This is a genomic window from Paraburkholderia sp. RL17-380-BIE-A (assembly GCF_046028085.1).
Lineage (GTDB): Bacteria > Pseudomonadota > Gammaproteobacteria > Burkholderiales > Burkholderiaceae > Paraburkholderia.
The window spans coordinates 230686-288356 of record NZ_JARESQ010000008.1 but is presented as its reverse complement, the minus strand read 5'-3'; the positions used below and the strand labels follow the sequence as shown (position 1 = coordinate 288356).

General features: G+C 63.5%; 44 protein-coding genes (2 of these 44 only partly in view). 25 read left to right on the top strand and 19 right to left on the bottom strand.

Annotated features, from left to right (window positions below):
* From P0D68_RS16320 to P0D68_RS16305, 4 genes are all read right to left on the bottom strand, one after another.
* A protein-coding gene (locus P0D68_RS16320) for a mechanosensitive ion channel family protein (protein ID WP_408297557.1) crosses the window boundary here: on the bottom strand, nucleotides 1-1472 show its 5' portion. The gene continues 1183 nt to the left of window position 1, outside the view; 1472 of the gene's 2655 nt are visible here — the first part of the coding sequence; it begins with the start codon at nucleotides 1470-1472; the stop codon falls past the left edge of the window.
* Between the two features lie 261 nt (nucleotides 1473-1733).
* On the bottom strand, nucleotides 1734-2087 hold the full coding sequence (locus P0D68_RS16315; RefSeq protein WP_408297559.1) for an NIPSNAP family protein: 354 nt from the start codon (nucleotides 2085-2087) through the stop codon (nucleotides 1734-1736).
* Nucleotides 2088-2249: 162 nt separating this feature from the next.
* Nucleotides 2250-4031: an MFS transporter gene (locus tag P0D68_RS16310; RefSeq protein WP_408468686.1), complete on the bottom strand. Its 1782-nt coding sequence runs from the start codon at nucleotides 4029-4031 to the stop codon at nucleotides 2250-2252.
* Nucleotides 4032-4214: 183 nt separating this feature from the next.
* A complete protein-coding gene (locus tag P0D68_RS16305; RefSeq protein ID WP_408297562.1) occupies nucleotides 4215-5651 on the bottom strand; it encodes a sigma 54-interacting transcriptional regulator in 1437 nt (478 codons plus the stop codon).
* A gap of 1351 nt (nucleotides 5652-7002) precedes the next feature.
* On the opposite strand from P0D68_RS16305, the gene P0D68_RS16300 reads away from it, so the two are divergent.
* From P0D68_RS16300 to P0D68_RS16290, 3 genes are all read left to right on the top strand, one after another.
* Nucleotides 7003-7287 (top strand): hypothetical protein, encoded by a 285-nt coding sequence (locus P0D68_RS16300; protein ID WP_408297564.1) that lies wholly within the window; start codon nucleotides 7003-7005, stop codon nucleotides 7285-7287.
* Between the two features lie 67 nt (nucleotides 7288-7354).
* Nucleotides 7355-8557 (top strand): CpaE/TadZ family protein, encoded by a 1203-nt coding sequence (locus P0D68_RS16295; protein WP_091808063.1) that lies wholly within the window; start codon nucleotides 7355-7357, stop codon nucleotides 8555-8557.
* A 144-nt stretch (nucleotides 8558-8701) separates the two neighbouring features.
* Nucleotides 8702-10144, top strand: coding sequence for a nicotinate phosphoribosyltransferase (locus P0D68_RS16290; protein WP_408297892.1), 1443 nt, complete (start codon nucleotides 8702-8704; stop codon nucleotides 10142-10144).
* On the opposite strand, the gene P0D68_RS16285 is transcribed toward P0D68_RS16290, so the two are convergent.
* Together P0D68_RS16285 and P0D68_RS16280 are read right to left on the bottom strand one after the other, a co-directional pair.
* Nucleotides 10126-11988, bottom strand: a complete 1863-nt coding sequence (locus P0D68_RS16285) for an ABC transporter ATP-binding protein/permease (protein WP_408297566.1) — start codon at nucleotides 11986-11988, stop codon at nucleotides 10126-10128. The genes P0D68_RS16290 and P0D68_RS16285 overlap by 19 nt on opposite strands.
* A gap of 5 nt (nucleotides 11989-11993) precedes the next feature.
* On the bottom strand, nucleotides 11994-12884 hold the full coding sequence (locus P0D68_RS16280) for an extracellular solute-binding protein (protein WP_408297568.1): 891 nt from the start codon (nucleotides 12882-12884) through the stop codon (nucleotides 11994-11996).
* Between the two features lie 205 nt (nucleotides 12885-13089).
* Between P0D68_RS16280 and P0D68_RS16275 the strand changes: the two genes are divergently transcribed.
* Nucleotides 13090-13491 carry a winged helix-turn-helix domain-containing protein gene (locus P0D68_RS16275; RefSeq protein ID WP_286162198.1) on the top strand — a complete coding sequence of 134 codons (402 nt, stop codon included), beginning with the start codon at nucleotides 13090-13092 and terminating at the stop codon, nucleotides 13489-13491.
* 24 nt (nucleotides 13492-13515) lie between these two features.
* Here P0D68_RS16275 and P0D68_RS16270 read toward each other — a convergent pair whose 3' ends face one another.
* Entirely contained in the window at nucleotides 13516-14859 is a 1344-nt protein-coding gene (locus tag P0D68_RS16270; protein WP_408297570.1) for a DUF2325 domain-containing protein, read from the bottom strand.
* 148 nt (nucleotides 14860-15007) lie between these two features.
* Nucleotides 15008-15604 carry a hypothetical protein gene (locus tag P0D68_RS16265; protein ID WP_408297572.1) on the bottom strand — a complete coding sequence of 199 codons (597 nt, stop codon included), beginning with the start codon at nucleotides 15602-15604 and terminating at the stop codon, nucleotides 15008-15010.
* A gap of 402 nt (nucleotides 15605-16006) precedes the next feature.
* Here P0D68_RS16265 and P0D68_RS16260 point away from each other — a divergent pair, with 402 nt between their 5' ends.
* A complete protein-coding gene (locus P0D68_RS16260) occupies nucleotides 16007-16486 on the top strand; it encodes a nuclear transport factor 2 family protein (protein ID WP_408297574.1) in 480 nt (159 codons plus the stop codon).
* 92 nt (nucleotides 16487-16578) lie between these two features.
* On the top strand, nucleotides 16579-17457 hold the full coding sequence (locus tag P0D68_RS16255; RefSeq protein WP_408297576.1) for a 2OG-Fe(II) oxygenase: 879 nt from the start codon (nucleotides 16579-16581) through the stop codon (nucleotides 17455-17457).
* 90 nt (nucleotides 17458-17547) lie between these two features.
* Here P0D68_RS16255 and P0D68_RS16250 read toward each other — a convergent pair whose 3' ends face one another.
* The 3 genes from P0D68_RS16250 to P0D68_RS16240 all read right to left on the bottom strand — a co-directional run bounded on the left by P0D68_RS16250 (nucleotide 17548) and on the right by P0D68_RS16240 (nucleotide 20698).
* Nucleotides 17548-17934 (bottom strand): GNAT family N-acetyltransferase, encoded by a 387-nt coding sequence (locus P0D68_RS16250; protein ID WP_408297894.1) that lies wholly within the window; start codon nucleotides 17932-17934, stop codon nucleotides 17548-17550.
* A gap of 85 nt (nucleotides 17935-18019) precedes the next feature.
* Nucleotides 18020-19459: an MFS transporter gene (locus P0D68_RS16245; RefSeq protein ID WP_408297578.1), complete on the bottom strand. Its 1440-nt coding sequence runs from the start codon at nucleotides 19457-19459 to the stop codon at nucleotides 18020-18022.
* Nucleotides 19460-19816: 357 nt separating this feature from the next.
* Nucleotides 19817-20698, bottom strand: coding sequence for an isocitrate lyase/PEP mutase family protein (locus tag P0D68_RS16240; RefSeq protein WP_408297580.1), 882 nt, complete (start codon nucleotides 20696-20698; stop codon nucleotides 19817-19819).
* A gap of 192 nt (nucleotides 20699-20890) precedes the next feature.
* On the opposite strand from P0D68_RS16240, the gene prpR reads away from it, so the two are divergent.
* The 4 genes from prpR to P0D68_RS16220 all read left to right on the top strand — a co-directional run bounded on the left by prpR (nucleotide 20891) and on the right by P0D68_RS16220 (nucleotide 26846).
* Complete coding sequence (gene prpR, locus P0D68_RS16235) at nucleotides 20891-22891, top strand: propionate catabolism operon regulatory protein PrpR (protein ID WP_408468680.1); 2001 nt, start codon at nucleotides 20891-20893, stop codon at nucleotides 22889-22891.
* Between the two features lie 126 nt (nucleotides 22892-23017).
* Nucleotides 23018-23581, top strand: a complete 564-nt coding sequence (ahpC, locus tag P0D68_RS16230; protein ID WP_091808081.1) for an alkyl hydroperoxide reductase subunit C — start codon at nucleotides 23018-23020, stop codon at nucleotides 23579-23581.
* Nucleotides 23582-23733: 152 nt separating this feature from the next.
* Nucleotides 23734-25326, top strand: a complete 1593-nt coding sequence (ahpF, locus tag P0D68_RS16225; RefSeq protein WP_408186237.1) for an alkyl hydroperoxide reductase subunit F — start codon at nucleotides 23734-23736, stop codon at nucleotides 25324-25326.
* A 365-nt stretch (nucleotides 25327-25691) separates the two neighbouring features.
* Nucleotides 25692-26846 (top strand): alkane 1-monooxygenase, encoded by a 1155-nt coding sequence (locus P0D68_RS16220; protein ID WP_408468677.1) that lies wholly within the window; start codon nucleotides 25692-25694, stop codon nucleotides 26844-26846.
* Nucleotides 26847-26930: 84 nt separating this feature from the next.
* Here the strand turns inward: P0D68_RS16220 and P0D68_RS16215 are convergent, their stop codons facing one another.
* Both P0D68_RS16215 and P0D68_RS16210 read right to left on the bottom strand, forming a co-directional pair.
* Nucleotides 26931-27344 (bottom strand): DoxX family protein, encoded by a 414-nt coding sequence (locus tag P0D68_RS16215; RefSeq protein ID WP_091808088.1) that lies wholly within the window; start codon nucleotides 27342-27344, stop codon nucleotides 26931-26933.
* Between the two features lie 125 nt (nucleotides 27345-27469).
* Entirely contained in the window at nucleotides 27470-28195 is a 726-nt protein-coding gene (locus P0D68_RS16210) for a pirin family protein (RefSeq protein WP_091808090.1), read from the bottom strand.
* Nucleotides 28196-28325: 130 nt separating this feature from the next.
* Between P0D68_RS16210 and P0D68_RS16205 the strand changes: the two genes are divergently transcribed.
* Complete coding sequence (locus P0D68_RS16205; protein ID WP_408297588.1) at nucleotides 28326-29216, top strand: LysR family transcriptional regulator; 891 nt, start codon at nucleotides 28326-28328, stop codon at nucleotides 29214-29216.
* Between the two features lie 123 nt (nucleotides 29217-29339).
* On the opposite strand, the gene P0D68_RS16200 is transcribed toward P0D68_RS16205, so the two are convergent.
* On the bottom strand, nucleotides 29340-30356 hold the full coding sequence (locus tag P0D68_RS16200; RefSeq protein ID WP_408186243.1) for a 1-aminocyclopropane-1-carboxylate deaminase: 1017 nt from the start codon (nucleotides 30354-30356) through the stop codon (nucleotides 29340-29342).
* A gap of 162 nt (nucleotides 30357-30518) precedes the next feature.
* Between P0D68_RS16200 and P0D68_RS16195 the strand changes: the two genes are divergently transcribed.
* The 3 genes from P0D68_RS16195 (at nucleotide 30519) to katE (ending at nucleotide 34558) form a co-directional block, all read left to right on the top strand.
* A complete protein-coding gene (locus P0D68_RS16195) occupies nucleotides 30519-31049 on the top strand; it encodes an Lrp/AsnC family transcriptional regulator (protein ID WP_408297590.1) in 531 nt (176 codons plus the stop codon).
* A gap of 332 nt (nucleotides 31050-31381) precedes the next feature.
* Nucleotides 31382-32278 carry a MipA/OmpV family protein gene (locus P0D68_RS16190; protein WP_091808097.1) on the top strand — a complete coding sequence of 299 codons (897 nt, stop codon included), beginning with the start codon at nucleotides 31382-31384 and terminating at the stop codon, nucleotides 32276-32278.
* A gap of 156 nt (nucleotides 32279-32434) precedes the next feature.
* Nucleotides 32435-34558, top strand: coding sequence for a catalase HPII (katE, locus tag P0D68_RS16185; protein ID WP_408186247.1), 2124 nt, complete (start codon nucleotides 32435-32437; stop codon nucleotides 34556-34558).
* Between the two features lie 59 nt (nucleotides 34559-34617).
* Here katE and treF read toward each other — a convergent pair whose 3' ends face one another.
* Entirely contained in the window at nucleotides 34618-36432 is a 1815-nt protein-coding gene (gene treF / locus P0D68_RS16180) for an alpha,alpha-trehalase TreF (protein ID WP_408297593.1), read from the bottom strand.
* Nucleotides 36433-36696: 264 nt separating this feature from the next.
* Here treF and P0D68_RS16175 point away from each other — a divergent pair, with 264 nt between their 5' ends.
* The 5 genes from P0D68_RS16175 (at nucleotide 36697) to P0D68_RS16155 (ending at nucleotide 43867) form a co-directional block, all read left to right on the top strand.
* Nucleotides 36697-40281, top strand: a complete 3585-nt coding sequence (locus tag P0D68_RS16175; protein ID WP_408297595.1) for a response regulator — start codon at nucleotides 36697-36699, stop codon at nucleotides 40279-40281.
* Nucleotides 40282-40325: 44 nt separating this feature from the next.
* A complete protein-coding gene (locus P0D68_RS16170; protein WP_091808107.1) occupies nucleotides 40326-41171 on the top strand; it encodes a CheR family methyltransferase in 846 nt (281 codons plus the stop codon).
* A 10-nt stretch (nucleotides 41172-41181) separates the two neighbouring features.
* Nucleotides 41182-41820, top strand: coding sequence for a chemotaxis protein CheB (locus P0D68_RS16165; protein WP_408297597.1), 639 nt, complete (start codon nucleotides 41182-41184; stop codon nucleotides 41818-41820).
* Nucleotides 41817-42944 (top strand): hybrid sensor histidine kinase/response regulator, encoded by a 1128-nt coding sequence (locus P0D68_RS16160; protein ID WP_091808113.1) that lies wholly within the window; start codon nucleotides 41817-41819, stop codon nucleotides 42942-42944. The genes P0D68_RS16165 and P0D68_RS16160 overlap by 4 nt, the downstream gene beginning before the upstream one ends.
* A 104-nt stretch (nucleotides 42945-43048) precedes the next feature.
* Entirely contained in the window at nucleotides 43049-43867 is an 819-nt protein-coding gene (locus P0D68_RS16155) for a helix-turn-helix transcriptional regulator (RefSeq protein WP_408297599.1), read from the top strand.
* A gap of 37 nt (nucleotides 43868-43904) precedes the next feature.
* Here P0D68_RS16155 and P0D68_RS16150 read toward each other — a convergent pair whose 3' ends face one another.
* Entirely contained in the window at nucleotides 43905-44846 is a 942-nt protein-coding gene (locus P0D68_RS16150) for a LysR family transcriptional regulator (protein ID WP_091808118.1), read from the bottom strand.
* Nucleotides 44847-45114: 268 nt separating this feature from the next.
* Between P0D68_RS16150 and P0D68_RS16145 the strand changes: the two genes are divergently transcribed.
* From P0D68_RS16145 to P0D68_RS16135, 3 genes are read left to right on the top strand one after another with little or no spacing between them, the layout of a single operon-like run.
* Entirely contained in the window at nucleotides 45115-46314 is a 1200-nt protein-coding gene (locus tag P0D68_RS16145) for an amino acid aminotransferase (protein WP_408468672.1), read from the top strand.
* A 44-nt stretch (nucleotides 46315-46358) separates the two neighbouring features.
* Nucleotides 46359-47150, top strand: coding sequence for a class II aldolase/adducin family protein (locus P0D68_RS16140; RefSeq protein WP_408297603.1), 792 nt, complete (start codon nucleotides 46359-46361; stop codon nucleotides 47148-47150).
* Nucleotides 47151-47154: 4 nt separating this feature from the next.
* A complete protein-coding gene (locus tag P0D68_RS16135; RefSeq protein ID WP_408297605.1) occupies nucleotides 47155-48138 on the top strand; it encodes a 2-dehydropantoate 2-reductase in 984 nt (327 codons plus the stop codon).
* A gap of 136 nt (nucleotides 48139-48274) precedes the next feature.
* Here P0D68_RS16135 and P0D68_RS16130 read toward each other — a convergent pair whose 3' ends face one another.
* The 3 genes from P0D68_RS16130 to P0D68_RS16120 all read right to left on the bottom strand — a co-directional run bounded on the left by P0D68_RS16130 (nucleotide 48275) and on the right by P0D68_RS16120 (nucleotide 51353).
* Nucleotides 48275-48466, bottom strand: coding sequence for a hypothetical protein (locus tag P0D68_RS16130; protein WP_091808128.1), 192 nt, complete (start codon nucleotides 48464-48466; stop codon nucleotides 48275-48277).
* 18 nt (nucleotides 48467-48484) lie between these two features.
* A complete protein-coding gene (locus P0D68_RS16125) occupies nucleotides 48485-50230 on the bottom strand; it encodes an FAD-dependent oxidoreductase (protein WP_408297607.1) in 1746 nt (581 codons plus the stop codon).
* Nucleotides 50231-50417: 187 nt separating this feature from the next.
* Nucleotides 50418-51353, bottom strand: a complete 936-nt coding sequence (locus P0D68_RS16120; protein ID WP_408297609.1) for a LysR family transcriptional regulator — start codon at nucleotides 51351-51353, stop codon at nucleotides 50418-50420.
* A 468-nt stretch (nucleotides 51354-51821) separates the two neighbouring features.
* On the opposite strand from P0D68_RS16120, the gene P0D68_RS16115 reads away from it, so the two are divergent.
* The 3 genes from P0D68_RS16115 to P0D68_RS16105 all read left to right on the top strand — a co-directional run.
* Nucleotides 51822-52985, top strand: a complete 1164-nt coding sequence (locus P0D68_RS16115) for a porin (protein ID WP_408468669.1) — start codon at nucleotides 51822-51824, stop codon at nucleotides 52983-52985.
* A 183-nt stretch (nucleotides 52986-53168) separates the two neighbouring features.
* Nucleotides 53169-54422 carry an efflux RND transporter periplasmic adaptor subunit gene (locus P0D68_RS16110; RefSeq protein WP_408297613.1) on the top strand — a complete coding sequence of 418 codons (1254 nt, stop codon included), beginning with the start codon at nucleotides 53169-53171 and terminating at the stop codon, nucleotides 54420-54422.
* Between the two features lie 60 nt (nucleotides 54423-54482).
* Nucleotides 54483-57671, top strand: partial view of an efflux RND transporter permease subunit gene (locus tag P0D68_RS16105; protein ID WP_408297615.1) — the 5' portion only. It continues 42 nt past the right edge of the window; 3189 of the gene's 3231 nt are visible here — the first part of the coding sequence; the start codon lies at nucleotides 54483-54485; the stop codon falls past the right edge of the window.

Below are 57671 nucleotides of genomic sequence, written 5' to 3'. Positions count from 1 at the left end.
AAGAGCCGGGCCAGCGCGCCGAACAGCACGATCGACACGACCCGCGCGCCCACCAGCACCGCCAGCGAAATGCCGCCGAGATGGAGCAGCGTCTGATAGCCGTTCTGCACGTCGAGTGCCCAGATGAACCACAGCGCCATCACGACGAATACCGCGAACCAGGCCCAGACTTCGGCGAAGACGTTGCCGGCCATCTCCAGCGATTTGCGTGCGGCAACGCCCTTGCGGATCAGTTCGCCGACCGGCGCCGCGCATTGCAGGAGCAGGATCGAGACCATGATGTGGCCGGCGAGCGCGACCACTTTCATCAGCGCGAGATGCGCCGCGTCGTTCAGACCGAGCGACACGGCAATCTCCGCGATTGCCGAACCGGCGCCCACCACGCTGACGATCCGCACGATCCAGCGCTGCACGAAGTCGGCCCACGCATCACTCATACGCAGCAGGCGCAGACGCGGCGCGGCCGGTTGCAGGAAGAACCCGCCGACGATCACGATCACGCGGCACAGCACGTAGATATCGATCAACGAATCGAGGGCGCGGTCTTGCGGCGAGCCGTCATCGGCGAAGATCGACATCAGCGCGCTTGCCGCGCTGACGAACACCACGAGCGGCAACAGCCGCAGCGCCAGAGTGAGGAGCGCGCGCGGCAGGCGTTGCAGCAGCGTCCAGTGATGTTTGGCGTTCTGCTTGCCTTTGGCTTCCGTGAGCTTGCCGTTGGCCGCGGTGGCCGCGGATGTGCCAGCCGGCACGGCGGCCGCTTTCGCTTGCGCTGCCGTCACCGGCGAGGGCGGCGAAACGGGCAGCGGCGGCGCGGCGTTCGGCGCGTCGGCGGGTCGGGGCGCAACGTCCACCGGCAGGTCGGCTTGCGGAGCGTCGTCTGCGTCGCCCAGTTCACGGCGCGCCGCCAGCGCCTTGTAAGCGCGGCGCAACAGGCGGCGCGCGAGCCATTCGAGTCCGAGCGCGGGGATCAGCGCGGCCAGCAACGACCAGGCGACCTGGCCCAGGACGGCGCGTGCGTGCGGGTTGGTCGATTGCCACTGCCACCAGGCGCGCACCGAGGCGACATCGAGCAGCGCGCCGACCGAACTGCGTACCGACGTGCCGAAGCGGACGGCCCAATGCGCGCCCTGACGTGCCAGTTGCGAGGCAAGTCCGTTCGACTTGAATGCCGCCGGCACGAGGGCGGCGGCGCCGCTTGCCGCAGCGGGTGCCGACGCGGCCGTAGGTGCCGAAGCGGGCGGCGCGCTCAACGCGCCGGCGGCGGCGATCGCCTGCAACGTATCGGCGACCTGCGCGCGGCGCTTGGGGTCATTGAGGACGGCGAGCGCCTGACGAGCCTGTTCGGGCGTCAGCGTCACCCCAGGACTGGACGCTGACGAGGCGGGTGCGGCGGAGGCTGCCGCGGCAAAGACCGGTAAAGCGCCGAGCGCGAGAAGAACGAAAAACCAGGCTTGGAGTAGTTTGCGCATAAGGTGAAAGCGGGGGACGGATGCGGATGGCTGTGCCGATATCGACGGATGGGATCGGCTGCGCGACCAAGAACCGACATGGGTCCGGTCCCACAAGTTCCTCGGACAGCCGTCGCATAGGATGCAGGAAATTCCGAAAGGCCGTCGCGATGGCACCTTGGGCTAGCAAAAAACCGGCCTGTCAGGCAGCGCCGACCTCCTGCATCCCGGCCGCGGTGCTCGGGCATTCCCGCCTCGCCGCAAAGCGCTGCGTGATTGCAATCACGCAGCGTCAGCTGCCGCCGTGTAGACCGGCGGCACGCCCAAGGTGCCCGCCACGACTTCAGTAAAAGTCCGCTCTTCGCGCAGGATAAAGCGCTTCGTTTGGGCCAGCCTGAAATTATCGCGTGCCTCGGAATCGGCGCGCAATCTCGCCCGATACGCTTCGTAGGCCGCGAGGCTCTCGAATGCGATCAAGCCCCATGCAATGTCGTTGGTGCCTTCGTGCGGTAGGAAGTAGCCGACCAGATGGCCGCCGCAACGCGGAATAATGCGGCCCCAGTTGCGGGCGTATTCGTCGAAGGCATCGCGCTGGAAGGGATCGATCTGATAGCGGATGAAGCAGGTTATCGCCATGTGCAAGCTCCCTGTTGGTCGAGGATCGTGGTTTGAAGCACCATGACCGCAGTATGGAGGGCGCCGTGCGGCGATGTTTCAGTGCGGGCTGAACTATGGATGGCTGGCCGTGCGTGTGGCGTGCGTGTGCCTTGTATGCGCCGTGGATCAGGCGCGGCACCTCTAAAGCCGTCGTTGCGGGCTGATCGTCAAAGCCGCGAGCGCCGCGCCGGCCAGCGCGCACAACGCCGACACCAGTGCCACCGCGCGTAATGCCGCGCCGAGCGCGTCTGCCTGGGCACGAGCCAGATCCGGTTGAACTCGTGCCGCTTCCTGCTGGCTTTGGGCCGCATCGCGAGCGGCCTCGGCTTGCTTCTGTGTCCCTGCTGCCCGCGCCCCGTCCGACTTTCCGTCCCCAGCGGCCGGCGGCGCAGCGTCCGCACCCATCCCCACTCGCGCCAGGCTTGCTGCCGCGCGCGCCGCCTGCGGCACATGCAGTGCGTCGAGTTGCGCCTCGAGCGCCGCATCGTGCGACCACACGAACACGATGCCCAGCACCGCGATCGCCAGCAGGCTCGCCACCCGCGCCACCGCGTTGTTGATGCCCGACGCCACGCCCGTGCGCGCGGCGGACACCGAGGTCATCACCGTCGTCGTGAGCGGCGCGACGGTGATGGTCATGCCGAGTCCAAGCACGGCCAGCGCGGGAAGAAAGCCGCGCCAGTATTCGCCGCGCACCCACGGCAACGCGAGCATCGCGAAGCCGGCTGCGGCGACGGCCGGTCCCGTGCTCAGCAACGCCCGCGCGCCAAAGCGGCTCGTCAGGCCGCCGGTAAACCGCGACAGCAAGCCAATGGTCACCGGCACTGGCAACAACGCCGCGCCCGCCTGGGTCGCGCTGTAACCATAGGCGCGGATCAGCGTGAACGGCAGGAAGAACAGCGCGCCGCCCAACCCGAAGTAGACCAGCAGCGTCACGAGATTGGCGCCGACGAAGTCGCGCGAACGAAACACGTCGAGCGGCACCATCGGATTGCGGCTTCTCGCTTCGAGCGCAACGAAAGCGATCAGCACCAGCAGGCCGCCGAGTATCGACGCCAGCACCCAGCGGTCGCCAAAGCCGCGCGCCGAAGCGAGGGTCAGGCCGTAGGTCAAGGCGGCGAGCCCGGCGGTGGCCGTAGCCGCGCCCGGCCAGTCGAGCCGGGCCGATACGTGTTCGGCGCGGCTGGAGGCGGGGTGGGAGAGGGAGGCGGCATCGGCGGACGCGCGTACGGGCGGATCTTCATCGTCTTGCCGGCTGTTCGGCACGGCGATGACCGCCAGCATGACGGTCGCGCAGGCAATGGGCACATTCAGGAAGAAAATGGCCCGCCACGAAAACGCATCCACGAGCCAGCCGCCCGCCAACGGTCCGAGCGCCGAGGTGATAGCGCCGACGCCGGCCCAGGTGCCGATCGCCTGGCCGCGCGCCTTGTCGTCGAACACCGCGCCGATGATGGCGAGGCTGCTCGGCACCAGCAGTGCCGCGCCCACACCCTGCACGGCGCGCGCGGCGATCAGGGCGGCGGCGCCCGGCGCGAGGCCGCAGCCGATCGATGCTAGCGTGAAGAGGCCGATTCCCGCGATGAACACGGTGCGCCGTCCGAGCTTGTCGCCGAGCGAACCGCCCACCAGCACCAGCGCGCCGAGAAACAGCAGATAGGCGTCCACGACCCACTGGATCGCCGCCACGCTGGCGTGCAGTTCGCTCTGGATGGACGGCAACGCGACATTGACCACGGAACCGTCGATGAAGGCCATGCTCGAGCCGAGAATGGTCGCGGCCAGCGCGAGTTTTTTCCGCCGGCAAGGGTGGACGAGACTAAGCGCTTGTGTGCGGATGACGAGCGCATCGCACGGGCTGGCCTGAGCCGGCAGGACGGACGAGGTTCGGCGCTCGAGCGCCGGTGCGTGCTGGTCGGCCAAGTTCGCTCCCGGATGGATGAACGGCCTTCAGCATAGCAATGCCGGCGTGTCGGCGAAAGGAGCGGAGGCTGCCGCGCGATTTCACGCCGATCGGGTCATGGCGCGCGGCGAGGCGCGACTCGGTCCCGCAGAACAGAGCGAAGCACGCCCGACGCAGAAGCGAGGCGGCCGGATTTCACGCGGTCACACCAGCGAAGGGGCCTTCCGCTCAGCCTCGTCGTCGGCATCCGCGCCGCCGCCCGCATTCGCGGCGCGCCCGGCCGCCACGTCCTGATGCAACCGGTTGGCGTGCATCAGCCGGTACAACGTGGCCCGTGAAATGCCGAGTTCGGCCGCGGCCTCGGACAGCTTGTAGCCATGCCGTTGCAGAGCGTGCTCGATGGCGTCTTTCTCGGCCTTGCTGCGGATTTCCGCCAGCGTCACGGCCGGGCCGTTTTCGGCTTCCGGCAAGCCCAGATCGCTGGCCGTGATGAAGCGGCCCTCGCTCATCACCACGGCGCGGCGCACACAATTGATTAGTTCGCGCACATTGCCCGGCCACGGATAGTTCGACATGGCGACGATCGCGTCGCTCGACAGCCCGCGCAGTTTGCGCGCGCCGTCCTGCTTGTACATGCTGAGCGCATAGTTGGCGAGCAGCTTGATGTCGCCGCCGCGCTCGCGCAACGGCGGTTCGACGAGCCGCAGCACGCACAGGCGGTGATACAGGTCGGAGCGGAAGCGGCCGTCTTCGACTGCTTTGTCCAGATCGACGTGGGTCGCCGAAATGACCCGGACATCGACGTTGATCGGGCCATTGCCGCCCAGCCGTTCGATCGTGCCTTCCTGCAGGAAACGCAACAGGACCGCCTGGCATTCATGCGGCATATCGCCGATTTCATCGAGAAAGAGGGTGCCTTCATGAGCGCTCTCGATCCGGCCGATCTTGCGCTGGAGCGCGCCGGTAAAGGCGCCGCGTTCGTGGCCGAACAACTCGGCTTGCAGCAGGCTCGGCGGAATCGCCGCGCAATTGATCGCGACGAAGGTGCGGCCGGCGCGCGGCGAGCGTTCATGGATCGCCCGGGCGGTCAGCTCCTTGCCGGTGCCCGACTCGCCGGCGACGAACACCGGTGCGTCGGTCACGCCGCATTTGTCGATGCGCCGGTACAACTGCTGCATGGCCTCGCATTGTCCGACCATGCCGTGGCGGCCGAGCGACGGCTCCGGCGCGACTTCCACATGCCGCAGGCTCGACAGGCCATGCGCGTGGCCCAGCGCGAACACGAGCCGCTCGTTCAGCCACGGGCGCGTCACGAAATCGAAGCAGTAATCGAGAATGAAACGGCTGACCAGTTCGTTTTCCGCCTGCCCCGGCGCGATCTGGGCGACCCAGTTGGTTTCGACGCGCCGCATGCAGGACGCGAGCGCAGACAGATGTTGGGATGTGCAGTCGAGCGGCAGTTCGACGAGGCCGACTTTGATATTGCCGCGCTCGATCATGCGTTCGGCGACGGCCGTGCTCTTGGCATGCACCGCTTGCCAGCCGGAAGCCGCCAGGAAAGCGGCGAGTTTCTGGTCCGGCGAATTCGACACGTAAAGAACGGTGCGTTCCGTGTCGACAGGCGTGCAAGTCGTATTCATGTTACCCCCGGTTCGATGCTGCTCTCAGGACTGCTCTGCGACGTACTCGACAGACCGGCAGGATGCCGGCTTCCGGCCAACTGAGCTAACCGGTCCGTTTGCGCGGGTCCGGTTAGGGATTGCGCCCCGCCGCCGAGGGATTCTGCTGTCCGCAGCCGGGCGGTGACGGATTCACGGTAGTGGCAATTTCGGGGGCATGGAGCAGGCGGCGCGAGCCGCGATTTGCTACACACCGGACGGGCGGCGCAACAGTGTTCACCGTTGTAACCGCCAGATGATCTCTTCCCCGAATTACACCAGCTGTTTCTTACCTCGTTGGCCTGGTACAAGCGCTCTAGCGGCGCATGGGCTTAACGATAAGCGAAACCGCTTTCCAGCGCCATACAAACAAGTCTGAAGTAAGAAAGGTTTTTTGCATCATCTCACTCGTCCTGACCGTTCAAAAACCGGTGGTCAAGGGCTCCTATGCGCGGAGTCCAACACAGCGTTGCAATTCGCTTTGCCACGGATGAGGAATCGCACCGTCGTTCGAGATTAAGCGTGTCTCATGCCTGCGACACATCGGGCAGCCTGCTTTGCGTACCGATAGGGTTCCGAAGGAACGGCACATTTGACCGGAATGCGACGCGGCCCGCGGTCCCATGCGGGATATGGGAGCGCCGCGCAAGCAGACGGGTCGGTACATCCATACCGGAGCGCGCGGCGGCCGCGATAAGCACGTGTCGGATTCGAATCAATGCGTGCCGTGAAGGGTGCCCACCAACAGTGCGCCACAGCGAAACTCACGGTGGCTTAAGGGTTTGAAGGTGCCTGGCATAGCCGTTGCAATAAGCACTTCACAGGGAATGCGTTGCCGCCCGGTCCATATGGCGGGGAAACCAGATAAAAAAAAGCCGGCGGCAAGCATGGAGACTTCGTAGGCGCGGCCGGGGAAGCCAATGCGTCCTACGAAGGGCGGCGGGGCCACTAAAAAAACGGATGTCAGAAGAAGAGCGGGGCGAATGATCGGTACACCTGACCGGTCATCCGCGAGCGGAGGAAGTAAAACGTCGACCTCGCAAAACAACAGATATCGCCGCCGGAAGGTTGAAAAGCGATACACGGAACAGCGCAAACAAGAGCGTACACAACAGCGGCATATACAACCGCGGCGCATACAACAGCGAAATAGCAGCGACGGGGCAGCGCGCGGTCAAGGACCAACCGGGCGCGACGAGGCGGGGAGGAACGGCCAGAGTCTCCATAGAGAGGCGCAGGTTACGAGGTGGACCGGGCGCCGTGTCCGCGAGTTCGCGGGCACGGCTCACCTGGGACACAGCCTTGAAACAAGACACATTTTTCGGGGGTTGTCATGACCATACATTTCAAACGCGCCGGCACGGCACAGCCGGCGCATGAAGTCACCGCGCGTTCGGTCGGCGCCGTTTATCAACGCCACCTGGCCGCGCCGCGCGCCATGTTCGCCGCGCCGCCGGCCGATCTGCTGACGCTGGTCATTGCCGAAGCAATCAAGCGTAAGGCGCAGGCGGAGATCCAGCGCGAGGCGTTGCGCGACGCGATGTATGAGATGCCGGCATCTCCGGACCGATACCACGATCGCGGGGCGGACATTCGCCCCTCCGATTCCGACGAATAATCAGAACATAGACCGTTGTCGCGGTGGCCACGGCAACCGGACGGCGGCTGAGCGGCGGAGAGCCGGCATGATCGACATCTTCCTGATTTCATCCAGCATGGAGCGCGCGCCGCAAATCGTCGCGCGTCTCGAGGCAAGCGGCGTGGCTTACCGGCTGCGCACCGCTCACGGTTCGGCCCGGCAGGTGCGCGCGCACGCCCGTGCGGTCCGCAGCGCCGAGCTGCTGATCGTCGACGATGTCGATCTGAGCGCGCGTGACCTGGACGGCATCGAGGAGGCGCTTGCCTGCACGCCGGCGCTGCATTGCGTGCTGATGACGCCGGCGCCATCCACGGCATTACTGGGCGTGGCGATGCGTGTCGGCGTGCGGCACGTCCTGTCGTGGCCGCTCGACGCCGACGAGCTCACCACCATCCTGATTCAGGTCGAGGCGCGAAAAAACGCGAGCGGACGGCGCGCCGGACGTGTCGTCTCGCTGGCTTCGAGCAAAGGCGGCAGCGGCACGACGCTGATTGCCGTGAATCTCGCCTATTCGCTCGCCGCGCTGAGCAACCGGCGTGTGCTGCTGATCGACCTGAGTCAGCAATTCGGCGACGCCAGCCTGCTCATGGCCGACAAACCGCCGCCCACCACGCTTGCCGATCTCTGCTCCCAGGTGGAGCGCCTCGACGCCGCGCTGCTCGAATCTTGCGTGATGCATGTCCACGCAAATCTCGATGTGCTGGCGGGCGCAGGCGATCCGCTCAAGGCCGCCGAACTGCTGCCGGCCCAGTTGGCGCGGATTCTCGCACTGGTGCGCGAGCGTTACGACGCGGTGTTGATCGACATTGGCCAGAGCCTCAATCCGCTCACGATCCATGCGCTCGACCACAGCGATGTGATCTGCATGGTGGTGCGCCAGAACCTGCTGTACCTGCACGGCGGACGCCGCATGCTCGATATTTTCAGGGAACTGGGTTATCCGGCGAGCAAGGTGCGGGTCGTGGTGAATCAATACGACAAGAACGCCCAGATCAACCTGCCGAAGCTCGAACAGACGCTCGGCGCGAAGGTGGCGCATCAACTTCCGCGCGACGAAAAACAGGCCAACGAGGCGCTCAGCCGCGGCGTGCCGCTGGTGACGTCGGCTAAAGACAGTACGCTCGCGCAAGGCATCAGCCTGCTGGCGGACATGCTCTGGCCGTCCAGCGCCGAGCGCCGCAAAGGCGTGCTCGGCCGGCTGTTCGCGTCGCGGCCGAACACGCCCCCGCAGCTCAAGCCGGGGCATTGAACTCCACGGGTCAAGCGCGATCTGCTACGTGTTAGCAGTGAATTCGCACGCGCGTGGCATGATCCTGAGTGGAAGGAAGCACCGGGTGAAAGTCCGGCCCGCCCGATCACTCTCGAGAGCGCCACCGTGAGCGCCGCATCGCCCATGCAAAACGAGTTCAACGGTCTCAACGATATCGCGTCGATCCTGTCCAATCCGATTCTCAACACGGATTCGTACAAGGCGTCGCATTTCCTGCAATATCCGCCCGAAGCGTCGGCGATGTTCTCGTACATCGAATCGCGCGGCGGGCGCTACGACCGCACGCTGTTCTTCGGCCTGCAGATGCTGATCAAGGAGTACTTGTGCCGCCCGGTCACGCCGGCCATGATCGATCAGGCCAAGGCATTCTTCACGACGCACGGCGAGCCGTTCAACGAAGCCGGCTGGCGCCACATTGTCGAACACTACGGCGGCTATCTGCCGGTGCGCATTCGCGCGGTGCCGGAAGGCTCGGTCGTGCCGACGCACAACGTGCTCGTCACGGTCGAGTGCGACGATCCGCAAGTGTTCTGGCTGGCTTCGTATCTGGAAACCATGCTGCTGCGCGTGTGGTATCCGATTACGGTGGCGACGCAAAGCTGGCATCTACGTAAAACGATCCGCGACTATCTGCTCAAGAGCAGTGACGACCTCACGCAATTGCCGTTCAAGCTGCACGACTTCGGCGCCCGCGGGGTGTCGAGCGCGGAGTCGGCGGCGATTGGCGGCGCGGCGCACCTCGTCAGTTTCATGGGCTCGGATACCGTGCTCGGCGTGGTCGCGGCGAACCACTACTACAACGAGGCGATGGCGGCGTTTTCCGTGCCGGCGGCAGAGCACAGCACGATCACCTCATGGGGACGCGAACGGGAGACCGATGCGTTTCGCAACATGATCGCGCAGTTCGGCAAGCCGGGCGCGATCGTTTCGGTGGTGTCCGATTCCTACGATCTGTTCGCCGCGCTGCATGCCTGGGGTACGGAATTGAAGCAGACGGTGCTCGACTCCGGTGGCATGCTCGTGATCCGGCCCGACTCCGGCGATCCGCGCACGATCGTCCTGCAAACCATGCAGGCCCTGGAGGCGTCGTTCGGTTCGTCGGTGAACGGCAAAGGCCGGCGCGTGCTCGACAACGTGCGCGTGATTCAAGGCGACGGCGTGAATCCCGACTCGATCGAAGCGATCCTCGCCGCCATCGACGAAGCCGGTTTCGCGGCGGACAACATCGTGTTCGGCATGGGCGGCGCGCTGTTGCAGCAGATCAACCGCGACACGCAGCGCTTCGCGATGAAATGCTCCGCGATCCGTTTAGGCGATGAATGGCACGACGTGCTCAAGGACCCGGTCACGGACGCCGGAAAGCGTTCGATGAAAGGGCGGCTCACGCTGCTGCTGAATCGCCATACCGGCGAGTATCGAACCGCGACGCTACCCATTGAGTGGAGCGAACGCACGGTCGAGGGCGATTGGGAAGAGGCGCTGGTGACGGTGTTCGATTCCGGCAAGTTGCTGATCGACATGTCGCTGGCCGAGATCAGGAGCCGGGCTCACGCGCACGAAGCCTGACGCTCGCCGCTCGCTTGCCAGACCGCAACGCCTGAAGCGCGGAAGTCGACCCTGCACGGCGCGCCTTCGCGCAGGCGGGTATCTTCATTGGCCATGTCGAACCGGACGCCGGCAATATTCACGCGGACATAACGCTCACCGCGCCGCAATTCGACCGCGTCGATCACACCGGCATGCATGCCGGCGTCCGTCACGTGAATGGCGTGCGACGACACGCGCCACATGACCCGCTCGCCGGCGTCGAGCGCGAGCCCGCTGTCACCCGTGCCGATCACGAAGCCCGGAGCGATCTCCACGTGTGCCGATGCGCTCATCACCCCTTCGCCGACGTTGTGCAAGCCGAGCAGGGCGGCCACCCGCATCGACGCCGGCCGCTCGAACACGGCGTCGATCGGACCCGCTTGCAACACGCGGCCCTGTTCGACGACCAGCACTTCGTCAGCCAGCAAAGCGGCTTCATCCGGATCGTGCGTGACGATGATCGTCACCGCCGCGATCTCGCGCTGCAAGGCGCGCAACGATTGCTGCAAGCGGCGCCGCCGCGGCGTATCCAGCGCGGCGAACGGCTCGTCGAACAGCAGCAGTTCGCTATGCCGGGTCAGCGCGCGCGCAAGCGCGACCCGCTGCCGCTGGCCGAACGACAATTGATGCGGCAGGCGCGCGACCAGTTGCGCGAGACCCAGATGATCGAGCCAGTAACGCGCGCTGGCGGAATCGGCATCGACGGGGAAGGCCAGTTGCCGCGCTACCGTCATATGCGGAAACAGGCCGTAGTCTTGCGGCATATAACCGATCTGCCGACGCTCGGGCGGCAGCGTGTCCAATTGCGTCGTGCCGAGCATCACATTGCTCGACGCGTTGGACTCGAGCCCCGCAATCAGCCGCAGCGCCAATGACTTGCCAGAGCCGGACGGCCCGATGATCGCAAGACGCCGCGTGAGCGGCATCCATGCAATGTCGAGATCGAACGCGCCGAGGCGGCGCCGCAAATGGAAGGCGAGGCGCAGGTCCGTGGTGTCGCCGCGGCTCGCGGTCAGGTCCGTGCCGGGTTCGAGCGCGTCGTCGCCATTTTCGGTCTGTGGGAGTGCGCGCTTCTGCCGAAGGCTGTAAATCGACAATGCCGCGCAGACGATCGCGATGCCAAGCGTAGGCAGCAGCAAGGGCATCATCGCCGGAAGGCCCTGGCCGCCGAATACGACATATGTATAGACCGGCAACGAATACGGGTGATAGGCGACCATGACGGTCGCGCCGAATTCGCCGAACGCGCGCAGCCACGCGAGCGCGAGTCCCGCGCGAATCGCCGGCCAGGCCACCGGCAACATGACCCGGAAAAAGCGGCTGGCGGCGTGATGGCCAAGTGTCGCGGCCACGTCGTCGAGTACCGGATCGACGGCGGCGAACGCGGATTTGGCGGCGATGATCAGGAACGGCGCGGCGACGAAAACTTCCGCGAGCACGATGCCTGCGAACGAATCGGTCAGCATGCCGTGAGTCAATTGACCGACCCAGCTATATGGGCCGAGCAGAAACAGCAGCAGCACGCCGCTGGTGAGCGGCGGCAACGCTAGCGGCAACTGCACGAAAAAGCCGAGCAGCGCCACCTTGCGCGAATTCGAGCGCGCCAGAAAATAGCCGAGCGGCACGCCGCCGAGCAAAATCGCGAGCGAGGCCACGCTGGCGCTCGCCGCCGAAACACCGACTGCGGACCACGTGGCGCGCCAGTCGACGTTTGCCCAATCCGCCGCGCCGAGCTGCGGCACACTCGCGATAAACGGAGCGCACAGATAGACGGCCAGCAGCGCGGCTAGCCACAGCAGCGGACGCGCAGCGGTGCGTTTCACCGCGCTTACCGCGTGGCGGCGTCGATCACGGCTTGCAGCGAGGGCGGCATGGCCTGCAGGTTGCCGCTTACGGTCGGTTTGATGACGTCCACGCCATGTTGCTTCAGCAACTCGCGTCCTGTTGCGCTCAACAGGAAGTCGGCGAAGCTGCTCGCGCCTTCACGGTTCGGCGCGTCGCTGAGAATCGTCAGCGTGTAGCTGGCCTTGGCCTGCAATTCGGGCGCCGGGCGGAGCGCCGGAATCTTCAGATCGGATGTTTCAGTGGAATAGAAAAAGCCGGCGTCGAGCTGGCCGGATTGCAGGCGGCCAACCAGCGTTTCCTCAGGCAAGACCTGCTCCGGGTTCTCCGCTGCGCCCAGCGTCTTTTGCACGAGGTCCGGCTGATGGTAGAGCTCGGCCGCCCTGTTCATCATCTCGACGGTGAATGCGCCTTTGGGGTCGAGCTTCGGATCGGTCCGGCCGATGCGGATGCCCGGCTCCTGCAGCACCTCGTCCCAGCGTTTGGTCTTGAACTGCGCGGCGAACCGGCTCTGCGGGTTATAGCCGATCATCAACGGCGATTCGGCGAAGTTCACATACCACGTAACGTGATCGCCATTCGTCGCGCCCATCAGACTGTCATTCACCTTGGGGCTCGCGCTGATAAACACGTCGCCGCGACGCAGCTTGCCCTTGATCTCATTGGCGATCTTGTTCGAGCCCGCTGCGTAGCCGCGGAAATGCTGGCCGGTGGCCTTCTCGAATGCCGGGCCGATGCTGCGCTCCATCAGATTGACGAGCGAGCCGGCGTACAGCACGTTGACCGTGTTGTCCTGCGCCAACGCGGGCGTCGCGGCCGCGATGCCGGTGACGGCCACGAGTGGAGCAACGAGAGAAGCGAACAGCTTGCGAATCATGCGACGACCCCGAAACGTTATTAAGAGCGCTATATTACGACGTCGGCACGTTGTATGGCTTGCAGCCCCCACTGATTGCCTCGTTTGAGCGGCATCGTCGCCGGGTTGTCCGGATTGTGAAGACTACGGACACTGTTTCCCCGGCCCCCGCTGACGGCTATCCGGCCAGGTGGCAGCACCAGGCGGTTCGTGTATGCTTTCGCGCATGGCCGACACCCCCAAAACCAAATCCGCACCCGCGGCAAAAAAAGCCGCGAAGGCGCGCCCCGAAGTGCGCTTCAGAATGCGCATTCGCAGCGCAGACGCGGTCGCTCTCGGGCCGGGCAAAGTCGACTTGCTCGAAGCCGTGCGCGAATTCGGCTCGATCTCGGCGGCGGCGCGCAGTCTCGGTATGTCGTACCGGCGCGCGTGGCTCCTGATCGACGAGCTGAACCGTTCGCTCAAGTCGCCTGCCACGCATTCGGAGCAGGGCGGGCAAAGCGGCGGCGGCTGCACGCTGACTTCCGTTGGCGAGACCATCATTCGCCTGTATCGCGACGTCGAAGTCGAGGCGCAGCGAAGTTGCGCGAAACAGATTGCCGAGCTGACCCGGTTGATCCGCTCCTGAACGGTTGAGTCCTTCAGGCCGTTGTTAGCCGTGTCGCAGGCAAAAAGCCGAAGACGGCGGATTGGCGAGTCGCGCGAGATTCTCGGGGTTCAGGCGGCCCATCAATTCGACAAAGCTCGCCACGCTCGCCGTACGTAGCGGGCGATAGTCGATCTGATGGCGCTCGCACACGCGCTTGAGCGTATTCATCGAATCATGATCGACGCAGTCAACCGGGAACACCACGAGATCCGCTCCCGGCAGAGCCGCGGCAAGCATGCCTTTGCGGTCTTCCACGCCGCCGTCGTGCACGACCAGATCGCCGCCGGCCGCTTCCACTAGCCGCTTGAGCATGTTGTTGGAGCCGGGCCTTCCGCCTACATACACGATCCGTTTGCCGCGTACGCTGCCGAGGCTCGCCGCGCGCGCGCCCGGTCCGCTCGCTGCGTCGGCGGTCGCGTGCTCGAGGGCGTCGCATTCGCTCTGGACCAGCTTGAGCAGCGTCAGCGTTTGATCGTAGCGCTTGCGCAGCGCGAGCGCCGCGTCCTGTTCCTGGAGCACCCGTTGCTCCGCGGCCTCGCGACGGTTCGTATGCAGCGCGACACGCTGATCGGCATCAACCAGTTTGTCGCGTAGCCGGTGTATCTCGGCTTCGAGACCGGCGGTGTCGGCTGGTATCTGACGGGGTGTCCGTGCTGTGAGCCGGGCGATCTGCTCATCGAGCGCGGCAAGCGACGCGTCGTGTTGCAGGGTGAGTTCCTGCATGCGGCGCTGCTGCTGTTCGACTTTGTCTCTCAAGGCAGCGTTTTCCTCTTCGAGCGCGACCAGCCTGCGAATGTCCGCGCGATTGGCGGCGCCCACCAGATGCGACAGCATGTGCAAGTCGCCGAACGCTTTCTGGCGCACGGGCATGGTTGCACAAGGATGCGTCATCAACGCCCAATAGGCCGGTGGGATGTCGCCGCTTTTCAGCGCCTCATCCCAGCGATCGAGCAGGTCCGCGTCATTCGTGGCTTTGTCGAAGCGGCGGATCGCGCCGGCATAGTGGTCGTCGAGAAGCTTCTGCAGCGCTTTGGCGGCCGCACCGCCTTCGATCGCGAGTTCGACCGCAGCGTGATGAATCTCCAGATCGCTCGCGTCGTGGCGATCGAGTCCCGTGAATTTGGGCACCAGCTTGCGCAATTCGTGCGTGCCGAGACACGTGCCGATGATCGAACAATGCAGATGGCTGTCGAGTTCGCCGAGGCGCGCGCGCCGTTTGGTATTCGGGAGCGACACCTTGCCGGGCGTGCAGCACGGATCGGTGCCGCGCATGCCGGTCACGGCAAGCTCGTCGCCGGAGAGTTTCAGACGCGTGGGCTGGGCGAGGCGAAACGGGGGCGTGTGCATGGGAATCTCGAATCCGGTTTGGTGTCAGGCGGATTGAAAGTGCGTGCAGAGCGCGTCGCGCACTTTCGCTGCGCGAGCGTGGGTACCGATATATTCAGAAAGATATAGCGGTGGACGAGAGAAAGCGTTCATCTGTGGCAGTGGCGAATCAGTCGTTCGAGCGGGCGAGGGCGGGTTCGGCGGCGCGCAACTTGCGTCGGTCCACGGTGGCGTCTGTCGTGCCTGGGGCTGCGGCGCGTTTGCCGGCTGCCGGAGCCAGTTCGCCCGCCGCCCATGCGTGCTGGTCGAGCACATGCGCGACGCACAGGCCCACGAAGGCCGCATCGAGCCGTTCGAGTTCGGCGACCACCTTGCGTAGCGCCGCGAGGTCGTTGCTGAACGTGTCGGAAAAGATCGCGTCGCGCAACTGTTCGGCGCAGCGTGCTTCTTCGATCGTCGCTTTCAGATCGCGCAGACGCACGAACGCCGCGGCTTTCGCCTGCTCGGCGAGCACCGATAGCAACTGGTTCAACGAGTGCGAGCCGGACGTGCCGACCGAGGCGAAATTCCACTGCTCGTCGGTCAGCATGAGGACGAAGCGCTGCACGCTGCCGTAGAGGCGCCGGTAAGCGTCGACGACATCGCGGATCGACTCGGCGCGACCGCGCTCGGACGCCGACTTCACCGCCACGATGGTCGACGAAAGCTCGTTCGGCAAGCGCCCGAGGCGTCCTGCCGGGGCGGATGAAATGGATCGGCTGCGCACCGCTACTGGCTCCTGCTTGCTTGTTTTGCTTCGTCGCGCGCGGCGGGGAGGCGCGATGAAAGACACGCCGCCACGCCCCACGAAGCTTACCGTGATATTCGGTAGGATATAACGAAAAGCAAAAAGTGTGTTGAATAGACGCCGTTTCCCGATGCATTACGCCAGATTTGAATTGCGATCGGCGAATCGCGCGACCCCAACTCCGGTCGGCCTGTTCTCGCCAGCCGCCCTCTGTTCGGCACCGCGCTCTGCCGCGCAGCGTGGCGTCGAACGGATAGGCGTGCCGGGCCGCCCACGTGGGCCCGGTTTTCCGATATCGTGTGCTGCGTGTCCGTCGCCGAATTTTCGCCGGGCCGCTTTCCGGATCGCATTCACGACCGGGCAACGCAAAACGTCAAAACAATGAGCCATCCCAACACCGAACTGATCCAGCGTTTCTACACGGCGTTCCAGCAACGCGACGCCGAAACCATGGTGGCCTGTTATGCCGACGACGTCGTCTTCAGCGACCCGGCGTTCGGCGAGTTGCACGGCGACGAAGCGCGCGACATGTGGCGCATGCTGGTGGCGCGCGCGCAAGACTTCTCGCTGACGTTCGAAGGCGTCGAAGCGGACGACCGTCACGGCCGCGCGCACTGGGTGGCCAGTTACCTCTTCAGTCAGACGGGCCGTGCGGTGGTCAACCGCATCGACGCGCGGTTCGTGTTCCGCGACGGCCGTATCGTCGAACATCGCGACAGCTTCGATTTGTGGAGCTGGACCCGTCAGGCATTGGGCCTCAAGGGAACACTGCTCGGCTGGACGCCGCTCGTGCAGCGCGCCATCCGCGCCCAGGCGAGAAAGGGGCTAGACCTTTACCGGCGGCGGCAACGGCGCGCGTGAGCCGCGCGTCGCCTTCAGGCCGAGGGCGGCGCGCTTGCTATCATTCAGCCACGTGATGCTGTATTTCTTCAAGCGGACGAACGAGGAACGTTATGCCAGTAGTGGATGCCGCATGGGAAGAGTGGCTGAGCAGCAACGTGGCGCGCGGCTGCAGTCCGGATTCGATGATCGACGCCATGGTGCAGGCCGGTTTCGCCACCGAGGCCGCGCGCCTCGCCGTGCACAAGACCTTCGGCCTGAACCCGGCCAATGCCGCCTTTGCCGCGGCCGCCGCGACCGAGGCGGCGCTAGCCAAGGCCGCGCCGCAAACGTACCGGTACGACGATCCTCCCGTTGCGCGCGGCAACGTGATCCGGGCGTACGATCGTGACGTGCGCGTGCTGATGCGCTGCGAGCGGCCGCAGGTGATCGTGTTCGGCGACGTGCTGTCGCCGGATGAGTGCGCCGAGATGATCGAACGCTCGCGGCATCGGCTGAAACGGTCCACGACTGTGAATCCGGACACCGGCAAGGAAGACGTGATCCGTAACCGCACTAGCGAAGGCATCTGGTATCAGCGCGGCGAAGATTCGTTTATTGAGCGGATGGACCGGCGCATATCGAGTCTGATGAACTGGCCGGTCGAAAACGGCGAAGGGCTGCAGATTCTGCATTACGGCACGACCGGCGAATACCGCCCGCATTTCGACTACTTTCCGCCGGATCAACCCGGCAGCGCGGTGCATACCGCGCAAGGCGGCCAGCGCGTGGCCACGCTGGTGATCTATCTGAACGACGTACCCGACGGCGGCGAAACGATCTTCCCGGAAGCGGGCATGTCGGTCGCGGCACAGCAGGGCGGCGCGGTGTATTTCCGCTATATGAACGGCCAGCGTCAACTCGATCCGTTGACCTTGCACGGCGGCGCGCCGGTGCTCGCCGGCGACAAATGGATCATGACGAAGTGGATGCGCGAACGTGCTTACGGCTAGCGCACGCGCACTCCGCGCAGCCGCCTGAGCGGCGCTAGCGGATTTGCTCGCCGGCCTGATTCGTTGTGGTGTGGTTCGCCCGCGCCGTGTTCAAGCTGTCTTGTAGACGTCGGGGTTATGCAACTCCATATAACGCTCCGGATTCGCCGGTGCCCGGAAGCCATGCGGCTCGTAGACGTGATGCGCGTCCGTCGTCACCAGCATGATTCTCCGCAAAGCCTGGAGCGAGGGGCTCGCGAATACGTGCTTCATCAATGCGGACGCATATCCCTTGCCGCGATAGGCCGGCAGCACGAAGACATCGCACAGATACGCGAAGGTCGCTTCGTCCGTAATCAGGCGCGCGAACGCGATCTGCCGGCCTTCGATATAGCCGCCGAAACATAGCGAGCCCGCGACAGCCCGCTCGAACGTCTCGCGCGGCATGCCCTTGGCCCACGCGGTTTCCTGCGACAGGAACGTGTAGACCGTTTCCATCTCGAGATCGGCTTTGTTGCTCGAAATCCTCAACTCGTGTGTGTGCACTGTGTATCTCCGCCTGTTTTGTCGAAGCGTGCCGCCGTCAACCTTTCGCCGGATCCTCGCTGCCGCGCGACCCGCCGCCTATGCTCTGGCCGGCATTTCGTGCGAGACCCATGTAACCGGTCACGGATACCAGTGTCACCACGCCCGCGAACAGGAACGCGAGGCGAAAATCGTCGAGTGTGAACAGGCGGCCCGTGGTCTCGCCGTTGAAGAAGGCCGCCGCGCGCAACGACACGGCGCCGAATGCGATGCCGAGGCCGATCGTCATCTGCGCCGCCGCGCTCCATAGCGTGCTGGCCGCGCTCATCTGCGGTTGGGCGACGTCAGCGTAGGCCAGCGTGGCGAGTGTCGAGAACTGCATCGAACGCGCCACGCCGTAGACAAATACGACGAACAGCACCAGCACGAGCGGCACGTTCGGCGTCAGCAACCCGCACGCGATGATGAACACGCCGGCCACCGTCACGTCGACGATCGACACCATGCGGAAACCGTAACGCTGCAGGATGCGCGTGGTCAGCGCCTTCATGCCGAGATTGCCGAGCGCGCTCGCGAGCAGCAACAGCCCCGACTTGAACGCCGACAGGCCGAAACCGACCTGGAAGAGCAGCGGCATCAGATAAGGCACCGCGCCGATGCCGATGCGCGTGAACGACCCCGTCACGACCGTGACGGAGAAGGTCGGGATCTTCAGCGTCGAGACATCGACGAGCGGATGGGGATGACGCTTCGCGTGCTGGAACGCCACCACGCCCATCAGCAGGCCGCCGAGGATGATCGCGCCGGCGACCCACGGATTCTCGCCGGGCTGGCTCGCCAGTTCCGCGCCATAGAGAATCGCCGTCAGCGTTGCGCCGCTCAGGAGCAGGCCGACCATGTCGAGCGGCTTGCGCTCGGTGCCGCGCAGGTTCGGCACCAGCGCGAGCGCGATCGCCATGGCCGCGAGACCGAACGGCACGTTGAGCAGGAAGATCCAGCGCCACGACGCGTAGGTGGTGATGAAGCCGCCAATCGGCGGCCCGACCACGGGAGCTGCAATTGCCGGCCATGTAATGGTGGAAATCGCCTGCATCATGCGGCTTTTTTCGGTGCTGCGGACCACGATCAGGCGGCCCACAGGAACCATCATCGCGCCGCCCATGCCTTGCAGCAGACGCGCGACGGTGAACTCCACGACGTTCTGCGAGAGACCGCACAACACGGAGGCTACGGTGAATATGCCGATCGCGCTGAAGAACACCGTGCGTGAGCCGCAGCGGTCGGCGACCCAGCCGCTTGCCGGAATGAAGATCGCCAGCGCCAGCATGTAGGCCGTCATGCCGAGGCTGAGACTGTTGGGACCCACGCCGAACGAGTGCGCCATCTGCGGCAGCGCAGTGGCGATCACGGTGGTGTCGAGGTACTCCATGAAGAAGGTGGCGGCGACGATATAGGGCAGCCAGCCGACATGCGCGTTGCGCGTATCCGTGCCGCTCATTGCGCTGTCTCCGCCGCGCTGCGTGCCGTGTCGTGCGAACGCCGGTGGGCGTCGATGCGGTGAGCGCGCCGGTGCGTTGGGCGCGATGGTTTGGCCTTCATGTTCTTGCGACTACCTTTCGAAAACGTGTTTCCGGGATCCGCGCGAGGCGGACGAGCGACGCGCGCGCAGCCGCGTTTGACGCGCTCGCGAAGCCATTGAAGATGGCACGCGAGCGCCAGCCCTGAATCCTAACGCAATAAATGGCGCCACACCGAAGGTGAGGGCGGTCGCCGCGCATCACGCAGGCGGCGCACGCGGCATGCCTGCAAGCCGGCGTGCGCCCCTTTACCGGAAACACTGCTTTCTATAAACCGCTCAGTCTTTCGCGGCGTACTCGCGGTCCAGCTTGTCATACAGCGGCTTGTTGACGAGCCGCTGACGTTCGCTAAACGGCGCGACGAGCGTGGCGTCCTCGTCGAGGCGGCCATTGCTCTTCAGCGTGCCGAGCGCGCGCTGCATGCCGAGCACCGCGCCTTGCAGCGCCGCGTTCGCGTACAGCACGATGCCGTAGCCGAGCTTGGCGAGCGCCTCGCGCGATTGCACCGGCGTCTTGCCGCCAATCACGATATTGATCAGTTGCGGCTTGTCGAACAGACCCGGCAGACGCTCGATGTCGGCGAGCGATTCGGTCGCTTCGATAAACAGAATGTCGGCGCCGGCTTCGATGAAACGATGGCCGCGCTCGATTGCGTCCTCGATACCGTGGACCGCGGCCGCGTCCGTGCGCGCCATGATCTGCAGATTGCCGTCTTCGCGGGCATCCACGGCTGCGCGAATCTTGCCGACCATCTCGCTTGCGCTCACCACTTCCTTGCCGGCGAAGTGGCCGCATTTCTTCGGCATGATCTGGTCTTCGAACTGGATCACGTCGGCGCCGCTACGCTCGAGCACGCGCACCGTCTGGCGCACGTTCAGCGCGTTGCCGAAGCCGGTGTCGGCGTCGACGATCAGCGGCAGCGCAACCGCGTCGCGAATCCGCGCCGTGTGTTCGGCCACTTCGGCAAGGCCGATGAAACCCAGGTCGGGCAGGCCGAGCGACATATTGGTGACCCCCGCGCCCGTAATGTAGATCGCCTCGAAACCGGCGTCCTCGATCACGCGCGCGCTCATCGCGTTGAAGGCGCCCGGCACGAGCAGGCCCTGGCGTTGGTTGACTTTGGCGCGGAAGGCGGCGCGGCGGGTGGCGGAAGTGCTCATGACAGTGTGTCTCCAGAAGGAAAAGGCAGGGCGTAGTTTTGCAGGAAGCGTGCCATTTCGTCGTCTCGGCGATTTGGTTCGAACAATCAACAGGTTAGCTGGAAAGCCGAGGCGTGACGGTTGGTGGCACAATGGAGCCCGTGTTCCGTGGAACGTTTCATGGAACGTTTCAGAAAAGAACGGAGCGCTGCTGTGTCCACTTTCCCGTCGTCCCTCGCGAATGCCGATCCGGGCCGCCCAGGCGTTGCATTGGTGAGTATCAGCCGGTTGCAGTCGCTTTGCGAGACCGTCGCGCCGCGCTATGCCGGGCGCGCGAAATTCTTTTCAGTTCGGGAAGGCTACGGCGCCGCGGTCACCGCCTTGCAGGCGTACGTGGACGCGGGTTCGGTGGACGTCGTGCTGGCCGCCGGCTCGAACGGCGCGTACCTGCGCGATAACCTGAATGTGCCGGTGGTGATGGTCAAGGTGAACGGCTTCGACGTGCTGAGCGCGATCACCCGCGCCACGACCAGCTGGCCCAACGCGCAGATCGGCCTCGTCCTGCACGAAACGATCTCGCACGAACTGGCCGACCTGAGCGCGTGGTTGAAAGTCGGCCTGAAACAGCGCGCCTACCGTTCGATCGACGAAGTGCGGCTCGCGGTCGACAACCTCGCCGCCGAAGGCTGCAGCGTCATCATCGGACCCGGCATGGCCTGCGATCTAGCCCAGCAGGCCGGCCTCGCGAGCGTGTTCCTGTATTCGCTGGGCGCGGTCGAGGAAGCGTTCGAGCGCTCCGTGGAACTGGCGCGCGTGAGCCGTCAGAAGGAATCGAAACGCGTGCGCCTGAATACGATCGTCGCGCATCTGCGCGACGGCGTCGCCGCTTTCGACGACGCCGGCCAGGTCGAGGCCGTCAACCCGGCCATGCTCGATCTGCTCGGCATCGACCGCGAGCGGGACGTGTCCGCGCAAGTGGAGCGCGCCGTCGGGCCGCTGCTGCGCGAGACGCTCGACCATGACCTTCCCATCGAGGAGCGTATCGAGCAGATCGGCGCCCGCGCGCTGATCGTCAATTGCGTGCCGATCGTCGAACAGGGCGTGCGCTCCGGTTCCGTGGTGACGCTGCAGGACGCGCTGGTCGCGCAGCGGATCGACCGCTCGCTGCGCACCAGCCAGCGGCCGAAACATCTGGTGGCGCGGCATCAACTGGACGATCTGATCGGCGACTCGGCGGCGCTCGGCCGTGTGCGGCGGCTCGCGCGCGCCGGCGCGGCGCACGACGCGACCGTGCTCCTCAGCGGCGAAAGCGGAACCGGCAAGGAACTGGTCGCGCAGGGCATCCATAATGCGAGCCGGCGGCGCGGCAATCCGTTCGTCGCGTTCAATTGCGCGGCGCTGCCCGAAGGGCTGATCGAGAGCGAACTGTTCGGCCATGAGGAAGGCGCGTTTACCGGCGCGCGGCGCGGCGGCAAGCCGGGCCTGTTCGAAATCGCCCATACCGGGACGATTTTCCTCGACGAAATCGGCGAAATGCCGGCGGCGCTGCAAAGCCGTCTGCTGCGGGTTCTGCAGGAGCGCGAGGTGATGAAGCTCGGTTCGGGACGCGCCACGCCGGTCGACGTGCGGGTCATCGCCGCCACGCACCGTGACCTGCACGCGCTGGTCGAGCAGGGCGGATTTCGCGCGGATTTGTATTTTCGTCTGAATCTGCTTCAGATAGAATTGCCGCCGCTACGCGAACGTCGTGAAGACGTCCCGCAACTGGCGCGGCACTTGTTAAGCCGCAGCGCGCTCCAATATGGGTTGTCGGAGGCCGCGGTGGAGCGGGTGCTGGCGTTTCTCGCGCCCCTGTTCGCCCGCTACGCGTGGCCCGGCAACGTCCGGGAGCTGGAAAATCTGCTGACGCGCGCCGCAATCTATCCTGGCGGCGCTGCCGGCGAAGCCGGTGAGGATTGGCAGGCGGTGTTTCCGGAATTCGGACGCATGGAGCAGGCGACGGCCGGCAAGGCGAGCATCAGCGTCTCAGGCATAAGCGGCCCGAACGGCTCGAACACCACCGCCGAAGCCGCCCGGGCCCGCTCGAACCCGACCCGAGAGGACGTTCTGGACGCTCTCGAAAAGGCCGGCGGCAACCGCGCAGCGGCAAGCCGGGCGTTAGGAATCGGCCGCACGACCCTCTGGCGGCTCATGAAACACCAATCCACGGCGTGATAGCCCGCGAGAGTTGATAAATAGCGTCAGACTATCGCCATCATTAAAACAATCCGCTTTACCTATTAAGCGCCGTCTGACATACTGACTCCACTTTCCAACCACTCAGAAAGAGGACTCAGCAAAATGCCGATCATCAATAGTCAAGTCAAACCGTTCAAGGCACAGGCTTATCACAACGGCGATTTCGTGACCGTCACTGAAGAAAGCCTGAAGGGCAAGTGGTCGGTTTTCGTTTTCTATCCGGCCGACTTCACGTTTGTTTGCCCGACCGAACTGGGTGACCTGGCCGATCGCTACGCCGAATTCCAGAAGCTCGGCGTGGAAATCTACAGCGTGTCGACCGATACGCACTTCACGCACAAGGCATGGCACGACACGTCGGACACGATCCAGAAGATCAAGTACCCGATGCTGGCTGACCCGACGCTCGCAATCTCGCGCAACTTCGACGTACTGATCGAAGAAGAAGGCCTGGCATTGCGCGGCACGTTCGTGATCAACCCGGAAGGCGAGATCAAGCTGAGCGAAGTGCACGACAACGGCATTGGCCGTGACGCCGGCGAACTGCTGCGCAAGGTGCAAGCTGCGCAATACGTCGCGGCTCACCCGGGTGAAGTGTGCCCCGCCAAGTGGACGCCGGGCGCAGAAACGCTGACCCCGTCGCTCGACCTGATCGGCAAGATCTAAGGTCTCAGGACCAGTGTTACCGGGCGCCTCGCGGCGCCTCATCGTGCGGACCGCTTCTTACAGTGGTTCGCGCGTCCCCGGACCGCACCTGTCCTATCCGGATGCGTGCGGCGCCGGGAACCCAACACCCATCGTCACGGAATCGAATAGCCATGCTTGATGCCAATCTCAAGACTCAGTTGAAAACGTACCTCGAAAAGGTTAGCAGGCCTATCGAGATCGTCGCATCGGTCGACGACAGCGCAAAATCGCAAGAGCTGCTGGCATTGCTGAACGATATCGCGACGTTGTCGGAACGCGTCACCGTGATCGAGCGTCGTGGCGACACCGAGCGCAAGCCGTCGTTTTCGATCGGCGAGCCGGGCAAGGAAACGGGCATCCGTTTCGCCGGTATTCCCATGGGGCATGAATTCACGTCGCTCGTCCTCGCGCTGTTGCAGGTCGGCGGCCATCCGGTCAAACTCGAAGACGCCGTGATCGAACAGATCCGCAATCTCGACGGCGACTATCAATTCGAAACGTATTTTTCGCTGTCATGCCAGAACTGCCCGGAAGTCGTCCAGGCACTGAACGTGATGGCGCTGATCAACCCGCGCATCCGCCACGTGGCGATCGACGGCGCCCTGTTCCAGAACGAAGTCGAAGCGCGCCAGATCATGGCGGTACCGACCATGTTCATGAACGGCGAAGTGTTCGGCCAGGGCCGCAGCGGCGTGAAGGAAATTCTCGCGAAGCTCGACACCAACGCTGGTGCGCGTGCCGCGAAGGAACTGGAAAAGAAGCCGGTGTTCGACACGCTGATCGTCGGCGGCGGGCCCGCGGGCGCGGCTGCGGCCATCTACTCGGCGCGCAAGGGTATTGCGACGGGCGTGGTGGCGGAGCGCTTCGGCGGCCAGGTGCTGGATACGCTGGCTATTGAAAACTTCGTCTCCGTGACGGAAACCGAAGGGCCGAAGTTCGCCACGGCGCTCGAACAGCACGTGAAGAGCTACGAAGTCGACATCATGGACGTGCAGCGCGCTGAAGCGCTGATCCCGGGCCGCATCAACGAAGTGCGTCTCGCGAATGGCGCGGTGCTGAAGGCGAAGACGATCATTCTGGCAACCGGCGCGCGTTGGCGCGAAATCAACGTGCCGGGCGAGCGCGAGTACCGCAATCATGGCGTGGCGTACTGCCCGCACTGCGATGGTCCGCTGTTCAAGGGCAAGCGTGTTGCGGTGATCGGTGGCGGCAATTCGGGCGTCGAAGCGGCAATCGACCTCGCGGGTATCGTGCGTGAAGTGACGCTGTTCGAGTTCGGCGCCACGTTGCGTGCCGACGAAGTGCTGCAACGCAAGTTGCGCAGTCTCGCGAACGTGACCATTGTCACGCAGGCACAGACCACGGAAATCACCGGCGACGGCAAGAAGGTCAACGGTCTGGTCTATAAGGATCTGCGTTCGGGCGAAGTGAAGCAGGTCGAACTGGAAGGCGTGTTCGTACAGATCGGTCTCGTGCCGAATACCGAATGGCTCAAAGGCACGGTGGAGTTGTCGAAGCACGGCGAGATCGTCGTCGATGCACGCGGCGCAACCTCAGTGCCGGGCGTGTTCGCCGCGGGCGACGTGACCACGGTGCCGTTCAAGCAGATCGTGATCGCCGTGGGCGAGGGCGCAAAGGCATCGCTGTCGGCATTCGATTACCTGATCCGCAATAGCGAAGAAGTGGAAGTGGCTAGTGAGGTTGAGGCCGAAGTAGCGGCTTGAGTTAGTGGTAGGGAAAGTGGACGGCGGCCTTCGGGCCGCCGTTTTTGTTTGAGGTTGCCGTACAGGGCTGTTGCGTGCCTAAAAAAACCAACGGCCGCCTTATATGGATTCGCCCGACAACGGTCAAGCCGCCTTGCGCGAGGCAAGCCGCTTCCCAAACACCCGTTTCATTCCCCCGCTCGACCCACACTCCATACGCCTCTTCAGCGCCCCTTATGTTTGGAGACTCCCACCTGGCGTAATTCCTTGGCTATCCCGCTCGCCAGGCCATATAAATCTGGGAGTCGGGAAAAGTCCCGCCGACCCGTGCGTGCGCCTTGCCGCCACGCGTGGACACCGGGCGACATAAAACAAGGAGGGAGACAATGGCAACATCGCAAGCGGCGTCCGCGCGGTGGGTCGACGGCAAGCGCTATTGGTGGCTGCTCGGCGCGCTCACCATCACCTTGCCGCTGCACGCCGCAAGTCTGGCGCTGAACACCGGTTGGCACATCTTCTGGTGGTTCGGGCCGATTTTCGTGTTCGGCATCATTCCGGTACTCGACTATCTGATCGGCGACGATCCCAGTAATCCGCCCGAGGAGATTGTCCCCACACTCGAAAAAGAGCGCTATTACCGCCGCGTCGTTTATCTCGCCACGTTCATCGAGTACATGTCGTTTTTCGGCGCGCTATGGATCGTGGGTACACATGCGCTGAAATGGTACGACTACCTGGGCTTCGCGCTCTCGCTCGGCGCGGCGACCGGCGTGTCGATCAACACGGCGCACGAACTCGGCCACAAGACGGATCGCTTCGAGCGATGGCTCGCCAAAATCACGCTGGCGCCGGTCGCTTATGGACACTTTTTCGTCGAACACAATCGTGGGCATCATGTGCGGGTGGCCACGCCGCCCGATCCCGCCAGCGCGCGCTACGGCGAATCGTTCTGGGCCTTTCTGCCGCGCACGGTGTCGGGCAGTATCGCGTCCGCGTGGCGGCTCGAAAAACAGCGCCTCGCGCGTCTTGGCAAGTCGCCGTGGACGTGGCGCAACGAGGTCCTGCATTCATGGGCCATGACCGTGGTGCTGTGGGGGGCGATGCTCGCGCTATTCGGCAAAACGGTGCTTCCGTTCCTGCTGATTCAGGCGGTGTATGGTGCGTCGCTGCTCGAAGTGGTCAATTATCTGGAGCACTACGGACTCGGCCGCAAGCAGCTTGCGAGCGGCCGTTACGAGCGTTGCCAGCCGCAGCACTCGTGGAACAGCAATCGCATCGTGACCAATCTGTTTCTGTATCAATTGCAACGTCACGCCGATCATCATGCGAATCCGACGCGGTCGTTTCAGGCGTTGCGTCATTTCGACGGGGCGCCGCAATTGCCTTCCGGCTACGCCACGATGATCATGCTCGCCTACGTGCCGCCACTCTGGTTTCGCGTCATGAATCCGCGTGTGGTCGCGCACTATCGAGGCGACATGGCGCAGTCGAATATCCGCCCGGCCATTCGCGAGCGCGTCCTCGCGCAGTTTGCGGGCTAGCGCTGACGGGTTGATACAAACAAAAAGCCGCTCGGGGTCAACCGGGCGGCTTTTTGTCAGTGTGCTGTGCAGCGGCGTGCGGATTCAACGGCGGTCGATCGAGTATTTCCCTGCGCCTGTCACGCACAACAACAGCAGCCCGCCGATAATGCTGATGTTCTTGTAGAAGTGAATCATATTGTCGTACTGCATCGCACCAGTCATATTCCAGTAATGGTGGCCGATGATCGCGGTGCCGAGCGTATACACCGCCAGCAACAGGGCAAGCGGCCTGGTGAAGAAACCGACCAGCAGCGCAATGCCCACCACCAACTCCATCACCACGGCGATCACCGCCGACAACTCGGGCACCGGTGCGCCGCTCGAAGTCATATAAGCGACGGTGCCGGCAAAGCCGGTCAGCTTCGACCAGCCGAACATGATGAACAGCACCATCAACAGAATGCGGGCGACGAGAATGACCGCGTCTTTCTGATTTTCCAATAGCGTATAGCGCATGATTTTCTCTCACAGGATAGGAAGAGTGGGGCCCGCCAGTGTTTTCCGGCGAGTCCCGCCCAGATTCTGGACCCTCGGGCCTTCAGGCCTTCAGGCCGCGAGGCCAGTCAAGTCACGCAAGCCGCTTAGGCCCACAACTCCGACATTTCGATGTCGCGCAGGTCGAACACCAACACTTCCGCGTCATGCCCTTGCGTGAAGGTTAGCGCTTCTTCGCCGCGCACACGCGCACCGTCGCCTGCCTTGAACTCGACGCCGTTCACGCTTACGCTGCCGCGCGCCACGTGAACATACGCATAACGATTGCTGGCCAGTTCGAGCCGTGCGGTTTCTTCTCCGTCGAAGAGCCCGGCATAGACCCGGGCGTCCTGTTGCAGCACCAGCGAGTCGTTCGCGCCATCCGGCGAGAGCACGAGGCGCAAGACACCGCGCTTCTGGTCGGCACCGAAGTGGCGCTGCTGATAACGCGGCGCCGTACCCTTTTGCCCCGGCGCGATCCAGATTTGCAGGAAGTGCACCGGCTCGCTCTTCGAATGGTTGTACTCGCTGTGCGCGACGCCGGTTCCTGCGCTCATCAACTGGATGTCGCCAGGCACGATCACCGAGCCGGTGCCCATCGTGTCCTTGTGCTCCAAGGCGCCTTCCAGCACATACGAGAAGATTTCCATGTCGCGGTGCGGATGCTTGCCGAAACCTTGTGCCGGCGCGACGCGGTCGTCGTTGATGACGAGCAGGTCGGAGAAGCCATTCTGCTTCGGATCATGATAGTTCGCGAAGGAAAATGTGTGACGCGAACTGAGCCAGCCGTGCTCCGCGCGGCCGCGTTGATTGGCGTGTCTGATTTCAAGCATCTTTTTTCTCCTGAGTTGTGCGATCCGGCCAGATGTTTGTCCGCGATCCATGAACGACAGTGTAGGTCAATCCAGATGGCTATAATCGAGCTTAAAACGGAAACACTGTCACTATGGAGTGGACAATACAATGCAGCTCGACGACATGCGTATTTTCGTCGCCACGGTCGACGCCCGAAGCTTCACGGCGGCCGCGAACCGGCTATCGCTGTCAAAGCAGTTCGTCAGCCGGCGGGTAATGGGGTTGGAAGAGACGCTGGGCGTGCAATTGCTGATCCGCAATACGCGCAAGCTGGCGGTGACCGATCTGGGACAGGAGTTTTACGAACGCGCCAAACGCATTCTCGGCGAGGTCGAAGACGCGGAGCAGGCCATGTCGCTGCGGCGCGCCGGACCGCGCGGGCTGTTACGCGTGAGCGCGCCGATGTCGTTCGGCATGGCGCATCTGTCGCCGCTCGTCGCGACCTTCCTGCGGGAACACGGCGACGTGCACATCGAGATGGACTTGAGCGACCGTACCGTCGACGTCGTGGGCGAGGGCTTCGACATGGCGATCCGGATCGGCACCTTGCCCGATTCCACGCTGATCGCGCAGAAGCTCGTGGACATCAGGGTGGTGGCGTGCTGCAGTCCCGGATACGTGCGGCGCCGGGGTGCGCCTGTGGTGCCAGGCGATCTGATGCGTCATTCGTGCCTGTTGTATGGCCACGGCGGGGCGGTGAGCTGGGAGTTCGTCGTCGATGGCGTGACGAAGGGCGTCGAAGTGCACGGTCCGTTGCGCGCCAACAATGGCGAGCTGGTGCGCGATGCGGCCGTTGCGGGTTTGGGGATTGTTCGGCTTCCTGACTTTATCGTCGCAGACGCGCTAAGGAGCGGTCAGCTCGTGCCGGTGCTCGAAGATTTTCTGCCCACCGCGACGAGCGTCTACGCCGTTTATCCGCAGCACAGACAAAGCTCCCTCACGATCCGGGCGTTCGCTGAATTCTTGAGGGAGCATTTGAAGGCGCGTTTGATGGCGTAAAGCCGTGTGTGCCGCGCGAGGATTCCATGCGGGCGGCAATCCGGTTCAGCCGGACGATTGACGCGGCGACCCGCTTGACGGGAGCCTGCCGCAGCGTGTCATTGCCGCCGCCCGTCCCGGCGTTTAACCGTCGCGGAAAATAAAGCTATAGCCGTTCAACGCCGGCACGCCGCCCAGGTGCGCGTACAGCACGCGCGACCCTTCCGGAAATTCGCCGTTACGCACCATCTCGATCATGCCGTGCATCGATTTGCCTTCGTAGACGGGATCGGTCAGCATGCCTTCCGTGCGTGCACACAGGCGGATCGCTTCCAGCGTGCCTTCATTCGGCAGCCCGTATTCCGGACCCGCGAAGCGCTCGTCGAGCACCACGTCCGCGCTCGTGATATCGCGCTCCAAACCGACTTTTTCCGCGGTCCGTCTGGCGATTCTTGTGATCTGCTCGCGCGTTTGCGCGGGCTTTGCCGAAGCGTCGATGCCGATCACACGAGCGGCGCGCTCGTCAGCGGCGAAGCCCACGACCATGCCGGCCTGCGTGCTGCCGGTCACGGAGCACACTACGATGTAGTCGAACTTGAAGCCCAATTCGGCTTCCTGCTCGCGCACCTCCTCCGCGAAGCCGACGAAGCCGAGGCCACCGAGCGGATGGTCCGAACAGCCGGCCGGAATCGCATACGGTTTGCCGCCGGCGGCCCGCACGCTTTCTAGTGCGTCTTCCCAGCTCTTGCGAAAACCGATGTCGAAGCCATCGGGCACGAGCCGCACGTCGGCGCCGAGAATGCGCGACATCTGGATGTTGCCGACCCGGTCGTAGACCGCGTCCGAATAGTTGACCCAGTTCTCCTGGACCAGCACGCACTTCATGCCCAGGTGCGCCGCCACGGCCGCGACCTGGCGCGTCTGGTTCGACTGAATTCCGCCGATCGACACGAGCGTGTCGCAACCCTGAGCAAGCGCTTCAGGGATCAGATATTCGAGCTTGCGCGTCTTGTTGCCACCAAATGCGAGGCCGCTGTTGCAGTCTTCACGTTTCGCATACAGATGCACTTTGCCGCCGAGGTGCTTGCTCAGACGCGCCAGCGGTTGGATCGGCGTCGGCCCGAAAGTGAGCGGGTAACGAGGGAAACGTTGCAGGTTCATGGCCTCTCCTTGGCGGGTAAGTTTGACGCGAACAGCATCTCGTCGCGTTGGAGAAATGGTAGGTAAAACCGTTGGAAATGTGCTTGCAAAAAAATTATCCACAGCATACTTTTAGGACAAGATTCACTTAAAGTGATTAACAAAGACGGTATCCAAGGGCATATGAGCGCAACAAAATTTCGTAAGACCCGCGACGGTGCCATTGCCGCTGCCGCCGTTCAACCCGATCCGCTGCAATCGCTCGACCGCATCGATCGCGCGATCGTGCGGCAACTGCAGATCGACGCGTCGATTTCAAACGTGGCGCTGGCGGCCAAGGTCAAGCTGAGCGCACCGGCGTGCTTGCGGCGTGTCGAGCGACTCAAGGAATCCGGATTGATCCGCGCGGTCGTCGCGCTGATCGACCCGAAGGCGGCGGGGGCGGGAATGCTGGTGATCATCGGCGTGGTGCTGGATCGCTCCACGCCGGATTCGTTCGCCGAGTTCGAGAAGGCGGCGCAGAAAGTGACCGGATGCATGGAGTGCCACGTCGTGACCGGCGAGTTCGACTATTTCATGACTATCCGCACGCGCGACAGCGACAGCTTCAACCGCCTGCACGCGGAGCAGTTGCTCTATCTGCCGGGAGTCCGGCAAATCCGCTCGTTCATGGTGCTCAAGGAAATTCTCTCGACCACGAAATTTCCGTTGTGATCGTGCTTCGATCCCCCGGCGCGCGCGCCTGCCCGCGCGCATCCGATCTTCGCCATCCCTGATCCGAACCCGCCTTCTACGGGCTGGGCCCGCATTTTGCAATGGTGCGTCCATCGGCAAATCTTTCGGACCGGTCTGCTTAGACAAATGCCTGATTGACGGTGTGTCGGCCGCGTGCGAGTCCTGTGTTTTGCCGGGTAGCGGGTGACGTTCGCTGAAAAAGTTACATGCCGTACGTAGTTAGGCGGCGGCCGCCCTCGGCTTTTTTATCCATTGCGGACCGTGGGCAAAAACATAACCATCCTCGCGAGTCGCGAGATCGGAGAACTCTGGTGTTCAAGAACCATAAGAAGCGGGGCGGCAGGCTCCGCAATAAACAGGCAGGCATTGCGGCAACGTCACTCGTCGCCGCGACCATTGGCGGTGTCGCCGCGTTACCGGGTTCGGTTTCGGCACAGACACCTTCGCCGCTCGGCGAATGGCAATATTCGGTCGGCATTCCGCTACAGAAGATGTGGCAGCCGAATATTCCGGACTGGCAGGTGCGCCTCGGCATGGCAACGTCGTTCCAGCCGCGCTACGAGGGCTCCGACCGGTATCACCTGATGGCCGGTCCAAGTGTCGACGTGCGCTACAAGGATCTGTTCTTCTTATCGAGCGGCGAGGGTTTCGGCGTGAATTTCGCGCAGGGACCTAACTGGCGCGCCAGTCTTGCGGCCGTCTACGATCTCGGACGGCGCGGCCATGACGACCCGCAGGAACTGAACGGCCTCGGTAACATCAATCCCGCCCCAGGTATCAAACTGGCCGGCGAATATGTGGTTTCGAAGGATTTCCCGCTGGTGCTGCGTGCCGACGTCAGACGCTATTTCGGCGGCTCGAATGGCTGGACCGGAGATTTCGGCGCTTATATGCCGATGCCGGGCAGCACCAAGCAGTTCTTCTGGTTCGCAGGTCCGAATGTGACCCTTGCGGATTCGACCTACATGAATAGCTGGTTCGGCGTGAATCAGAGTCAGGCGGCGCATTCGCAGTTTTCGCAATATCACGCGAGCGCGGGTTTCAAATCGGTGGGCTTCGGCATTAGCGCGGTGTGGCTGTTCGACAAGCATTGGTTCGCCACTGCGGACGGCGCATTCGAACAGCTGGTGGGCAGTGCGGGCAATAGTCCGGTGACGCATCGCAAAGCCAACGGCGTAGCCGATATTTCCATCAACTACCGCTTCTGATAATGGGCGTTCAGGGCTGAGCTGCGGCGCCCAAATGCGGCGCGCTGCAGCGCCGCCCGCGTGCCTACCCGCGGGTACACCACTTGCTGCCTCACTCCAATGCGTCAGACCGGATTCCCCCCGCCGGCACGCCCCGAACGCAAGGAGCAGATTCTCATGGCAGGAAAAACGAACGCACAGAAGCCCGCAGCGAAGAGCGCGCAGGCGAATGGTCCGCAATCGGATGCGAAATCGAAGGATCTCGAACAGTTTCGAGTCAGTCCGGAAGGCGAAGCGCTGAGAACCAATCAGGGCGTCAAAATCTCCGACAACCAGAACACCCTGCGCGCGGGACCGCGCGGCCCTTCGCTGCTGGAAGATTTCATCATGCGTGAGAAGATCACGCACTTCGACCATGAGCGTATTCCCGAGCGTATCGTGCACGCGCGCGGCTCGGCGGCGCACGGTGTATTTGAGGTCTATGAGTCGATGCGGGAATACACCAAGGCCGCGTTCCTGCAGGACCCTGCTGCACAAACGCCGGTTTATGTGCGTTTTTCCACGGTACAGGGCCCGCGCGGCTCCGCCGATACGGTGCGCGACGTGCGCGGCTTCGCCGTGAAGTTCTACACGCAGGAAGGCAATTACGATCTGGTCGGCAACAACATGCCGGTGTTCTTCATTCAGGACGCCATCAAGTTTCCCGACTTCGTGCATGCGGTGAAACCGGAAGCGCCGAACGAAATGCCCACTGGCGGTTCCGCACACGACACCTTCTGGGACTTCGTCTCGCTGGTGCCCGAATCCGCGCATATGGTGCTGTGGACCATGTCGGACCGCGCAATCCCGCGCAGCCTGCGCACCATGGAAGGCTTCGGGATTCACACGTTCCGTTTCGTGAATGCGCAAGGCAAGGGCCGCTTCGTCAAATTTCACTGGCGTCCGGTGCTGGGCTCGTACTCGCTGCTGTGGGACGAAGCGCAGAAGCTGGCGGGCAAGGACCCGGATTTCCATCGGCGTGATCTGTGGGAGTCGATCGAACGAGGCGACTACCCGGAGTTCGAACTCGGCGTGCAGATTATCGAAGAAGCGGACGAACACAAGTTCGATTTCGACCTGCTCGATCCGACCAAGCTGATTCCCGAAGAACTGGTGCCGGTCAAGATCATCGGCAAGATGACGCTCAACCGCAATCCCGACAACTTCTTTGCCGAGACCGAACAGGTCGCGTTTCATCCGGGCCATGTCGTACCGGGTATCGACTTTTCGAACGATCCGCTTTTGCAAGGGCGTTTGTTCTCGTACACGGATACGCAGATCAGCCGTCTGGGTGGCCCGAACTTCCATGAGATTCCGATCAACCGGCCTGTGTGCCCGTTCAACAACAATCAGCGTGACGCCATGCACCGCCAGACGATCAATGTCGGACAGGCCTCGTATGAGCCGAATTCGCTGAGCGGCGGTTGGCCGAAGGAAACCGATCCGGCGCCGTCGGACGGCGGCTTCGAAAGTTATCAGGAGCGCGTGGAAGGCACCAAGATTCGCGTGCGCAGCGAATCGTTCGCCGATCATTTTTCGCAAGCTGCGCTGTTCTACAACAGCATGTCCCAGCCGGAGAAAGACCATATCGCCGCGGCTTATCAATTCGAACTCGGCAAGGTGACGAAACCCGAGATTCGCGCGCGCGTGGTCAACGAAATTCTCGCCAACTTCGACGCGGGACTCGCAGCGCAGGTGGCCGCCGGGTTGGGTTTGCCGGCGCCGAAAAAGGGCACGGCGAAGCTGTCCGGTCCCAAGGACTCACCGGCGCTGAGCCTGCTCAACCGGGTGAAGCCGGGCATCAAGACCCGCAAGATTGCGTTGCTGGCCGCGCCCGGCTCCGACGGCGCCGCCATCAGGAAGCTTCAGCAGGCGCTGCAAGGCGAGGGCGCGGCGCCCATGTTGATCGCGCCCACGCTTGCCGCGATCGACGGCATGGCCCCGGACGCCACGATTGCCGGATTGCCGTCGATCATGTTCGACGCGGTCATCGTGGTGGGTGGCGACCAGGGTGCGAAGACGCTCGCGCAATCGGGCGATGCGCGGCATTTCGTGCTCGAAGCGTTCAAGCATCTGAAGGCGATTGCGGCGATCGGCGCGGGGTGCGATGTGCTCGCCGCCGCGCACCTGCCGGACAATGCCGACGGCGTCGCTACCGGCGATGACAAACAGGCCGCCGACGTGCTGAAGGCCTTCATCGAGGCGGCTGGCCAGCATCGTGTGTGGTCGCGTGCGCAGCAGGCTGAAACCGTGCCGGCGTAAGCGTCTCGCGAGTTGTGCGAAGCCCTGGCCAGTGCGAACCGGCCAGGGCTTTTTTCATGCTATGGCGCGACTCGCGCGCCATTCAGCCGGTGCGTATTCTTCGGCGCGGCGGCAGCAGCAGAGGCGGCCGCCGACACACCCGCCGGCCCTTCGGGAATATCGCCGGGACGCGAGGCCTGCACCGCTTGCGGATACAGCACGAGCAGCGCGCGCAGCACGCCATTGGTCCAGCCAAAGCCGTCCTGCAACGGATACTCGCCGCCGCCTGCTGAGACGCCGGGTGTGGCCGCATCGATATCGTATTTCTCGACGAGCTTGCCCGTGTGCTGGTAGTACGACACATTGGTTCTGATCCAGCGTGTCGCGATGGTTTGCGCGAGCGCCGGTTCGCTGTAGCGCCGCAGGCCGATCACGGCCAGATATTGCAGAGGCGCCCAGCCGTTTGGCGCATCCCATTGCTGGCCGCTCGCCACCTGTGTGGTGGCGAGACCGCCGGGGCGCAGCAATTCGCGCTGCAACGTGGCGGCGACGCTCTTCGCCTGCTGACGGCTGGCTATGCCCGTATATAACGGATACACCGTCGCGGCGGTGAGCCTGTGCGTCAGCGTGTGATGCACGAAGTCGTAGTCGCCGAATGCCTGCAACTGCGGGTCCCACAACACGCGGCGAATCGCGTCGGCGCGGGTGGCGGCGCGCTGCTCCATATTTTCCGCATGCGTGATGTCGCCGCGCAGGCGATAGGCCTTCGCCAGCGTGCGCTCGAGATCGGCCAGCAGGCAATTCAGATCGACGGGCACGAGAGAGGTCACGTCCACGGTGGCGAGCGTCTTGCCGTCGGCGAACCAGCGCGAGCTGAAATCCCAGCCGGTTTCGCCGCCCGCGCGCAGATTGCGCCACAGATCGGCGGCATCGCGTTGCGGAGTCTGCTGCGCGGTCAGGACGTCTTCGCGATACGACTCGTCGCGCGGCGTCGCGCGTTCGTCCCAATAGCGGTTGAGCAGCGTGCCGTTGGGCAGGCGCACCACATGCCGGTTTGCGTGGCCGGCGGCGAGGCCTTCGCTGCCGTCCATCCAGTACGCGTATTCGCGCTGCAATTCGGGCAGGTATTGCGCGTAGACAGCGTCGCCGTCTTTTTCGGCCACGAGGCGCACCATCTGCGCGAAAAACGGCGGTTGCGAGCGGCTCAGATAGTAGGTGCGATTGCCGTTCGGAATATGACCGTAGCGGTCGATCAAGGTCGCGAAGTTCTTCAGTTCGTCGACTACCAGCGCATGCTGGCCGCTCTGTTCGAGGCCGAGCATGATGAAGTACGAGTCCCAGTAGTAGATCTCATCGAAGCGGTCGCCCGGCACGATATACGCATACGGCAGCGGCAGCAGCGAGGACCACGGGCTCGCGGTCGCATCGGGCTCGCGGCGCAGCACATTCCAGAGCGTATCGATATGGCCGACCACGTCCTGATCGGGATCGGAGACATACGCTTTCGCCGTGCGCGTGGGCAACGTGAAGTTGTGCTTCACGAAATCGGCGAGGCTGAAGTTGCGCTGTTGCTTCGCGGTGGCGTATGCGGCGGCGATCTCAGCAGGCGATGCAAGCGGCACCATGTCCGCGAAAGTTTTGCTGTCGGGAAACAGATGCGCGAGCTGCACATCGCGATAGAGCGTGGGGTATTGCTCCGACGGTGGAATCGGTACGACGGGCGACGCCGGCGTGGGCGGCTCGACGTGCACGGCGGCGGCCACGATGCCGTCGTGTGCAGCAGGCGCAGTGGCTGCCTGCGCCACGCCGCTCGCCGACGCATGCCATACGAGCACGGCGGCGAGCAGGGTGCGCAACGGGTTGCGGGAGAGTGCGATGAAGGCGTGAGAAGGCATCGGCTACCAGATCAAAGTGGGCGGCGAACGAATGATCGAACGGGGCGAAATTGCATTCCTCGCATGATTGACCCGCGTGCGTCGCGCAAAGTTGCGTCGGCCGGCAACAGCCCCGCCCAGTAAGCCTAAAACCGCGTTCGGGCATCTCAAAACAAACACCCATCCTGTATGATTACGCCCGTCGTAGCGCGACAAAATGAATCACCCGACATACCCGAAAAATATTCCGAATCGCCACGATTCGCCCAGCCGAAGACAGAAAAAATGACCGCATCTCAGGCCGTCGACCAGAATCGTTTTCGCAGCATCATTCGCCGCAATATTGCGTTGCCCCTGGGTGTCGGCCTGATGACCATGGCGGTCTTCGTCGGACTGATCGCGTATCTGGTTTCGACCATGAACTGGGCCGAGCACTCCGAGCGCGTGATCGGCCAGGCCAATGAAATGCTGCGCCTCGCGGTCGATCGCGAATCCTCCATGCGCGGCTTCCTGATCACCGGCGACGAGAGTTTCCTCACGCCGTATGAAGAAGGCGGCCCGCGATTCAAGACTCAGATGGAGGCCCTGCAGGAACTGGTCGCCGACAACCCGCCGCAAGTCGAAAAGCTCAAGCAGATCGCGGCGATTCAGCAACGCTGGAGTAACTTCGCCGAACAGATGATCGACGCGCGCCGGCGTAATCAGGATTTCGAAAGTGCCGTGGCGAGCGGCCGTGGCAAGATCGAATTCGATGAAACGCGCCGCGAATTCGGCGATTTTCTGGATGTCGAATTGCGCCTGCGCCAGGAACGCGCGGAAGCGACGCGCCGCGTCACCACCACGCTGGTGAGCGTGTTTCTGCTCTTCAGCCTGAGCGTGAGCGGTCTGCTCGCGTGGATCGGGCGGCGCGAACTGATGAGCCTGTCGTCCACCTATGACAGCGCGCTGCGGCAGCAGGCCGACCAGACGGAGATGCTGCAGGAGCAGGTGTGGTTGCGCTCGGGGCAGCGTCTGCTCGCCGAAAAGGTCGTCGGCCAGACTACCTCGCCGCTCGTGGGCCGCGCGATGCTCGACTTCCTCGCGCAGTATCTCGACGCCGTCGTCGCCGCGCTCTACGTGCGCGACAAACGGCATGGCACGCTGCGCCGCATCGCGACTTATGGGTTTAGCCGTGAAAGCGAGCAGGCCGCGGCGCGCAATTTCGAAGAAGGCGAGACGCTGATCGGACAGGCGGCCTCGGCGCGCCGTACGCTGGTCTTGCGCGATGTGCCGGCCAATTACGTGCAAGTGGTGTCGGCCACCGGCAAGAGCGTGCCGAAGAATCTGCTCATCATGCCGATCGAAAACGACGGCGATGTCAACGGCGTCGTCGAACTGGGCTTTGTGCGCGAGCTGACTGTGCGCGACCAGGAGTTCATGGAACTGATCGCGAACAGCATGGGCGACTTCGTCGAAGCGGCGCTGTATCGCGAGCGGTTGCAGGACGCGCTGGCCGAAACGCAGCAGCTGAACGAAGAATTGCAGGTGCAGCAGGAAGAGTTGCGCGTCTCCAATGAAGGGCTCGAAGAACGCGGCCGCGCGCTGATGGAGTCGCAAACGCGGCTGGAAGCGCAGCAGGCCGAACTCGAACAGACCAACGTGCAACTGGAAGAATACGCGCAGCGTCTCGAGCGGCAAAAGTCCGATCTGCTGCGCGCGCAGGACGACCTCGCGGCCAACGCGGCGCGCCTCGAACAGTCGAGCCGCTACAAGTCCGAATTCCTCGCCAACATGTCGCACGAACTGCGCACGCCGTTGAACAGTTCGCTGATTCTCGCCAAGCTGCTGCAGCAGAACCGCACCGGCAATCTGACCGAAGAACAGGTGCGCTACGCGGAGACGATTCACGCTTCCAATAGCGACCTGCTGGTGCTGATCAACGACATTCTGGATCTTTCCAAGGTCGAAGCCGGCCAGGTCACGGTCGAACTCGAAACGGTATCGATCGACGCGACCCTTCAGGCGCTCGAGGAAATGTTCAAGCCAATGGCCGGCGCGAAGCATCTGCAGCTCAGCTTCGACCGCTTGCCGGGCACGCCGGATACGTTCATCACGGACGGCCAGCGCGTCACGCAGATTCTGCGCAACCTGCTCTCGAACGCGGTGAAGTTCACCGAACGCGGCGAGGTGGCGCTCTCGGTTGCACCCGCTGAAGGCGGCATGCTGCGGATCGACGTGCGCGACTCCGGCATCGGCATCGCGCCCGACAAGCTGGACATGATCTTCGAAGCGTTCCAGCAGGCGGACGGCTCGACCAGCCGTCAATACGGCGGCAGCGGTCTGGGCCTGTCGATTTCGCGTGAGTTTTCGCGCTTGCTGGGCGGCCGCATTACCGTTGCGAGCGAGATCGGCAAGGGCAGCGTGTTCACGCTGTGGCTGCCGATCGATGCGGAAGCCGCCTTGAACACGAACTCGGGCGCGCACAACCCGGCGCCGGTGTTCGCACCGGCCGCCGCGTCGGCAGGTCCGCAGGCCGCGGCCGGATCGGCGGTAGAACCGCTGCTGGCGCGGACGTCTTCGGTCGGCAGTCCGCCCACGGTGATTACGCCCGCCAATGGCCTCATGAACGTCCACACTGGCGGTCACGGCACGGGCACTGCGCTTGAAACGCCGATTCGCCCGATTGCCGACGACCGCGACAACCGCACCCGTGCCGGCCGTCTGATCGTGGCCGTGGAAGACGATCTCGCGTTCGCCGAAATTCTGCGCGAGCTGACGCATGAACTCGACTTCGATTTCGTCCACGCGAGCGACGCCGCGAGCGGCCTCTCGCTGGTGCGCGACATGCGCCCTGCGGCCGTGCTGCTCGATGTCGGCCTGCCGGACCGCTCCGGCCTGACCGTGCTGGAGTGGCTGAAGAACGACCCGCTCACGCGGCACATTCCGATCCATATCGTCTCCGCCACCGATCACGCCGACAAGGCGCTGCACCTCGGCGCTATCGGCTATACGCTTAAGCCGACCGCGCGCAGCACGATGGAAGCCGCGATCCGCCGCCTCGAAGCGCGTTTGCAGCAGCGCCTCAAACGCGTGCTCGTGATCGAGGACGACGCGCCGATGCGCGAAAGCATCCGCGCGCTCCTGCAAAGCGAAAACACCGAGATCGTTGCGGTCGCAACCTTGGCGGAAGCGTTGGAGTATCTGGCAAAGGTCTCGTTCGACTGCGTGGTGACCGATCTCGCGCTGCCCGACGGCACCGGCTACGACCTGCTCGAACGGCTCGCAACGAACACCGCGCATGTTTCGCTGCCCGTCATCGTGTATACCGGCCGCATGCTCTCCGACGAAGAAGAGCACCGCCTGCGCCGCTATTCGAAATCGATCATCATCAAGGGGGCGAAGTCGCCCGAACGGCTGCTCGACGAAGTCACGCTGTTCCTGCACAGCGTCGAGTCGTCGCTCGCACCCGAGCAGCAGCGCATGCTGCGCACGGTACGTCAGCGCGATAATGCGTTCGAGGGCCGCACGATCCTGCTGGCCGAAGACGACGTGCGCAATATTTTTGCGCTCTCGCACGTGCTGGAGCCGCTCGGTGCGAAACTGCAGATTGCGCGCAACGGCCGCGAAGCGCTCGAAGCGCTGGAAAACGGTCCCGAAGTACATCTGATCCTGATGGATATCATGATGCCGGAGATGGACGGTTTGACCGCGATGGGCGAGATTCGCCGCAATCCGCGGTTCGCTCATCTGCCGATCATCGCGCTGACCGCGAAGGCGATGGCGAACGACCGCACCCGCTGCCTCGAAGCCGGCGCGGACGACTACGTTTCCAAGCCGATCGACGTGGACAAGCTGGTCGCGCTGTGCCGCGTGTGGTTGCGGCAACGCTAGCAGGGGAAGGGAACACGTGAGCGAGTACGCATGAGCGAGTGCCAATGAGTCAGTCCGAATTTGACGCGCCGCAACGCATCAGCGATTTCGACATCGAGTTGAAACTGCTGCTGGAGGCGATTTATCTCAAGTATCAGCACGACTTTCGCCACTATGCGATGTCGTCGCTGCGGCGCCGCCTGTCCCAGGCGCTCGACGAGTTCGGGCTCAAGACGCTGTCGCAGTTGCAGGACCGCATCATGCGCAACGGCGACGAGTTCTCGCGGCTGTTCCAGTACCTCACGGTACAGGTGAGCGACATGTTTCGCGATCCGGCGTATTTCCTCGCGTTGCGCGAACATGTTCTGCCGCGTCTGCGCACCTATCCGTCGATCAAGGTGTGGGTAGCGGGATGCAGCACGGGGGAGGAACTCTGGTCGCTGAAAATCCTCTTCGACGAGGAGGGTCTGACCGAGCGCACACTGTTCTACGCGACCGACATCAGTCCGGACGCGCTGGCGCGCGCCGAGTCCGGCATCTACGCGCTCGACCGGATTCAGGGCTTCACGCAGAACTATCTGGCGGCGGGCGGCAAGCGTTCGCTGTCCGACTACTATCACGCCGCGTATGGCGGCGCGCGCTTTGCCGGTTCGCTGAAAGAGCGCGTGGTGTTTGCCGACCACAGCCTTTCCACCGACGAAGTTTTCCTCGAAGCGCATCTGGTATCGTGCCGCAACGTGTTGATCTATTTCGATCGTGGTTTGCAGGATCGCGCGCTGGGTCTGTTCGAGAACGCGCTCGTGCGGCGTGGTTTTCTGGGTTTGGGCAGCAAGGAAAGCCTGCGTTTTTCCCGTCATTACGAAGCGTTCGACGAGTTCCGCCCGAGCGAACGCATTTATCAGAAGCGCTAGCACGCTCACCATGCCACGCTCATCTGTTCAACCTGCTGCCGACCCTCAACCGCGTGCCGAAGCGGCACGCGGTTGCGAGCTCGTCGTGATCGGCGCCTCGGCGGGCGGCATCGAAGTGCTGAACGTGCTGCTCGGCGCGCTGCCCGTGGACTTTGCCGCGGCCGTCATGATCGTCACGCACCTGCCGCCTGATTCACCCAGCTATCTGGTGGGCGCGTTCGCGCACCGCTGTGCTTTGCCGGTGCTCGAGCCCGATGCGGGCGAACGCATCATGGCGGGCCGCGTGCATATTGCACCGCCTGGCTATCACATGCTGGTGGAAGTGGACCGCACTGTCGCGCTCTCCACCGACGCCGCCGTGCGCTTTTCGCGCCCCTCGATCGACGTGCTGTTCGAGTCGGCCGCCGCCGTGTATGGCGAGCGCCTGCTGGCGATCCTGCTGTCCGGCGCCAACGACGACGGCGCGCAAGGCCTGAAGCGGGTGCGTGCGCTGCGCGGCACCACCTGGGTGCAGGCGCCGGACACCGCCGGCTCCCCTGAAATGCCGCGTGCCGCGATTGAGCGCGGCGCGGCGCAATTTATTTACACTCCTGAAACCATGGCCCGGCGGCTTGCCGCATTGCCGGCCTCTCTTGACCCGATGCCATGACGAATTCACCCGTGAACATTCTCATCGTCGACGACATCGTCCACAACATCACGGCGCTCGAGGCCTTGCTGGCGCGGCCGGATCTGGCCGTGCTGGTGGCCGATTCGGGCACGGCGGCGCTCGACCTGCTGCTCAAGCACGAAGTCGCGCTGGCGATTCTCGATGTCAACATGCCCGGCATGAACGGCTTCGAACTGGCCGCGCTGATGCGCGGCAGCCCGCGAACCTCGCACGTGCCGATCATCTTTCTGACGGCGACCGCCCAGGATGCTTCGCGCACCTTCCGTGGTTATGAGGCCGGCGCGGTCGATTTCCTGTACAAGCCGTTCGATCCGCGCATTCTGCAATCGAAGGTCGATGTGTTCGTGCAACTCGAACAGCAGAAACGGCAACTGGCCGCGCAGCTCGTCACCACGCGGCAAATGCTGGAAGCCAACGAGATGCTGATGGCGGTGCTGAGTCACGATTTGCGCACGCCGCTCGGTGCCGTGCTGGCGTCGGCGGAATACCTGATGCGCACGGCCGCCGACGAACAATCGGCAACTGTCGCCGCGCGCGTGAAGAACAGTTCGCTGCGCATGGCGCGCATGGTCGACCAGTTGCTCAATCTGGCCCGTTTGCAGGGCGGGCGCCTGCCGTTGCAGCCGCGCTCGATCGAGTTGGCGACGCTGTGCCGCTCGGTGATCGACGAGTTCGCGTCGCGGGAGAACGGCAAGCGGATCGTGTTCGCGAGCCGCGGCAATACCGCGGGCGCGTGGGACACCGACCTCGTCTGGCAGGCCGTGTCGAATCTGGTGAGCAATGCGCTGCATCACGGCGTGCCGGGCGGCGATATCGGTGTCGAAGTGGATGGCGAAGCGGTCGATTCAGTGCGCCTGAAGGTCGCCAATCGCGGGACCATTCCGCCCGAGGTGTTTCCGCACCTGTTCAAGGCGTTCGGGCCGAACAATAGCGGCGCACGTTCGCGTGAAGGGCTGGGGCTCGGCCTTCATATCGTGCAGGAGATCGCCCGCATGCACGGCGGCAACGTCAGCGTGCATTCAGACGAAGCCACGGGCACGGTCTTCACGATCGAGTTGCCGAGAATGGTCACGTTCCAACGCGGGTCGTTCACGCGCAAGTGAGCGTGATCGTTCGGCGGTGCTGAACCGGCGGCGAAAAACGGCTCCCGCGTGGCGCTGTGCTACGCTTCCAGGACCGAACCCAGCACGGCAACCCGTATCCCATCATGCGTTCCTGGCGCATTTCTCCACCGCACCGCAGCGAACAGATCAGCACCTCGCGTGCGACTGAACTCGTCATGTCGATTTCGCATGCGGATGCCGACGCGTTCGCCGCCAGCATACTGAAAACGGTCGGCGATACGCTGCCGGTTTCGCAGTGCACCATCTTCGCTTACGAATTCGACGCGCGGCCGCGCACGGTTTCCGCCGCCGATCATCGCGGCGGCCGTTTTCTGCGTGACATCGCGGATCGCTATGCCACGCATTTCTATGCACTCGACGGCAACCGCGCGATCATCGGCCGCTCGCATGAAAAACCGGCTCGCGACGCACTGGTGCTGCACCAGCAGCATAGCGACGAGATCGAAAACGAGGCCTATCGCGCCGCCTGCTACGCGCAGCCGAATGTGTCCGACCGGTTATCGTTGCTCGTGCAGCCCATGGAAAGCGTCTGGCTGTCGATCAATTTATACCGCGACCGCGCCTATGGCGTGTTTCAGCCCGGTGAACTGGAGCGCGTGGAGAGTCTCGCGCCCTTGTTCGCGCACGCGGCCAAGGGCCATTACGCATTGAATGCTCAGCATCAGCAGGGTTCGGCCGCGGCGATGCTGGCGCGTGTCAGGCGCGCTTGCCCCGCACTCACGCCGCGCGAACTCGACGTGCTGCGCGGCACGCTCGAAGGCGCGAGCGCCGTTGAAATCGCACAGCGTATGGGCGTCAAGCCTGCCAGTGTGATCACCTACCAGAAGCGCGCCTACGCGCGCCTCGGGATATCGAGCCAACGCCAGCTGTTCGCGTTGTGCATGGTGCCCGAGCGGGCCTGAGCCGACGGGCTGTCGCTGCTGCCGCTGCTGCTGCGCGTCATACGCGCCTTGATCGCGCGTCGGCCTGTGTCTCGCGATCCCAGCGTTTCAACCACGGCATGATGAAATCCGCGAAGCCGTCGGCGGGCGGCGACAGCGCGCGCTCGGTGGAACGATACACGCACACTTCGCGGATCGTTTCCGGATCGACAATGCGCTTCATGACCAGCCCGAAGCTGCGCGCCAATGGCGCAACGTAGGCGGGCGCGAGCGTGACGGCCAGCCCCTGCGCGGCAAGGCCGAACGCCGTGGTCACATTGTCTACGACATCTACGGGAATGATGCGCGCCTCCACCGGCAGGTTGGCCAGCATCTGCCCGACTGCGCGTTCGTGGTCGCGGCCGGTGGCGATGATCGGCACGCCGCGCAAATGCGGCCACTGCACGCGGCGGCGCGCGTTCAACGGATGGCTCGGCGCGCACCACATCACCCAGGGGCTCGCGAACGCCGGATCGCAACGCACGCGCGCGCCGCTTTGACGGTCGGGGCCGATCGCGAGGTCCACGTCGCCGCTTTCCACGCGCTCCACCAGTTGCTCGACCACGGTGTCGCAAATGCGGACCACGACCTTCGGTTTGTCGCGTGCGTAGTCGGCGATGGCGGCGGGCAGCGCGGTCGCCGCCAGCACCAGGGGCGCACCGATCCGCACGATGCCGGCGGCGCGGTTGCGGATATCGTCGGCGGATTGCGCGGCGGCGCGCACATGGCGCAACACCGATTCCGCCGACGACAGAAAATCCTGGCCCGCGCTCGACAGATTCACGCGCCGTGTGGTCCGGTCGAAGAGCCGGAAGCCGAGTTCCGTTTCGAGGTCGCCCAGCAGCTGGCTGACCGCCGAAGAAGTCAGCCCGAGCCGTTCCGCCGCCGCGCCGATGCTATGCAAATCGACGATAGCGAGAAAGGCTTCGAACTGGCGGATGGTGACGCGCGTGAGTGGCATCTGGCGATTCTAAAGAAAAACTAACGAATCGTGAAAAATCGATTGATTGTGTACCGCGTGCGGTTCGCGGAGACTTGTCCCAATCGACGCACTCAGCCAAACCCCCTTAGACTTCCGTCACGCCGTGTCGTGAGCAAAGCCGCCGCGCACGCCGCTGCACAAGTCGGGACGCACGCCGCTGCACAAACCGGGATGCGCTGTGCAGTGCAGTGCGGTACGCCACCGCGCCAAACCGAGGCCGCCACGAGGCCCTATTCAAGGATTCACCATGTTCGACCATATTCCCGCTTATCCAGGCGATCCGATCCTGAGCCTGAATGAAGACTTTCAACTCGACCCCCGGTCGAACAAGGTCAATTTGAGCATCGGCATCTATTTCGACGACGCCGGCAAGCTGCCGGTCATGGACGCCGTGCGCCGGGCCGAAACCGCGCTGCTCGACTCGATCGGCCCGCGCTCGTATCTGCCGATGGCCGGCCTGCCGCTCTATCGCGATGCGGCACAGGCGCTGGTATTCGGCACGAACAGCGAGGCGCGCGCGGCGGGGCGGATCGCGACGTTGCAAACCATCGGCGGATCGGGCGCATTGAAGGTCGGCGCCGATTTCCTGAAGCGCTATTTCCCGGGCTCGCAGATCTGGATCAGCGACCCGAGCTGGGAAAACCATCGCGTGGTATTCGAAGGCGCGGGGCTGACGGTCAACACCTATCCGTACTACGACGAACTCACCGGCGGATTGCGTTTCGCCGACATGATCGACACGATCAGCCGCTTGCCGGAACAGAGCGTGGTGCTGCTGCACGCCTGCTGCCATAACCCGACCGGCGTCGATCTGAGTCCGGCGCAATGGGCGGAACTGGTGCCGGTTCTGCAGCGCCGCAAGCTGATCGCCTTCGTGGATATGGCATACCAGGGTTTCGGCGCGGGTCTGGAAGAAGACGCCGCCTGCGTGCGCCTGTTGGCCGACGCGGGCGTTCCGCTGATCGCCGCGAATTCGTTCTCGAAGAATTTTTCGCTGTACGGCGAGCGCGTCGGCGCGTTGAGCGTAGTCTGCAAGAGCGCGGAAGAGGCGGGCCGCGTGCTCGGTCAATTGATGTCGACGGTGCGCGCGAACTACAGCAATCCGCCCACGCACGGCGCGCGGCTCGTCGCCAACGTGCTGGCCGATGCGTCGTTGCGTGCTTCGTGGGAAGCGGAACTCGCCGCCATGCGCGAGCGGATTCTCGCCATGCGCGGCACGATCCACGCCGGCCTCGAAGGCCGTGTGGACGAAGTCATGGGCGCGCGCTACCTCGCGCAGCGCGGCATGTTCACCTACACCGGCTTGAGCGAAAGCCAGGTGGAGCGCCTGCGCAGCGAATACGCGGTGTACGTGCTGCGCTCCGGGCGCATGTGCGTGGCCGGACTGAACGCACGCAACGCGGATTATGTGGCGTCGTCGATCGCGGCCGTGGTGTCGGGCGCATAAGCGCGATACTTTCGATCAATAGAACGATAACAATGGAGCTGCACATGACCACTCTCGACATCCAGGCGCCGAGCGCGCCGAAGGCCCACGCGATGCATCCGGACGAATGGCAGGCGCGCGTGCAGCTCGCCGCGTGCTATCGCATTTTCGACCTGCTCGGCTGGACCGAGATGATCTACAACCACATCACGCTGCGCGTTCCCGCCAGTGTGAGCGGTGGCGAACGCCAGTTCCTGATCAATCCGTTCGGGCTGCACTATAGCGAAGTGACGGCAAGCAACCTCGTGAAGATCGATGCACGCGGACGCGTGCTCGACCACTCGCCGTATCCGGTGAATCCGGCCGGGTTCGTCGTGCATGCGGCGATTCACGAAGGCTTGCCGGATGCGCACTGCGTAATGCATACGCACACCACGGCGGGCGTCGCCGTGGCCTGTCTGGAAGACGGTTTGCAGCAAACCAATTTCTACAGCGCGCAATTGCACGACCGCATTGCGTATCACGACTTCGAGGGCATCACCGTGCATGCGGAAGAAGGTCCGCGGCTGCTCGAACATATCGGCGACCGGCAGGCGGTGATCCTGCGCAATCATGGCCTGCTTGCGTGGGGCCACACGTTGCCGCAGACTTTCGCGATTCTGTGGACGCTGAACCGCGCCTGCGAAATCCAGATGGCGACGTTTGCGATGGGCCGGGCGCGGCCGGTGTCGGAAGACGTCGCGATTCGCTGTTCGCGCGACGCGCTGCAGTTCGATCCGCGTCACGGCGCGGGGCAGGATGTGTTCGATGCGCTGGTGCGGCGAGTGGACCGCATCGACGCCAGTTACAAGGATTGAAACGATGAAAGTAGCTATCTACGGCGCAGGCGCGATCGGCGGCTGGATGGGAGTGAAGCTCGCGCAGGCCGGCCATGACGTGAGCGTGGTGGCGCGCGGCGAGACGCTGGCCGCGCTGCGCGAGCACGGCCTGCGTCTGATCGATGGCGGCGTGACGCATGCTGTGCAGGTGAGGGCGAGCGACAATCCCGCGGATCTCGGTGTGCAGGACCTCGTCGTGGTCGCCGTCAAGGGGCCGGCCATGGCGTCCGTGGCCGGGCAGATCGGGCCGCTGCTCGGCGCGCAGACCATCGTGCTGACTGCGATGAACGGGGTGCCGTGGTGGTTCTGCGACGGGCTCGGGCGCGACTTCGCCGGCAAGCGCCTGAAGTCGATCGATCCCGACGGTGCGATCGCCGCCGCGATTCCGAGCGCGCAAACGGTGGGCTGCGTGGTGCATGCCAGTTGCCTCGTCGAAGCGCCGGGCGTGATCCGTCATCATCAGGGCAACGGGCTGATTGTGGGCGAGGCGTCAGGGCAGGCGAGCGAGCGCGTCGCGTCGCTCACGGCCACGCTCGCGGCGGCCGGCTTCAAGGCGACGATGTCGGCGCAGATTCAGCGCGACGTCTGGTACAAGCTGTGGGGCAACATGACGATGAATCCGATCAGCGCCATCACCGGCGCGACCACCGACCGGATTCTCAGCGACGAACTGGCGCGCAACTTCGTGACGAGCATCATGCTGGAGGCCAAGGAGATCGGCGCGCGCTTCGGTATTCCGATCGAACAGGAGCCGGCGGACCGTCACGAGGTCACGCTCAAACTCGGCGCGATGAAAACCTCGATGCTGCAGGACGTGCAGGCGGGTAAAGCGGTCGAACTCGACGCGCTGGTGGCGGCGGTGCGTGAACTGGGGCAACTGACAGGCGTTGCCACGCCGAACACGGATGCGTTGCTCGGCCTCGCGCGTCTGCATGCGAGCACGCTGGGGTTGTATCCGAAGCAGTGACACCCGCATGAAGGATGAGCCGCACGCGCTGTGCCGAACGGTGATGTCTGCCTGAAGGAAAAGCAGAAGAAAAAGCAGAAGAAAAAGCAGAAGGAAAGCCGCCGCGCCCATACCGGGCGCGGCGGCTTTTTTCGCTTTATGCGGTCACCGCGGTCGAAGCCGGCAGCCGTGCCGCTTCGATCAACGACAACGCCCGCTGCGGGTCGTCGAGTTCGGTGAGGCACAGCATCGCGAGGCGCGCCAGATATAACGGCGCTTGAGCTTCGCCTTCGTTAGTGAGGGTCTTGCACAGCGTCGTGTAGACCAGGTCGAGGTCGCTGTCCGTCATGATGTGAGTCTCCGTGAATCAGATCGTCAGCGCTGCGCTGATGGCGCGCTGCGTGGCCGCCGCGCTGCCGTTGCGCCAGCGGGCGAGTACATGGCCGTCGGGCCGGATCAGATAGACCGTGCCGGGCGTGGCGTCGAGCATGTCGTGCAGGCGGCCGGTGTGATCGAGCATCGTCGGGTTGGCGGCCTGTGCGGTTTCGTCCTTAGCCAGCGTGATGGCTTTGAACGGAATCCCTTTTTCGGCCAGCGTGCCTTGCAATTCCTGCCACGCATGCTCTTGCACAGAATCGGCATTCGCGCCGAAGCGCAGCGCGGTGAAGCAAGGCTCGAGCAGATCCGTGAGATGGATATCGACGCTCGCGCCGCCGTCCAGTCGTTTGAGCCGGCATTCCGGCAACACGGTGCCGGGCGCCGGGCCTCGGCTGAACGAGCCGGCGGCGTCCGCGGCGGCCTCGTTGAGCGGCGACTGTGTATAAGCGATGGCATGCGTCTGCCGCGGATTGATCAGCGGACGCACGGCGGCGTGCCGCTCGGCGAGTCCGAGCACGGCCTCGCGCATCAGATTGAAGGCGAATGACGGCGGCGCCATGAACTCCGTACTCTTCATGCCGTAGCTCAGGTTTTCACGCGCCGCGAAGACGCGCTCCGCGCTGTAGCTGTCGAGGAGCCGCGGCGAAGCCACGCCGTTCACCACGCAGGCCAGCTTCCAGCCGAGGTTGTCCGCGTCGTCGATACCGGAATTGGCGCCGCGCACGCCGAAAATTGGTACGAGATGGGCGGCATCGCCCGCGAACAGCACCGAGCCGTGCCGGTAGCGTTCGAGCGTCAACGCGTTCGCTTTGTAGACGGTGATCCAGATCGGCGACCACTCGCCCGTCTCGCTCATCGCGTCGAGCACGCTCTGCACGCGCGGCAAGACGTTCTCGGGCAGGACGGCGGCTTCTGGGTCTTCGTCGTCGCGGAGCTGGTAATCGATACGCCAGACGTTGTCAGGCTGCTTATGGACCAGCACCGTCGAACCGGGGTTGGACGGCGGATCGAAATAGGCGAGGCGCTCGGTAGCGCGCTTGCTGTTTAGCTCGATATCCACGATCACATAGCGGCCTTCGTACGTGGTGCCGGTGAGCTTGAGGCCGAGTGCCTCGCGAATCGTGCTGCGGCCGCCGTCGCAGGCGACCACCCAGTCGGCGTGCATCTGCCACGCGGTGTCGCCCGTGCGCAGCGTGAGCGTCGCGCCCGCCGCACGGTCCGGCTCGCCGCGGCCGTCTTGCGCCGGTTCCTGCTCGATGCCGGTCACGCGAGTCTGCCAACGCATATCGATCAGGTCGGCATGCCGCTCCACCTCGTCGAGCAACAACTGTTCGATCTGGTATTGCGCGATATTGATCATGGGCGGCAGCGATTGTTCGTCGTCATGATGCATGGCGAAGCGAAACACTTCGGTGTCGCGATAGAAGCTGCGGCCGCCGGCCCACGGCAAGCCTTTTTGCAGGAAGCCTTGTACGACGCCGAGGCGCTTGAAAATTTCCAGACTGCGCCGCGAAATGCAGATCGCGCGGCTTCCGGTACATACGCTGTCGTCGGCTTCGATCAGTACCGAGCGCACGCCCTGGCGAGCCAGCGCGAGCGCCAGCGTCATGCCGACCGGGCCGCCGCCGACGATTGCCACGGGCCGCCTGAGCGGGTCGCGTCCGTCGACCAGCGGCGGCACTACGCCCTCGTGACGACGGGGCGAAAACGGATAGGGTTTGAAGGGGCGGTTCATGCGCGTCTCCTGAATCTTCGCTGCCGGGATTGCCCGCCGGGGCCGGTTAGCTCTTCACAGGCGGTGCGAATCGATAACGAAGTATGAAGGAGGGCGCATGCGGCGCTGTCCTCATTTTGGGTACGGACATGGATGGCGCGGCCGCGCCGCCTGCTCGGAAAGGCCGGCCGAAGGGCGGCGCGCCGCACTACTTGGTAGCGGGCGGCATGGAGGTCAAACGGTCCGCGTTGGTACGAAACCACTCGACCGAAAAGTCGACGAACGAGCGGGTTTTTGCGGAAATGTGACGGCGATCCGCATACACCAGCGCTAACTCCTTGTCGGCATTCGTGATACGGAAGTCCGTCAGCACCTGCATGAGTGTGCCGTTGCGCAAATCGGTCAGCACATGGTTCTCAGGCAAGACCGCGATCCCCATGCCCGCAAGCGCGGCTTGCCGCAGCATCAAGGCGTTGTTCACCACGAGCGCGGCGTCGAGCGTGACGCGTTTCTCGCGCCGATCCGGCGAAACGAAGATCCAGTTGCCGTCATGCGAGGCGGCGCTGAGGGCGAGAAAGGTGTGGGAGGTCAGATCCGCCGGCCGCGACGGCACGCCTTTCACGGCGAGATAGCTGGGGGACGCGACGGCAATGGGACGGACACTCAGCAACGAGCGTTTGATCAACGTGGTGCCGCTGATCTGCTTGGGCAGCACGATGCCGACGTCGAAGCCCTCCTTCACAAAATCGACGTGCTGATGCAGCAGCGTGACCGAGAGTCTGACATTCGGATACTGCAACAGATACTCCTGTAGCAGGGGTGTCAGGCTGGACAGTGAGAACGACGCGCCGGCAGCGATTCGCAAGGTACCGGACGGCTCGATCGTGCCGCGTATCGCAACCATTTCGATCTCCTCGATTTCATCGAGAACGTTGCGGCAGCCCTTCGAGTAGATCTCTCCCTCTTCGGTCAGGGAGAGGCTGCGGGTATTGCGATTGACGAGTCGTGTGTTGAGGTGAGCTTCGAGTTGCTCGAGGTAACGCGTGGCCATGGCATTCGAAATGCCGAGATTGGCCGCGGCCTGTCCGAATGACATGGTTTCTGCGATGTTGATAAATACGCGCATTGCCTGAAGCTGATTCATGATATCACCAACGCTGTAACGGATAGGTGCGGAAAAATTGAGATATTAGTTTTTAACAGATAATCAATGGTCTCCCGGCCTGCGATTTATGGGCGGGTTAAATGTGAATTAATTTTGATTTACGGTATCGGTATTTCGTTCTCAAAAAAAGACGGGGTTTTGTTTTGTTGGGCTTCAGCAACGGTCAATCCTGGCGTCGTATCGAGCGGCAATGGGCATGAGCGATGCGCATCCTGCGCTGCGTGGGCCTCGCCCGTCCTTCGCAAGAATATCTCAAATATAAGTTGAAAATACTTTTGCATAGTTTTGCGCGGTTGCGTCAAAGGCGGGCGTCTAAAATTCAAATCGCACGCAGAATCTGTCTTCAATGCGAATTCAAATGAATTGGAGATGGGTGCATCCTGGTTGCGGCAGGTTTGTTCTTATGTCGGCAACTTAGTTTTAAGATAAAACGCCAAGGTATTTCAAATGAAAAAAATCATTACTGCGGCCGCCGTATCCGCCACTTTTGCGTGCGCGGCGCACGCCCAGAGCAGCGTTACGCTTTACGGCATTGTCGATGCCGGTCTGACGTACGTGAGCAACGAAGTCAGCAAGGATTCCACCGTCACGTCCGACGGGCGCGTCACGAATGGCAAGGCCATGTTCGGCATGACCGGCGGCAACATCCAGCCGAGCCGCTGGGGCCTGCGCGGTGTCGAAGATCTGGGTGGCGGACTGAAAACGGTCTTCAACCTGGAAAGCGGCTTCAACATTGCCAACGGCAACCAGGCGGTGTCCAACAAGCTGTTCAACCGTCAGGCGTACGTCGGCCTGTCCAACGATTACGGCACGGTTTCGTTCGGCCGCCAGTACGATTCCGTAGTCGACTATCTTGCACCGCTCACGGCGGCCGGCAGCTGGGGCGGCACGTATTTCGCGCATCCGGGCGACAACGACAACGCCAACTCCTCGATTAGCGTCAACAACTCGGTCAAGTTCCAGAGCGCGAACTACGGCGGCTTCTCAATGAGTGGCCTGTACGGCTTCTCGAACAATGCGGGCTTCGCCGACAACCGGGCGTACAGCGTCGGTGCGGGTTACCGCAACGGTGGCTTGCAACTGGGTGCGGCCTATCTCCAGTACCAGGGCATGGACCTGAACCAGAGCAATGGCGCGGTTAGTGGCGGCACCTTCGCGGCGTCCGCCGTCAGCGGCGTTCAGAATCAACGCACCTGGGGTCTCGGCGGAAGCTACGCATTCGGTCCGGTCATTCTCGGCACCGTATTTACGCAAAGCCGCTTCCAGGACAAGTTTTCGGATATCTCGGTTCGCTATAACAACTACGAGGTCAATGCACGCTACAACCTGACGCCGGAACTGGGTCTGGGCGCGGCCTACACCTACACGCAGGCATTGCGCGCGGCGCCGGGCACTAGCGACACGAATACCGGCGCGGCCCACTGGAATCAGTTCGGACTGCAGGCTGACTACTCGCTGTCCAGGCGTACCGACGTTTATGCGGAAGCGGTCACGCAGCTTGGCGCGAACAACGGTCGCGGCCTGAACACCGTGCAGATCAACGGCACCTCGGCGCCGTCCACGGCGAGCAATCAGTTCCTCGTGACCACGGGCATCCGTCACCGGTTCTGATCTGACTGCTGTTTCCGTTTGCAGGGCTGATGCGACCGACCATGTCTTTCGGGGTGTGAGCGGTTTTCAGCCAGCGCAATTGATTCGCGCACAACTAACGGCCGCGCCTTGCGGCGCGGTCACACGCAATCAATTGCTTTGGCGCGCATGCCCGGCTGTCGAACTATTTTTCACGGACCGTTCATGCCAGTTTTGCTGTTGCGATGCCTGATTCGCTCGTTGAACGCACCGAAACGCCTGCTCGGTGAGACGCGGGGACGGCTAGCGCTTATGTTGGGTCTGTTCGCTTTACTCACCGCCTGCGGCAAGCCCGCCGCTCCCGAAGCCTCCCAGCCGGTCGACGTAACGGTCACGACCGTGACGCCACGCGATACGCCCGTGGACTTCGAGTTTGTTGCCCAGACCCAAAGCTCGCGCGCCGTGGAAATTCGCGCCCGCGTGGATGGTTTTCTCGACAAGCGAGCCTACACCGAAGGCGAGATGGTCCGTCAGGGGCAGACGCTCTTTCTGATGGATCCCAAGCCATTCGAGGCCGCGTTGCAATCGGCACAAGGCGCGCTGGCCCAGCAGCAGGCACGGCTCGGTGTCGCGAAAGCCAATCTCGCGCGCGTCATGCCTCTCGCCGCGCAGAACGCCTTGAGCAAGAAGGATCTCGATGATGCGACCGGCAGCGAGCGCGAGGCCGCGGCCGCTGTCATCGCCGCGAAAGGGCAGGTTGAGGCCGCGCGATTGAACCTCGGCTACACCACGATCAAGTCGCCGCTCGCCGGCTTGTCGAGTTATGCAAGACAGCAGGAAGGCAGCTATGTCACGCCGGCCCAGTCTGGCCTGTTGACGTACGTCTACCAGATGGATCCGATGTGGGTCGAATTCAGCATCTCGGAGAACGAGATGCTGCGGTATCGCGACCAGATTTCAAAAGGCCGGTTGCGCTTTCCCGCTAACGACCAGTTCGAGATCACGCTGTTGCTGGCTGACGGTTCGACGTTTCCCGCGCGCGGGCATATCGACTTTGCCAATCCCGTGTTCAGTGCGCAAACCGGCACGTTCCTCGTACGAGCCGTATTCGCGAATGAAAAAGGTGCGTTGCGCCCCGGCCAGTTCGTGCGCGCGAGGGTGTCCGGCGCCGTGCGGCCGAATGCCGTTCTACTTCCCCAGCGGGCCGTGCAGCAGGGCGTAAAAAGCCATTTCGTGTGGACGGTCGACAAAGACAACAAACCCCACCAACGGGTCGTCGAGATGGGCGAATGGCAGGGCGATGACTGCTTTATCAACGACGGCTTGCGCGCTGGCGACAGAGTCGTTGTGGACGGGGCGCTACGGTTGTCACCCAATGCGGCGATCAGCATAACGGGGAATGCTTCTTCCGTGGAGCATCGCGCCAAAGTCATGCCGCCCGTTGCGCAACAGCAATCCGAACAGAACTCCGCGCGTTAATCCCGCGTTAACTCCGCGTTAACTCTGCGGACTAACTCCGCGCTCCAGGCGGCAAACCGGATGAAGCTCTCCCATTACTGTATCGACAGGCCGATCTTTGCGTCGGTCATCTCCATCGTCATCGCGCTTGGCGGCCTGTTGGCCATGTTTGCCTTGCCCGTCGCCCAGTACCCGGACATCACGCCGCCGCAAATCACGATTACCGCCAGCTACCCGGGCGCCAGTGCCGACGTGGTGGCGAACAACGTTGCCGCGCCTATCGAGCAGCAGGTCAACGGTGCGGACAACATGATCTACATGACCTCGTCGAGTTCGTCGACCGGCAGTTTGACGATCAACGCGTTCTTCCGCAACGGCACCAATCCGGATCTGGCTCAGGTGGACGTGCAGAACCGCGTCAACCTCGCGTTGCCGCAATTGCCGCAGTCCGTGCAATCGCAGGGCGTGCAGGTGCAGAAGAAATCGTCCGCGTTCATGATGGTCATCGCGGTGTACTCGCCCGATCACCGCTTCGATTCGACTTACGTCGCCAACTACGCGAACGTGTATGTGCTCGATGCGCTCAAGCGCATTCCGGGCGCGAACCAGGCCAGCATCTTCGGCACACCCGACTACGCGATGCGTATCTGGTTGCGCCCGGATCGCATGGCGCAGCTCGGTATTACGGCTACCGACGTGCAAAACGCGGTGGCGAACCAGAATCAGCAGTTCGCAGTCGGGCGTCTCGGCCAGGCGCCGACGGGCCTGCCAGTGGAACAGTCGTTCGCGGTGACGACGAGTGGGCGGCTCGCCAACCCCGCCGAATTCGACAACATCATTATTCGCGCGTCGAGCAACGGCGCGGCGATCGTCCGTTTAAAAGACGTCGGCCGGGCCGAACTCGGGCAGAAAGACTATTCGATACGCAGCCGGTTCCAGGGCAAGCCCGCTACGGTGATCGCGATCTATCAACAGCCCGGCGCCAATGCGCTGGATGTATCGAAGCAGGTGCGCGCAACGCTGGCTGAGATGAAACGGTCGTTCCCGGAGGGTATCGACTACAACATCGCAATGGATACCACCGACTTCACGCGAGCGTCGATCGCGGACGTGGTGAAGACTTTCTTCGAAGCCGTCGTGCTGGTGGTGATCGTCGTATTCATGTTCTTGCAGAGCTTTCGCGCCACGCTGATTCCGGTGCTGGCGGTGCCGGTCTCGATCCTCGGGACGTTCATGGGCATGGCCGCTCTGGGTTTCTCGATCAACATGCTGACCATGTTCGGCATGGTGCTGGCAATCGGCATCGTGGTGGACGATGCGATCGTCGTGATCGAGAACGTCGAGCGCAACATGCGCAAGTCCGGCCTCTCGCCGAACGCGGCGGCCAAGCGAGCCATGGATGAAGTATCGGGCCCGGTCGTCACGATCGTGCTGGTCATGTGCGCGGTATTCGTGCCGGTTGCATTTCTGGGCGGCATTACCGGGCAGATGTACAAGCAGTTTGCCATCACCATTGCGATTTCCGTGGTCCTTTCCGGCGTCGTGGCCCTGACATTGTCGCCAGCGCTCGCTGCGGTGCTGCTGAAACCGCAAGCGCATGCAAAACATCGTTTTTTCAGGTGGTTCGATATCGCCTTCGCTCAGGTCACGGCGGGCTATGGCCGCGCCGTGTCGCTCACCATCAGACGCTTTGGCGTTGCGCTGCTGCTATTCGCCGGCATGCTCCTGCTCGCCGTCACGATGATGCGCTCCATTCCGCACGCTTTCCTGCCGCCTGAAGATCAGGGCTACCTGCTCGGCGCAGTCATCATGCCCGATTCGGCGAGTCTCGATCGCACCGGGCGGGTGTCGTCGCGCGTGACCGACTACTTTGCGAAGCAACCCGGGGTGGGCAGCGTCACCGTGGTCGATGGTTACAGCCTGCTCGACAATCAGACAATGAATAACGCATCGACATTCTTTGTCGGACTGAAGGATTTCGACGAGCGGTATGCATGGGCGAACATTCGCACGCAGAATGCGCGTGCGTTGCTGCTCGGCGCTTACCGGGCGCTGTCGCGCATCAAGGAAGGTATCGTCGTGCCGGTCAACCCGCCGTCGATTCCCGGGCTCGGCACGACGGGCGGCACCGAAATGTGGATTCAGAGCAAAAGCGACGGGACTACGGCGCAACTCGCGCAGGTCGTGCAGGATTTTGTCGCGAAGGCGAGGGCGCGCCCCGAACTGGCGGGCGTCACGTCGACCTTCAACGCCTCATCGCAGCAGTTGCGTGTCGATGTGGATCGCGACAGGGCGGCCACACTCGGCGTGCCGATCGACGAGGTGTACAGCACGATGCAGACCCTGTTCGGCTCGCTGTACGTTTCGCAGTTCAATCAGTCGAGCCGTCTGTGGCAGGTCATTCTCCAGGCAGAGCCCTCGTACCGGTTGAAGCCCGCGGATCTCGAGCAGGTATTCGTGCGCAGCACCACGGGCACGATGGTCCCGCTCAAATCGGTCGTGATGTATCGGTACGTGACCGGACCGTCCCTGATGACGCGCTTCAACGATTTCCCCGCCGTGCTGATCACCGCCAATGCAGCACCGGGCCACAGCTCCGGCGAGGTGATCGCCGTGCTGGAGGAGCTTGCGCGAACCATGCCCGCGGGATATGGCGTGGGGTGGAGCGGCGAAGCCTATGAGGCCCGCCAGTCAGGCAGCACGTCGGGCCTCGTTTTCGTGTTCGGTCTGGTGATGGTGTTCCTGATTCTGGCCGCGCAATACGAACGCTGGAGCTTGCCCGTCGGCGTTCTGATGGCGGTGCCGTTCGCTCTGTTCGGCGCTTTGCTGGCCATCCTGATAAGAGGCTTGAACAACGACGTCTACTTCCAGATCGGTCTCACCATGCTCGTCGCACTCGCGGCGAAAAATGCGATCCTCATTTTCGAGTTTGCAGTGCTGAATCGCGCCCAAGGCGCAGCGGCGTTCGATGCCGCGGTGACCGCCGCCCGCGATCGGCTGCGGCCGATCGTCATGACGTCGTTCGCCTTCATTCTCGGCTGCGTTCCGCTTGCTATCGCGACCGGCGCGTCGCAAAACAGCCGGCATTCCATCGGCACCGGGGTGATCGGCGGCATGTTGGGGGCGACCGGCGTCGCCGTGTTCTTTATTCCAATGTTCTTCTTCCTGCTCGAATCGGTGAACGAGCGGCGCGCCGGCAAAAAGAACGCAGGCGCGATGCCGGAGAGGCAAGGTGAAGGGAGCCTGGCCGATTCGCCCTCATTGGCTAAC

Excerpts from the sequence above, each read along its gene's own strand:
- P0D68_RS16110 (WP_408297613.1), top strand. The coding sequence starts at position 53,169 with ATGCCAGTTTTGCTGTTGCGATGCCTGATTCGCTCGTTGAACGCACCG.
- P0D68_RS16280 (WP_408297568.1), bottom strand. The coding sequence starts at position 12,884 with ATGATTCGCAAGCTGTTCGCTTCTCTCGTTGCTCCACTCGTGGCCGTC.
- P0D68_RS16160 (WP_091808113.1), top strand. The coding sequence starts at position 41,817 with ATGACGAATTCACCCGTGAACATTCTCATCGTCGACGACATCGTCCAC.
- P0D68_RS16150 (WP_091808118.1), bottom strand. The coding sequence starts at position 44,846 with ATGCCACTCACGCGCGTCACCATCCGCCAGTTCGAAGCCTTTCTCGCT.
- P0D68_RS16140 (WP_408297603.1), top strand. The coding sequence starts at position 46,359 with ATGACCACTCTCGACATCCAGGCGCCGAGCGCGCCGAAGGCCCACGCG.
- P0D68_RS16290 (WP_408297892.1), top strand. The coding sequence starts at position 8,702 with ATGCAAAACGAGTTCAACGGTCTCAACGATATCGCGTCGATCCTGTCC.
- P0D68_RS16220 (WP_408468677.1), top strand. The coding sequence starts at position 25,692 with ATGGCAACATCGCAAGCGGCGTCCGCGCGGTGGGTCGACGGCAAGCGC.
- P0D68_RS16195 (WP_408297590.1), top strand. The coding sequence starts at position 30,519 with ATGAGCGCAACAAAATTTCGTAAGACCCGCGACGGTGCCATTGCCGCT.
- ahpF (WP_408186237.1), top strand. The coding sequence starts at position 23,734 with ATGCTTGATGCCAATCTCAAGACTCAGTTGAAAACGTACCTCGAAAAG.
- ahpC (WP_091808081.1), top strand. The coding sequence starts at position 23,018 with ATGCCGATCATCAATAGTCAAGTCAAACCGTTCAAGGCACAGGCTTAT.
- P0D68_RS16250 (WP_408297894.1), bottom strand. The coding sequence starts at position 17,934 with ATGGAAACGGTCTACACGTTCCTGTCGCAGGAAACCGCGTGGGCCAAG.
- P0D68_RS16155 (WP_408297599.1), top strand. The coding sequence starts at position 43,049 with ATGCGTTCCTGGCGCATTTCTCCACCGCACCGCAGCGAACAGATCAGC.
- P0D68_RS16205 (WP_408297588.1), top strand. The coding sequence starts at position 28,326 with ATGCAGCTCGACGACATGCGTATTTTCGTCGCCACGGTCGACGCCCGA.
- P0D68_RS16300 (WP_408297564.1), top strand. The coding sequence starts at position 7,003 with ATGACCATACATTTCAAACGCGCCGGCACGGCACAGCCGGCGCATGAA.
- P0D68_RS16270 (WP_408297570.1), bottom strand. The coding sequence starts at position 14,859 with ATGCACACGCCCCCGTTTCGCCTCGCCCAGCCCACGCGTCTGAAACTC.
- P0D68_RS16165 (WP_408297597.1), top strand. The coding sequence starts at position 41,182 with ATGCCACGCTCATCTGTTCAACCTGCTGCCGACCCTCAACCGCGTGCC.
- P0D68_RS16125 (WP_408297607.1), bottom strand. The coding sequence starts at position 50,230 with ATGAACCGCCCCTTCAAACCCTATCCGTTTTCGCCCCGTCGTCACGAG.
- P0D68_RS16315 (WP_408297559.1), bottom strand. The coding sequence starts at position 2,087 with ATGGCGATAACCTGCTTCATCCGCTATCAGATCGATCCCTTCCAGCGC.
- P0D68_RS16200 (WP_408186243.1), bottom strand. The coding sequence starts at position 30,356 with ATGAACCTGCAACGTTTCCCTCGTTACCCGCTCACTTTCGGGCCGACG.
- P0D68_RS16120 (WP_408297609.1), bottom strand. The coding sequence starts at position 51,353 with ATGAATCAGCTTCAGGCAATGCGCGTATTTATCAACATCGCAGAAACC.
- P0D68_RS16115 (WP_408468669.1), top strand. The coding sequence starts at position 51,822 with ATGAAAAAAATCATTACTGCGGCCGCCGTATCCGCCACTTTTGCGTGC.
- P0D68_RS16135 (WP_408297605.1), top strand. The coding sequence starts at position 47,155 with ATGAAAGTAGCTATCTACGGCGCAGGCGCGATCGGCGGCTGGATGGGA.
- P0D68_RS16245 (WP_408297578.1), bottom strand. The coding sequence starts at position 19,459 with ATGAGCGGCACGGATACGCGCAACGCGCATGTCGGCTGGCTGCCCTAT.
- P0D68_RS16275 (WP_286162198.1), top strand. The coding sequence starts at position 13,090 with ATGGCCGACACCCCCAAAACCAAATCCGCACCCGCGGCAAAAAAAGCC.
- katE (WP_408186247.1), top strand. The coding sequence starts at position 32,435 with ATGGCAGGAAAAACGAACGCACAGAAGCCCGCAGCGAAGAGCGCGCAG.
- P0D68_RS16255 (WP_408297576.1), top strand. The coding sequence starts at position 16,579 with ATGCCAGTAGTGGATGCCGCATGGGAAGAGTGGCTGAGCAGCAACGTG.
- P0D68_RS16295 (WP_091808063.1), top strand. The coding sequence starts at position 7,355 with ATGATCGACATCTTCCTGATTTCATCCAGCATGGAGCGCGCGCCGCAA.
- P0D68_RS16215 (WP_091808088.1), bottom strand. The coding sequence starts at position 27,344 with ATGCGCTATACGCTATTGGAAAATCAGAAAGACGCGGTCATTCTCGTC.
- P0D68_RS16210 (WP_091808090.1), bottom strand. The coding sequence starts at position 28,195 with ATGCTTGAAATCAGACACGCCAATCAACGCGGCCGCGCGGAGCACGGC.
- P0D68_RS16240 (WP_408297580.1), bottom strand. The coding sequence starts at position 20,698 with ATGAGCACTTCCGCCACCCGCCGCGCCGCCTTCCGCGCCAAAGTCAAC.
- P0D68_RS16130 (WP_091808128.1), bottom strand. The coding sequence starts at position 48,466 with ATGACGGACAGCGACCTCGACCTGGTCTACACGACGCTGTGCAAGACC.
- P0D68_RS16260 (WP_408297574.1), top strand. The coding sequence starts at position 16,007 with ATGAGCCATCCCAACACCGAACTGATCCAGCGTTTCTACACGGCGTTC.
- P0D68_RS16145 (WP_408468672.1), top strand. The coding sequence starts at position 45,115 with ATGTTCGACCATATTCCCGCTTATCCAGGCGATCCGATCCTGAGCCTG.
- treF (WP_408297593.1), bottom strand. The coding sequence starts at position 36,432 with ATGCCTTCTCACGCCTTCATCGCACTCTCCCGCAACCCGTTGCGCACC.
- P0D68_RS16305 (WP_408297562.1), bottom strand. The coding sequence starts at position 5,651 with ATGAATACGACTTGCACGCCTGTCGACACGGAACGCACCGTTCTTTAC.
- P0D68_RS16170 (WP_091808107.1), top strand. The coding sequence starts at position 40,326 with ATGAGTCAGTCCGAATTTGACGCGCCGCAACGCATCAGCGATTTCGAC.
- P0D68_RS16175 (WP_408297595.1), top strand. The coding sequence starts at position 36,697 with ATGACCGCATCTCAGGCCGTCGACCAGAATCGTTTTCGCAGCATCATT.